General features: G+C 75.5%; 56 protein-coding genes and 2 pseudogenes (1 of these 58 cut by a window edge). 8 read left to right on the top strand and 50 right to left on the bottom strand.

Features of this window, described 5'->3' with window-relative positions; all coding sequences use genetic code 11:
* From tpiA to uvrC, 7 genes are all read right to left on the bottom strand, one after another.
* A protein-coding gene (tpiA, locus tag KDL28_RS27620; RefSeq protein ID WP_252443142.1) for a triose-phosphate isomerase crosses the window boundary here: on the bottom strand, window positions 1-247 show its start. Its footprint begins 539 nt before the window's first position; the window shows 247 of its 786 coding nt (coding positions 1-247); its start codon is at window positions 245-247; the stop codon falls past the left edge of the window.
* A complete protein-coding gene (locus KDL28_RS27615; protein ID WP_252443140.1) occupies window positions 247-1443 on the bottom strand; it encodes a phosphoglycerate kinase in 1197 nt (398 codons plus the stop codon). Before KDL28_RS27615 ends, tpiA begins: the two co-directional genes overlap by 1 nt.
* A 13-nt stretch (window positions 1444-1456) precedes the next feature.
* Window positions 1457-2470 (bottom strand): type I glyceraldehyde-3-phosphate dehydrogenase, encoded by a 1014-nt coding sequence (gene gap, locus KDL28_RS27610; RefSeq protein ID WP_252443138.1) that lies wholly within the window; start codon window positions 2468-2470, stop codon window positions 1457-1459.
* Between the two features lie 184 nt (window positions 2471-2654).
* Entirely contained in the window at window positions 2655-3638 is a 984-nt protein-coding gene (gene whiA / locus KDL28_RS27605) for a DNA-binding protein WhiA (RefSeq protein WP_252443136.1), read from the bottom strand.
* A gap of 52 nt (window positions 3639-3690) precedes the next feature.
* A complete protein-coding gene (locus tag KDL28_RS27600) occupies window positions 3691-4680 on the bottom strand; it encodes a gluconeogenesis factor YvcK family protein (RefSeq protein ID WP_252443252.1) in 990 nt (329 codons plus the stop codon).
* A gap of 11 nt (window positions 4681-4691) precedes the next feature.
* The gene (gene rapZ / locus KDL28_RS27595) at window positions 4692-5588 is read right to left on the bottom strand and encodes an RNase adapter RapZ (protein WP_252443250.1); all 897 of its coding nucleotides are present in this window, start codon (window positions 5586-5588) and stop codon (window positions 4692-4694) included.
* 92 nt (window positions 5589-5680) lie between these two features.
* A complete protein-coding gene (gene uvrC / locus KDL28_RS27590) occupies window positions 5681-7798 on the bottom strand; it encodes an excinuclease ABC subunit UvrC (protein WP_252443134.1) in 2118 nt (705 codons plus the stop codon).
* A 130-nt stretch (window positions 7799-7928) separates the two neighbouring features.
* Between uvrC and KDL28_RS27585 the strand changes: the two genes are divergently transcribed.
* Window positions 7929-8645 (top strand): DUF2786 domain-containing protein, encoded by a 717-nt coding sequence (locus KDL28_RS27585; protein WP_252443132.1) that lies wholly within the window; start codon window positions 7929-7931, stop codon window positions 8643-8645.
* Between the two features lie 3 nt (window positions 8646-8648).
* Here the strand turns inward: KDL28_RS27585 and KDL28_RS27580 are convergent, their stop codons facing one another.
* The 6 genes from KDL28_RS27580 to KDL28_RS27555 all read right to left on the bottom strand — a co-directional run bounded on the left by KDL28_RS27580 (window position 8649) and on the right by KDL28_RS27555 (window position 13263).
* Window positions 8649-9359, bottom strand: coding sequence for an HAD family hydrolase (locus KDL28_RS27580; protein ID WP_252443130.1), 711 nt, complete (start codon window positions 9357-9359; stop codon window positions 8649-8651).
* Between the two features lie 105 nt (window positions 9360-9464).
* Entirely contained in the window at window positions 9465-10499 is a 1035-nt protein-coding gene (locus tag KDL28_RS27575) for a beta/alpha barrel domain-containing protein (protein WP_252443128.1), read from the bottom strand.
* Between the two features lie 36 nt (window positions 10500-10535).
* The gene (locus tag KDL28_RS27570; protein WP_252443126.1) at window positions 10536-11009 is read right to left on the bottom strand and encodes a PH domain-containing protein; all 474 of its coding nucleotides are present in this window, start codon (window positions 11007-11009) and stop codon (window positions 10536-10538) included.
* Window positions 11006-11488 carry a 6,7-dimethyl-8-ribityllumazine synthase gene (ribH, locus tag KDL28_RS27565; protein WP_252443124.1) on the bottom strand — a complete coding sequence of 161 codons (483 nt, stop codon included), beginning with the start codon at window positions 11486-11488 and terminating at the stop codon, window positions 11006-11008. Before ribH ends, KDL28_RS27570 begins: the two co-directional genes overlap by 4 nt.
* Before the next feature lie 12 nt (window positions 11489-11500).
* A complete protein-coding gene (locus tag KDL28_RS27560) occupies window positions 11501-12817 on the bottom strand; it encodes a bifunctional 3,4-dihydroxy-2-butanone-4-phosphate synthase/GTP cyclohydrolase II (protein ID WP_256502865.1) in 1317 nt (438 codons plus the stop codon).
* Between the two features lie 167 nt (window positions 12818-12984).
* Entirely contained in the window at window positions 12985-13263 is a 279-nt protein-coding gene (locus KDL28_RS27555; protein WP_252443122.1) for a helix-turn-helix domain-containing protein, read from the bottom strand.
* 114 nt (window positions 13264-13377) lie between these two features.
* On the opposite strand from KDL28_RS27555, the gene KDL28_RS27550 reads away from it, so the two are divergent.
* The gene (locus KDL28_RS27550) at window positions 13378-13554 is read left to right on the top strand and encodes a hypothetical protein (RefSeq protein ID WP_252443120.1); all 177 of its coding nucleotides are present in this window, start codon (window positions 13378-13380) and stop codon (window positions 13552-13554) included.
* A 243-nt stretch (window positions 13555-13797) separates the two neighbouring features.
* Here the strand turns inward: KDL28_RS27550 and KDL28_RS27545 are convergent, their stop codons facing one another.
* From KDL28_RS27545 to pyrR, 17 genes and pseudogenes are all read right to left on the bottom strand, one after another.
* Window positions 13798-14409 carry a riboflavin synthase gene (locus tag KDL28_RS27545; RefSeq protein ID WP_252443118.1) on the bottom strand — a complete coding sequence of 204 codons (612 nt, stop codon included), beginning with the start codon at window positions 14407-14409 and terminating at the stop codon, window positions 13798-13800.
* 97 nt (window positions 14410-14506) lie between these two features.
* Complete coding sequence (rpe, locus tag KDL28_RS27540; RefSeq protein ID WP_252443116.1) at window positions 14507-15193, bottom strand: ribulose-phosphate 3-epimerase; 687 nt, start codon at window positions 15191-15193, stop codon at window positions 14507-14509.
* Window positions 15194-15276: 83 nt separating this feature from the next.
* Complete coding sequence (locus tag KDL28_RS27535; protein ID WP_252443114.1) at window positions 15277-16749, bottom strand: RsmB/NOP family class I SAM-dependent RNA methyltransferase; 1473 nt, start codon at window positions 16747-16749, stop codon at window positions 15277-15279.
* Window positions 16746-17681, bottom strand: coding sequence for a methionyl-tRNA formyltransferase (gene fmt / locus KDL28_RS27530; RefSeq protein ID WP_252443112.1), 936 nt, complete (start codon window positions 17679-17681; stop codon window positions 16746-16748). Before fmt ends, KDL28_RS27535 begins: the two co-directional genes overlap by 4 nt.
* A gap of 4 nt (window positions 17682-17685) precedes the next feature.
* Window positions 17686-18246 (bottom strand): peptide deformylase, encoded by a 561-nt coding sequence (gene def / locus KDL28_RS27525; RefSeq protein ID WP_252443110.1) that lies wholly within the window; start codon window positions 18244-18246, stop codon window positions 17686-17688.
* A gap of 211 nt (window positions 18247-18457) precedes the next feature.
* Complete coding sequence (locus tag KDL28_RS27520; RefSeq protein WP_252443108.1) at window positions 18458-20548, bottom strand: primosomal protein N'; 2091 nt, start codon at window positions 20546-20548, stop codon at window positions 18458-18460.
* A gap of 102 nt (window positions 20549-20650) precedes the next feature.
* Entirely contained in the window at window positions 20651-21850 is a 1200-nt protein-coding gene (gene metK / locus KDL28_RS27515; RefSeq protein ID WP_308216072.1) for a methionine adenosyltransferase, read from the bottom strand.
* 187 nt (window positions 21851-22037) lie between these two features.
* Window positions 22038-23273 carry a bifunctional phosphopantothenoylcysteine decarboxylase/phosphopantothenate--cysteine ligase CoaBC gene (coaBC, locus tag KDL28_RS27510; protein WP_252443106.1) on the bottom strand — a complete coding sequence of 412 codons (1236 nt, stop codon included), beginning with the start codon at window positions 23271-23273 and terminating at the stop codon, window positions 22038-22040.
* 40 nt (window positions 23274-23313) lie between these two features.
* Entirely contained in the window at window positions 23314-23589 is a 276-nt protein-coding gene (gene rpoZ / locus KDL28_RS27505; protein ID WP_252443244.1) for a DNA-directed RNA polymerase subunit omega, read from the bottom strand.
* Between the two features lie 2 nt (window positions 23590-23591).
* Window positions 23592-24215, bottom strand: a complete 624-nt coding sequence (gene gmk, locus KDL28_RS27500) for a guanylate kinase (RefSeq protein ID WP_252443104.1) — start codon at window positions 24213-24215, stop codon at window positions 23592-23594.
* 13 nt (window positions 24216-24228) lie between these two features.
* On the bottom strand, window positions 24229-24543 hold the full coding sequence (gene mihF, locus KDL28_RS27495) for an integration host factor, actinobacterial type (protein ID WP_142101581.1): 315 nt from the start codon (window positions 24541-24543) through the stop codon (window positions 24229-24231).
* Window positions 24544-24986: 443 nt separating this feature from the next.
* The gene (pyrF, locus tag KDL28_RS27490) at window positions 24987-25838 is read right to left on the bottom strand and encodes an orotidine-5'-phosphate decarboxylase (RefSeq protein WP_252443102.1); all 852 of its coding nucleotides are present in this window, start codon (window positions 25836-25838) and stop codon (window positions 24987-24989) included.
* Window positions 25835-29149, bottom strand: a complete 3315-nt coding sequence (gene carB, locus KDL28_RS27485; RefSeq protein ID WP_252443100.1) for a carbamoyl-phosphate synthase large subunit — start codon at window positions 29147-29149, stop codon at window positions 25835-25837. Before carB ends, pyrF begins: the two co-directional genes overlap by 4 nt.
* Window positions 29150-29733: 584 nt before the next feature.
* A pseudogene (gene carA / locus KDL28_RS27480) lies at window positions 29734-30840 on the bottom strand (glutamine-hydrolyzing carbamoyl-phosphate synthase small subunit); the annotation flags it as partial.
* Window positions 30837-32189, bottom strand: coding sequence for a dihydroorotase (locus KDL28_RS27475; RefSeq protein WP_372497086.1), 1353 nt, complete (start codon window positions 32187-32189; stop codon window positions 30837-30839). The pseudogene carA and the gene KDL28_RS27475, both read right to left, overlap by 4 nt.
* Window positions 32190-32221: 32 nt before the next feature.
* Window positions 32222-33166, bottom strand: a complete 945-nt coding sequence (locus KDL28_RS27470; RefSeq protein ID WP_252443097.1) for an aspartate carbamoyltransferase catalytic subunit — start codon at window positions 33164-33166, stop codon at window positions 32222-32224.
* The gene (pyrR, locus tag KDL28_RS27465; protein ID WP_308216071.1) at window positions 33163-33771 is read right to left on the bottom strand and encodes a bifunctional pyr operon transcriptional regulator/uracil phosphoribosyltransferase PyrR; all 609 of its coding nucleotides are present in this window, start codon (window positions 33769-33771) and stop codon (window positions 33163-33165) included. Before pyrR ends, KDL28_RS27470 begins: the two co-directional genes overlap by 4 nt.
* Window positions 33772-34542: 771 nt before the next feature.
* Here pyrR and bldD point away from each other — a divergent pair.
* Entirely contained in the window at window positions 34543-35025 is a 483-nt protein-coding gene (gene bldD / locus KDL28_RS27460; RefSeq protein ID WP_214405888.1) for a transcriptional regulator BldD, read from the top strand.
* Between the two features lie 121 nt (window positions 35026-35146).
* Here the strand turns inward: bldD and nusB are convergent, their stop codons facing one another.
* The 3 genes from nusB to KDL28_RS27445 all read right to left on the bottom strand — a co-directional run bounded on the left by nusB (window position 35147) and on the right by KDL28_RS27445 (window position 37409).
* A complete protein-coding gene (nusB, locus tag KDL28_RS27455) occupies window positions 35147-35566 on the bottom strand; it encodes a transcription antitermination factor NusB (RefSeq protein ID WP_252443238.1) in 420 nt (139 codons plus the stop codon).
* Window positions 35567-35568: 2 nt separating this feature from the next.
* Window positions 35569-36132, bottom strand: a complete 564-nt coding sequence (gene efp / locus KDL28_RS27450; RefSeq protein ID WP_252443095.1) for an elongation factor P — start codon at window positions 36130-36132, stop codon at window positions 35569-35571.
* Between the two features lie 191 nt (window positions 36133-36323).
* Window positions 36324-37409, bottom strand: coding sequence for a M24 family metallopeptidase (locus KDL28_RS27445; RefSeq protein WP_252443093.1), 1086 nt, complete (start codon window positions 37407-37409; stop codon window positions 36324-36326).
* Between the two features lie 94 nt (window positions 37410-37503).
* Here KDL28_RS27445 and KDL28_RS27440 point away from each other — a divergent pair, with 94 nt between their 5' ends.
* Entirely contained in the window at window positions 37504-37791 is a 288-nt protein-coding gene (locus KDL28_RS27440) for a DUF6458 family protein (protein ID WP_252443091.1), read from the top strand.
* Window positions 37792-37826: 35 nt separating this feature from the next.
* Here the strand turns inward: KDL28_RS27440 and aroQ are convergent, their stop codons facing one another.
* From aroQ to KDL28_RS27425, 3 genes and pseudogenes are all read right to left on the bottom strand, one after another.
* Entirely contained in the window at window positions 37827-38285 is a 459-nt protein-coding gene (gene aroQ / locus KDL28_RS27435; RefSeq protein WP_252443236.1) for a type II 3-dehydroquinate dehydratase, read from the bottom strand.
* A 23-nt stretch (window positions 38286-38308) separates the two neighbouring features.
* A complete protein-coding gene (gene aroB, locus KDL28_RS27430; RefSeq protein WP_252443234.1) occupies window positions 38309-39403 on the bottom strand; it encodes a 3-dehydroquinate synthase in 1095 nt (364 codons plus the stop codon).
* 182 nt (window positions 39404-39585) lie between these two features.
* A pseudogene (locus KDL28_RS27425) lies at window positions 39586-40107 on the bottom strand (shikimate kinase); the annotation flags it as partial.
* A 336-nt stretch (window positions 40108-40443) separates the two neighbouring features.
* Between KDL28_RS27425 and KDL28_RS27420 the strand changes: the two are divergent.
* Window positions 40444-40890, top strand: a complete 447-nt coding sequence (locus KDL28_RS27420; RefSeq protein ID WP_252443089.1) for a hypothetical protein — start codon at window positions 40444-40446, stop codon at window positions 40888-40890.
* A gap of 58 nt (window positions 40891-40948) precedes the next feature.
* On the opposite strand, the gene aroC is transcribed toward KDL28_RS27420, so the two are convergent.
* Together aroC and KDL28_RS27410 are read right to left on the bottom strand one after the other, a co-directional pair.
* Window positions 40949-42118, bottom strand: coding sequence for a chorismate synthase (aroC, locus tag KDL28_RS27415; protein ID WP_252443087.1), 1170 nt, complete (start codon window positions 42116-42118; stop codon window positions 40949-40951).
* 61 nt (window positions 42119-42179) lie between these two features.
* Window positions 42180-42848 carry a prepilin peptidase gene (locus tag KDL28_RS27410; RefSeq protein WP_252443085.1) on the bottom strand — a complete coding sequence of 223 codons (669 nt, stop codon included), beginning with the start codon at window positions 42846-42848 and terminating at the stop codon, window positions 42180-42182.
* A gap of 261 nt (window positions 42849-43109) precedes the next feature.
* On the opposite strand from KDL28_RS27410, the gene KDL28_RS27405 reads away from it, so the two are divergent.
* Window positions 43110-43475 (top strand): VOC family protein, encoded by a 366-nt coding sequence (locus tag KDL28_RS27405; protein WP_252443083.1) that lies wholly within the window; start codon window positions 43110-43112, stop codon window positions 43473-43475.
* Here the strand turns inward: KDL28_RS27405 and KDL28_RS27400 are convergent.
* Genes KDL28_RS27400 through KDL28_RS27375 form a run of 6 tightly spaced genes read right to left on the bottom strand, consistent with a single transcriptional unit; the run spans window position 43463 to window position 48084 of the window.
* Window positions 43463-44293 carry an urease accessory protein UreD gene (locus tag KDL28_RS27400; protein ID WP_252443080.1) on the bottom strand — a complete coding sequence of 277 codons (831 nt, stop codon included), beginning with the start codon at window positions 44291-44293 and terminating at the stop codon, window positions 43463-43465. The genes KDL28_RS27405 and KDL28_RS27400 overlap by 13 nt on opposite strands.
* Window positions 44290-44961: an urease accessory protein UreG gene (gene ureG / locus KDL28_RS27395; RefSeq protein WP_372497085.1), complete on the bottom strand. Its 672-nt coding sequence runs from the start codon at window positions 44959-44961 to the stop codon at window positions 44290-44292. The genes KDL28_RS27400 and ureG overlap by 4 nt, the downstream gene beginning before the upstream one ends.
* The gene (locus KDL28_RS27390) at window positions 44951-45694 is read right to left on the bottom strand and encodes an urease accessory protein UreF (RefSeq protein ID WP_252443078.1); all 744 of its coding nucleotides are present in this window, start codon (window positions 45692-45694) and stop codon (window positions 44951-44953) included. Before KDL28_RS27390 ends, ureG begins: the two co-directional genes overlap by 11 nt.
* Before the next feature lie 22 nt (window positions 45695-45716).
* Window positions 45717-47450 carry an urease subunit alpha gene (locus tag KDL28_RS27385; RefSeq protein WP_252443076.1) on the bottom strand — a complete coding sequence of 578 codons (1734 nt, stop codon included), beginning with the start codon at window positions 47448-47450 and terminating at the stop codon, window positions 45717-45719.
* Entirely contained in the window at window positions 47447-47746 is a 300-nt protein-coding gene (locus KDL28_RS27380; protein ID WP_252443074.1) for an urease subunit beta, read from the bottom strand. Before KDL28_RS27380 ends, KDL28_RS27385 begins: the two co-directional genes overlap by 4 nt.
* Window positions 47743-48084, bottom strand: coding sequence for an urease subunit gamma (locus tag KDL28_RS27375; RefSeq protein ID WP_372497083.1), 342 nt, complete (start codon window positions 48082-48084; stop codon window positions 47743-47745). Before KDL28_RS27375 ends, KDL28_RS27380 begins: the two co-directional genes overlap by 4 nt.
* 101 nt (window positions 48085-48185) lie before the next feature.
* On the opposite strand from KDL28_RS27375, the gene KDL28_RS27370 reads away from it, so the two are divergent.
* Window positions 48186-49049: a spermidine synthase gene (locus KDL28_RS27370; RefSeq protein WP_252443070.1), complete on the top strand. Its 864-nt coding sequence runs from the start codon at window positions 48186-48188 to the stop codon at window positions 49047-49049.
* Between the two features lie 103 nt (window positions 49050-49152).
* Here KDL28_RS27370 and KDL28_RS27365 read toward each other — a convergent pair whose 3' ends face one another.
* Entirely contained in the window at window positions 49153-50463 is a 1311-nt protein-coding gene (locus KDL28_RS27365) for an erythromycin esterase family protein (protein ID WP_252443068.1), read from the bottom strand.
* A gap of 89 nt (window positions 50464-50552) precedes the next feature.
* Between KDL28_RS27365 and KDL28_RS27360 the strand changes: the two genes are divergently transcribed.
* Complete coding sequence (locus KDL28_RS27360; protein ID WP_252443066.1) at window positions 50553-51308, top strand: TioE family transcriptional regulator; 756 nt, start codon at window positions 50553-50555, stop codon at window positions 51306-51308.
* A 19-nt stretch (window positions 51309-51327) separates the two neighbouring features.
* Here the strand turns inward: KDL28_RS27360 and KDL28_RS27355 are convergent, their stop codons facing one another.
* The 5 genes from KDL28_RS27355 to KDL28_RS27335 all read right to left on the bottom strand — a co-directional run bounded on the left by KDL28_RS27355 (window position 51328) and on the right by KDL28_RS27335 (window position 56843).
* Entirely contained in the window at window positions 51328-52815 is a 1488-nt protein-coding gene (locus KDL28_RS27355; RefSeq protein ID WP_252443064.1) for an endolytic transglycosylase MltG, read from the bottom strand.
* 77 nt (window positions 52816-52892) lie between these two features.
* Entirely contained in the window at window positions 52893-53345 is a 453-nt protein-coding gene (ruvX, locus tag KDL28_RS27350) for a Holliday junction resolvase RuvX (RefSeq protein WP_252443062.1), read from the bottom strand.
* A gap of 8 nt (window positions 53346-53353) precedes the next feature.
* Window positions 53354-56014, bottom strand: a complete 2661-nt coding sequence (gene alaS / locus KDL28_RS27345) for an alanine--tRNA ligase (protein ID WP_252443060.1) — start codon at window positions 56012-56014, stop codon at window positions 53354-53356.
* 89 nt (window positions 56015-56103) lie between these two features.
* Window positions 56104-56442 carry a hypothetical protein gene (locus tag KDL28_RS27340; RefSeq protein ID WP_252443058.1) on the bottom strand — a complete coding sequence of 113 codons (339 nt, stop codon included), beginning with the start codon at window positions 56440-56442 and terminating at the stop codon, window positions 56104-56106.
* Window positions 56439-56843: a DUF948 domain-containing protein gene (locus tag KDL28_RS27335; RefSeq protein WP_252443056.1), complete on the bottom strand. Its 405-nt coding sequence runs from the start codon at window positions 56841-56843 to the stop codon at window positions 56439-56441. Before KDL28_RS27335 ends, KDL28_RS27340 begins: the two co-directional genes overlap by 4 nt.
* Between the last annotated feature and the right edge of the window lie 233 nt (window positions 56844-57076).

The raw sequence follows: 57076 nt of genomic DNA, 5'->3' as shown, positions 1-57076 counted from the left end.
CGTCGCCGGTGTAGGCGCCCGAGTCGTGCGGGGACAGGTCCTGCGCCCCGTGCACCATCAGCAGCTGGTCGCCGTCGATGAGCGTCTGCACCGACCGGATGTCGGTGAACGGGGGCAGCACGACGACGTCGACCTTGTCGTAGTACTTCTCCGGCAGCGCGAAGGCGAGCTTCTGCACCAGGGCGATGGCCTCGAGGTGGTTGAGGTTCATCTTCCAGTTGCCGGCGATCAGCGGCTTGCGGGCCATCAGCTCTTCTCCAGGACGGCGATGCCGGGCAGGTCCTTGCCCTCGAGGAACTCCAGCGAGGCCCCGCCCCCGGTGGAGATGTGGGAGAAGCCGTACTCGGGCAGGCCCAGCGCCCGCACGGCGGCGGCGGAGTCGCCGCCGCCGACGACGCTGAACGCACCGGCGGCCGTGCCGTCGATGATCGCCTGGGCCACCCCGCGGGTGCCCTCGGCGAACGGCGCCAGCTCGAACACGCCCATCGGGCCGTTCCAGAACACCGTCCGCGCCCGGCCGAGCACCTCGGCGAAGGCCGCGACGGTGTCCGGGCCGATGTCGAGGCCCTTCCAGCCGTCCGGGATCGCGTCCGCGGCGACGGTGCGGGTGGCGGCCTCGGCCGAGAAGTCGTCGGCCACGACGACGTCCACCGGGAGCACGATCTTGCCCGACTCCAGCAGCCGCCGGCAGCTGTCGATCTGGTCGCGCTCGAGCAGCGAGTCGCCCACGCCGTAGCCCTGCGCGGCCAGGAACGTGAAGCACATCCCGCCGCCGACCAGCAGCGCGTCGACCCGGGGCAGCAGGGCGTCGATGACGGCCAGCTTGTCCGACACCTTCGACCCGCCCAGCACCACCGCATAGGGCCGCTCGGGCTCGGTGGTCAGCGTGCGCAGCACCTCGACCTCGGCGAGCACGAGGCCGCCCGCGTAGGCGGGCAGGTCGAGCGCCACGTCGTAGACCGAGGCCTGCTTGCGGTGCACCACGCCGAAGCCGTCGGAGACGAACGCCCCGCTCGGGCCGGTCAGCGCGGACAGCTCGCGGGCCAGCCCGGCCCGGTCGTCGTCGTTCTTCGCGGTCTCGCGCGGGTCGAACCGGATGTTCTCCAGCAGCACGACGCCGCCGTCGCCGAGCGCGGACACCGCCGCGCCCGCGGCGTCGCCGTGCTCGGCCAGGGTGACCTCGGCGCCGAGCAGCTCACCGAGCCGCGCGGCCACCGGGGCCAGGGAGTACTTCGGCTCCGGGCCGCCCTTGGGCCGGCCGAGGTGGGCGGTGACCACCACCCGCGCCCCCGCGTCGAGCAGGGTGCGCAGGGTGGGCACCGAAGCCCGGATCCGGCCGTCGTCGGTGATCCGGTCGCCGTCGAGGGGCACGTTCAGGTCGGAGCGGACGAGCACCGTGCGACCGGAGACGCCCTCCCCGACGAGGTCGTCGAGCGACTTCACTCGCGATCCCGCCTCAGAGCTTGCTGGCGACGAGGGCCGTGATGTCGACCAGCCGGTTGGAGTAGCCCCACTCGTTGTCGTACCAGCCGACGATCTTGACCTGGTTGCCGATGACCTTGGTCAGCCCGCTGTCGAAGATGCAGGAGGCCGGGTCGGTGACGATGTCGGAGGACACGATCGGGTCGTCGGTGTAGCGCAGGACGCCGGCCAGCGGCCCGTCGGCGGCGGCCTTGTAGGCGGCGTTGATCTCCTCGACCGAGGCCTCCTTGCGGACCTCCACGGTCAGGTCGGTGGCCGAGCCGGTGGGGATCGGCACCCGCAGGGCGTAGCCGTCCAGCTTGCCCTTCAGGTGCGGCATGACCAGGCCGATGGCCTTGGCCGCCCCGGTGGAGGTGGGCACCACGTTCAGCGCGGCCGCGCGGGCCCGGCGCAGGTCCTTGTGCGGGCCGTCCTGCAGGTTCTGGTCCTGGGTGTAGGCGTGGACCGTGGTCATCAGGCCCTTCTCGATGCCGAGCAGGTCGTCGATGACCTTGGCCAGCGGGGCCAGGCAGTTCGTGGTGCAGGACGCGTTGGAGACGATGTTCTGCGAGCCGTCGTAGGCGGAGTCGTTGACGCCCTTGACGACGGTCAGGTCCTCACCGGTGGCCGGCGCGGAGATGACGACCTTCTTCGCCCCCGCGTCGAGGTGCTTGGCCGCACCCTCGCGCTTGGTGAAGATGCCGGTGGACTCGACAACGACGTCGACGCCGAGGTCCTTCCAGGGCAGCTCGGCCGGGTCGCGCACGGCCAGTCCCTTGAAGCCCTTGCCGTCCACCACGATCTCCTCGTCGGTGGAGGAGACGTCGTAGGGCAGCCGACCCAGGATGGAGTCGTACTTCAGCAGGTGGGCCAGCGTCGCGTTGTCGGTGATGTCGTTCACCGCGACGATCTCGATGTCCGTCCCGCCCGCGGCGCGCTGCGCGTCGACCGCGCGCCAGAAGTTGCGGCCGATCCGTCCGAACCCGTTCACACCCACGCGCACAGTCACGCCGTGCCTCCTCGGTCTGGTTCGTCTCGTAGGGGCGGTTCCCCGACCGGGGACGCCCGCTCACCTCGCACCCTAGCGTCCCAGGTCGGCGGGTTCGCACCGACTTCGGAATCGATCCACCCGATGAGCCTCACACGGCCCGCGACCGACCCCGCGCGCCGCGCGGGGAGGCCGCGGCCCGCGCTCAGACGTCCTCGAGCATCTCCGCGGTGACCACGGACTCGGTGTCGGGGATGCCCAGGTCGGCGGCCCGCTTGTCGGCCATGTGCAACAGCCTGCGGATCCGCCCGGCCACCGCGTCCTTGGTCATCGGCGGCTCGGCCAGCTGGCCGAGCTCCTCCAGCGAGGCCTGCGTGTGCTCCACGCGCAGCCTGCCCGCGGCGAGCAGGTGGTCGGGGACGTCCTCGGCGAGGATCTCCAGCGCGCGCTGCACCCGGGCCGCCGCGGCCACGGCGGCGCGCGCGGAGCGGCGCAGGTTGGCATCGTCGAAGTTGGCCAGCCGGTTGGCCGTGGCCCGGACCTCGCGGCGCATCCGCCGCTCCTCCCAGGCCATCACGCTCTCGTGGGCGCCCATCCGGGTCAGCAGCGCGCTGATGGCGTCGCCGTCGCGGACGACGACCCGGTCGGCCCCGCGCACCTCGCGCCACTTCGCCGTCACCCCGAGCCGGCGCGCCGCGCCGACCAGCGCCATCGCCGCCTCCTGGCCGGGGCAGGTGACCTCCAGGGCGGAGCTGCGGCCCGGCTCGGTGAGCGAGCCGTGCGCCAGGAACGCGCCCCGCCAGGCCGCCTCGGCGTCGCACACGCCGCCGGACACGACGGGCGGGGGCAGCCCGCGCACCGGGCGGCCGCGCGCGTCCAGCAGGCCCGTCTGGCGGGCGAGGCCCTCGCCGTCGCGCACCACGCGCAGCACGTAGCGCGCCCCGCGGCGCAGCCCGCCCGCGGTGATCACGTGCGCCTCGCACGTGTGGCCGTAGAGCTCGTGCACGTCGCGGCGCAGCCGCCGGGCCACCGACCCGGTGTCGACCTCGGCCTCGACCACGACCCGGCCCCCGACGATGTGCAGGCCCCCGGCGAAGCGCAGCAGCGCGGCCACCTCGGCGCGCCGGCAGCACGGCTTGGTGACCACGAGCCTGCTCAGCTCGTCCTTGACCGCCGCCGTCATCGCCATGTGGACCTCCTGGCCGGTCGGGGAGCGCCGGGGCGCGCGTGGGGAGCCACCTTCACGTCCTCTCTGCGACCGCATCGGCCGCCACCGCCGCCCGCGGGCCGGAGCCGGCAAGCACGGCGCCGATCGCCCGGGCCAGCGCCACCGGGTCGTGCCGGGGCACGACCGGGTCGGCGGCGGCGACCGGGGCCGTGTGGACCCGACCGCCCGGGGAGAGCACCGCGCGCGCGGCACGGCCCAACCGGTCCGGGAGCGGGACCGCCGCCTCGTCGGCGATCACCGCGTCCACCCTGAGCTCGGGGGCGTGCTCCGAGAGTACGGCCAGGTGCTGCTCCGGGGAGAACCCGGCGGTCTCCCCCGGCTCCGGGACCAGGTTCAACACCACGACCTTGCGCGCGCGGGTGGTGACGAGCGCCTCGCGCAGGTCGGGCACCAGAAGGTGCGGGATCACGCTGCTGAACCACGAGCCCGGCCCCAGCAGCAGCACATCGGCGGCGTGCACCGCCTCGAGCACCTCCGGGCACGCCGAGGGCCGCTCGGGGCGCAGGTGCACCCGGCGGACCCGCCCGGGCGTCGAGGCGACGGCCACCTGTCCCCTGATCCGGTACTCCTCGTCGGGCGTGTCGCCCAGCCCCGAGACGTCGGCCTCGATGTCGAGCGGGTCGCAGCTCATCGGCAGCACCCGCCCGCGCAGGCCGAGCAGCGCGCCCACCTCGTCGAGCGCGGCCACCGGGTCGTGCAGCACCTCGATCAGGCCGGCGATCAGCAGGTTGCCCACGGCGTGCCCGGCGAGCGCGCCGGTGCCGCCGAAGCGGTGCTGCACCACCGAGGCCCAGCGCCGCCCGCCGTCGTCGGGCGCGGCCAGCGCGGCCAGCGCCATCCGCAGGTCGCCGGGCGGGAGCACGCCCAGCTCACGGCGCAGCCTGCCCGACGAGCCGCCGTCGTCGCCGACCGTGACGACGGCGGTGACGTGGTCGGTCAGCAGCCGCAGGGCCGAGAGCGTGGCGTGCAGGCCGTGCCCGCCGCCGAGCGCGACGGCGCGCACCTCCGCGGTGCTCACTCGCGCCCCAGGTCGCGGTGGGTGACGTTGACGACCACGCCCTCCGAGCCGGCCAGCCGCTTGGCCATCTCCTCGCTGATCGCCACGCTGCGGTGCTTGCCGCCGGTGCAGCCGATCGAGACGGTGAGGTAGCGCTTGCCCTCGCGCCGGTAACCGGCCCCGACCAGGCCGAGCAGCTCGAGGTAGCGGGCGATGAACTCCTCGGCGCCGTCCTGGCTGAGCACGTAGTCGCGGACCTGCTCGTCCCGGCCGGTGTGCTCGCGCAGCTCGGGGATCCAGAACGGGTTGGGCAGGAAGCGCACGTCGACCACGAGGTCGGAGTCCATCGGCAGGCCGTACTTGTAGCCGAACGAGACCAGCGTGACCCGGGTGGCCTGCAACGACTCGGCGCCGAACGCGTGCTCCAGGGTGGCCCGCAGCGCCGGGACCGCCGTCGTGGAGGTGTCGATGACGAGGTCGGCGCTCTCGCGCAGCGTGCGCAGCAGGTCGCGCTCGGCGGCGATGCCGTCGACGAGCCTGCCGTCGCCCTGCAGCGGGTGGCTGCGGCGCACCTGCTCGAAGCGGCGCACCAGCACCGCGTCGGAGGCCTCCAGGAACAGCAGCCGGGGCTTGTAGCCGCGGGTGTCGAGGTCCTTCATGACCGCGCCGAGGTCGGTGGAGAACGCCCGGCTGCGCACGTCCATGACGACCGCGATGCGGGTGATCTCGCCGCGCGCGCGGGAGCCGAGGTCGACCATCGTGGCGATCAGCTCGGGCGGCAGGTTGTCCACCACGAACCAGCCCAGGTCCTCCATGACCTTGGCCGCGGTGCTGCGCCCCGCCCCGGACAGCCCGCTGATCAGCGCGACCTCGATGCCGCCGCGCTCGGTGGCGCCGCGCTCACCGGCCTGCACGCCGCCGCGGGTGGTGCGGTCCTCCCAGTCCGGGCCCTGGACCTCGCGGTCGTGCGGGTCGGCGGCGGCCGGGTCGATCCCGTCGGCCGCGCTCACGACGCCCCCGCCCCGGCGCCGGTCGGCTGGGACCGGTCGGACCCGCCGTCGGCGGGCGGGTCGAGCCGCTCGGGCGCCTGCAGGGCCGCGAGCACCGCGGCGGCCGTGCGCTTGCCGAAGCCGGGCAGCGCGGCGATCTCGTCGACGTCCGCGGCGCGCAGCCTGCGCACCGAGCCGAAGTGCTTGATCAACGTGGCTCGGCGGGTCGGCCCGAGCCCGGGGACGGCGTCCAGATCCGAACTGGTCATACCCTTGGAACGGCGCTGGCGGTGATAGGTGATGGCGAAGCGGTGGGCCTCGTCGCGGACCCGCTGCAGCAGGAACAGCCCGTCACTGGTGCGCGACATGATCACCGGGTCGGGGTCGCCCGGCAGCCAGATCTCCTCCAGCCGCTTGGCCAGCCCGCACACGGCGACGTCGGTGATGCCGAGCTCGGCCATGACGTCCGCGGCCGCCTCGACCTGCGGCGGGCCGCCGTCGACCACCAGCAGGTTCGGCGGGTAGGCGAACTTCCGCGGCCGGCCCGTGTCGGGATCGATACCGGGTCGGTGGGTGGCGGTGGCGGCGGGCGGGCTGATATCGGGAGGTTCGCCCTCGCCGGCCCCGGCGTTACCCCCGCCGCGCGGATCGTCACCCTCCGCTTCCACACCCGCCGACTCCACACCCTCCGCTTCCGCGCGGTCGGTCGCGGTCTCGGCGAGGTAGCGGCGGAACCGCCTGCGCACGACCTCGGCGATCGCCGCCACGTCGCCGCCCTCGGCGCCGCCGCGGATCTCGAAGCGGCGGTACTCCGACCGGCGCGAGAGCCCGTCCTCGAAGACCACCAGCGAGGCGACGACGTCGCTGCCCTGCACGTGGCTCACGTCGACGCACTCGATCCGCAGCGGGGCGCCGTCGAGCCCGAGCGCGTCCTGGATCTCCTGCAGCGCGGCCGAGCGGGCGGTCAGGTCGCTGGCCCGGCGCAGCTTGTGCTGGGTGAACGCCTCGGCGGCGTTGCGCCTGACCGTCTCGGCCAGCGCCCGCTTGTCGCCGCGCTGGGGCACCCGGATCTGCACCCGCGAGCCGCGCAGCCCGGACAGCCAGTCGGTCAGCGGGTCGAGCTCGGCGGGCAGCTCGGGCACCAGGATCTCGCGCGGGACCGGCTGGTGGGCGTCGTCGGCCGCCTCGGCCAGCGCGGCCTGCTCGCCGTAGAACTGGATGAGGAACCGCTCCACCAGCGCCCGGGTGTCGGTCGGCTCGACCTTGTCGATGACCCAGCCGCGCTGGCCGCGCACCCGGCCCCCGCGCACGTGGAAGACCTGCACGGCCGCCTCCAGCTCGTCGTCGGCGAACGCGACCACGTCCGCGTCGGTGCCGTCGCCCAGCACGACGGCCTGCTTCTCCATCGCCCGGCGCAGCGCGCCGATGTCGTCGCGCAGCCGGGCGGCCCGCTCGAACTCCAGCTCCTCGGAGGCCGCGGCCATCCGCCGCTCCAGCTCGCGCACCAGCCGGTCGGTCCGCCCGGACAGGAAGTCGCAGAAGTCGTCGACGATGTCGCGGTGCTGCTCGGCGCTGACGGTGCCCACGCAGGGCGCCGAGCACTTGTCGATGTAGCCCAGCAGGCACGGCCGCCCGATCTGGCCGTGCCGCTTGAACACCCCGGCGCTGCAGGTGCGCGCCGGGAAGACGCGCAGCAGCTGGTCGAGGGTCTCGCGGATGGCCCAGGCGTGGGCGTAGGGACCGAAGTAGCGCACGCCCCGGCGCCGGGGACCGCGGTAGACGTGCAGCCGGGGGAACTCCTCGTCCATGGTCACCGCGAGGACGGGGTAGGTCTTGTCGTCGCGGTAGCGGACGTTGAACCGGGGGTCGAACTCCTTGATCCAGTTGTACTCCAGCTGGAGCGCCTCGACCTCGGTGGTGACGACCGTCCACTCCACGCGCGCCGCCGTGGTGACCATCTGGCGGGTGCGGGGGTGCAGACCGGACAGGTCGGCGAAGTAGGAGTTCAGCCGCTGGCGCAGGCTCTTGGCCTTGCCCACGTAGATGACGCGGCCGCGGGGGTCGGAGAAGCGGTACACCCCGGGCGCCTCCGGGATGGACCCGGGCGCTGGGCGGTACGTGGCGGGATCTGACATGGCCACGCCAGCCTAGGCCGGTGCACCGACGGGGCGCGCCGAGACCACTGCCCCGCGGTTGTCGGACGGCGGTGGTAGGACTCTCCCCGACGACGAACGGTTGTTCGAGCGCGGGGTTCGGGGGTTGACGATGGGGTTCGACAAGCTCGAGGTGGTGCGCAAGCTGCTGGCCAAGGCCGAGCGCGCGGCCACCCCCGAGGAGGCGGCCAGCTACACCGACAAGGCCGTGCAGCTCTCGGCGCGCCACGGCATCGACGCGGCCCTGCTCGCCGCCGCCGACCCCGGCCGCGACCACCCCCGCGCCCAGCGCATCCCCGTGCACGACCCGTACAGCGCGGGCAAGGCGCGGCTGCTCGCCTGGACCGCGACGGCGTTGGGCTGCCGCGCCGTGCTGCACCAGGCGCGCGGCGGGCGGGTGGGCGCGGTCAGCGTGGTCGGGTTCGCCGCCGACCGCGAGCGCGTGGAGCTGCTCTACACCTCGTTGCTGCTGCAGGCCGGCGCGCAGCTCGCCCGCCAGCGCCCGCCGGCGGGCGAGTCGGTGGCGGCGTACCGCCGGTCGTGGCTGCACGGGTTCGCGGTGCAGGTCCACCGGCGGTTGAGCGAGGCCGAGCGCGGCGCAGCCGAGGCCGGGCCCGGGCCGGGTGCCCCGACCTCGACCGCGGTCGCGCTGGCCGAGCGGGCCGCCCGCGTCGAGTCCGCGTTCGCCGCCGCCTTCCCCGCCCCCGAGCCCGCCCGCGGGCGGTCGCTGTCCGGGTCGGGGTACGGGCCCGGGACCGCGGCCGGTGAGCGGGCCGACCTCGGCGGCACCGGGCTGGCCGCCCGACCGCGCGGGCGGATCGGCGCGTGAGCCTCAGGCGGGCAGGTCGAGCAGGTGCTTGACCACGTCGTCGAGGCGCTCGGCCACCACGTGCGGCCGGGCGACCGTGTCGGGCACCCGCCCCTCCAGCCGCGTCGCCATCGCCCCCACCAGGCCGGCGCGCACGGCCCCGTGCACGTCCCAGGAGTGCACGGAGATCAGGGCCGTGCGGTCGACCGGGGTGTCGGCGCGCTGGCAGGCCCACGTGTAGACCCGCCCCGGCGGCTTGAACGAGTGGATCTCCTCGGTCGACAGCAGCCCGCGCATGTAGGTGCGCAGCCCGGCGCCGTCGAGGGCCTCGCGGGCCACCGCCGCGGTGCCGTGGGTGAACGCGTAGACCGGGATGCGGGCCCTGGCCAGCGCCATCAGCGCGGGCTCGGCGTCCTCGTGCGGCGGCAGCTCGCGGAACCCCTCGATCACGTGGTCGAGTGCCGGTTCGGACAGCGTGTGCCCGGTGGTGGTGCGCAGCGCCGCCCTGGCCACCTCGCCGAACGGCCGCACCCCGCCGGCCAGGGTCAGCGCCATGCCGTCGCGCAGGGTGCGGGCGAAGAACAGGTCGCACTCGTGCTCGGGGCGGCCCACGTCGACGAAGCGCTCGCGCAGCGCGTCGACCCGCAGCACCGTCTCGAAGACGTCCAGCAGGACGGCCCGCGGCCTGCGGTCCACCGCCCGGACGCGGTCGGTCGACACCCCCGACTCGGCCATGCTCGCCTCACCTCCACGACACCGCGCGCCCCGCGGACGCCGCCGGTGCGGTTCCCGACCTCCCCGGCGGTCCCGGCCGCCGCGGTGGGAGATCGTCCCGCCGCGTTACGCGGCGGGGCCGGCGCGCTCCGGTCGGTAGCGCCGAACCGCCCTCAGCACGCGCCGAACATACAGCCCGCGCAGCGGCGCGAGGGCGTAGCCGGGGTAGCTGGCCAGCCAGGCCGCGCTGCCCAGGCTCACCGCGTCGGCCCCGGCCCAGAAGTACTCCCGGCAGTCGGCCGCGTTGCGGATGCCGCCGGTGGCGATCACCGGCAGGGTGATGCCGGCCTCGCGCAGCTCGGAGACCACCCGCAGTCCGATCGGCTTGATCGCCCGGCCGGACAGCCCGCCGTAGCGGTTGGCCAGCCACGGCCGCCCGGTGCGCGGGTCGAGCCGCAGCGCCTTCACGGTGTTGATCGCGGTCAGCCCGGACACCCCGGCCGCCACGGCCTGCTTGGCGTTGCGCAGGTAGTCGTAGTCGGGCGAGAGCTTGAGCAGCACGGGGTGCGCGCTGCGGGGCACGGCCTCGTCGAGCACGGACTGCAGGATCGCCGAGAAGTCGAAGTTGACGTTGTGGCAGGAGACGTTGAACTCCACGGCGGCGATGTCGCCCGCCGGCACCGCGGCGTTGACCTTGTCGACCAGGGTGACGAACTCCTCGGCGGAGAACCCGCCGACCGAGATGATCGTGCGCTGGTCGCGGGTGCGCGGGTAGTAGTCGCGCAGGTAGGCGTCGATGCCCACGTTGCACCACCCGAACGCGTTGAGCCAGCCGCCGTCGACGCCGCGCAGCACCGTGCCGTAGCGGCGCAGCAGGCCGGGCAGCTCGGCGAGCCGGTAGTCCTCGCGGGTGCTGAAGTGCCCCTCGCGCGGCTCGACGGTCAGCGTCCGGGTGGTCACCGCCCCGAACTCCGACAGCGGCACGAACAGCGACACCGGGCTCATGCCGTAGGGCAGCAGCGGCGCGTTCGACACCCCGTAGCCCAGCAGGCTCGACGAGGTGACCAGCCGGTTGCGCAGCACGATGTCGCCCAGGCGCACCTCGTCGGGTCCCCGGTCGGAGCGGGCGCGGGCGGTCGGGGAGGTGGGGGTGCGCAGCACGGGGCCGATGCTACGTGCGCGGCGGGTGGGCCGCGCTCAGCGCGCCCGCGAGGCGGCGTGCAGGGCGCGCAGCCGGGTGATCCCCTCCACGGCGCGGCCGCGGTCGGCGGCCTGCAGGGCCAGCACCGGCACGTACTCGTAGTCGGGCAGGTCGAGGCGGGCCCAGGAGGCGCCGTCGGGGAAGGACACGCGCTGCACGTCGGCCCAGTCGAAGCGGCGGGTGCCCAGGGTGTTGCGCACCTCGACGCCGCGGGCGTCGGCGCGCACGCGGGGCCGGGCCAGCAGCAGCACGCCCCCGGCCAGCAGCACGCCCAGCAGCACCATGGCCACCTGGTCGGCGAGGCGGAAGTAGACCCCGGTCGGGCTGTTGCGCAGCACGACCGCGATCGCCACGAACAGCCCGAGCAGCACGACCGCGCCGATCACCGACAGGACCACGGCCCGCCACGGGCGCAGCACCAGCACCTCGCCGGTGGCCGGCGGCGCCGCCGGCTCCTCCGCGGCGCTCACGACCCGTCCCGCAGGGCGCGCAGCACCAGCGCGGTGCGCAGCGCCGCCTCGCACGCCTCGGCGCCCTTGTCCTCGGCCGCCCCCGGGCCACCGGCCCGGTCGACGGCCTGCTCCAGGGTGTTGCAGGTCAGCACGCCGTTGCCGACGGGCACCCGGGCGTCGAGCGAGACCCGGGTCAGCCCCGCGGTCACCGCGTCGCAGACGTACTCGAAGTGCGGGGTGCCGCCGCGGATCACCACGCCGAGCCCGACCACCGCGTCGTGGGTGGCGGCCAGCTGCTGGCAGACGACCGGCAGCTCGATCGTGCCCGGGACGCGGACCACCGTGGGCTCGGCGATACCGGCCTTCTGCGCGGTCGCCACCGCCCGCTCCAGCAGCAGGTCGACCAGCTCGGCGTGCCAGCTCGCCGCGGCGATGCCCAGCCGCAGTCCCGAGCCGTCCAGCCCGTCGTCGGGTCCTGGTCGCCCCTCGCCGCTCATCCGTGCGTGCTCCTAGTCCGTGTTGGGGTGCGTCTCTTCGAGGACCTCGACGGCCGAGCCCTCACCGAGCCCGGGCAGGTCGTGGCCCATCCGGTCGCGCTTGGTGCGCAGGTAGCGCATGTTGTCGGGCCCGGCGCGGCCCGGCAGCGCCACCCGGCCGGTGATGGTCAGGCCGTAGCCCTCCAGCCCGGCGCGCTTGTCCGGGTTGTTGGTCAGCAGGCGCATCGACCGCACACCGAGGTCCACCAGGATCTGCGCTCCGATGCCGTAGTCGCGGGCGTCGGCGGGCAGGCCGAGCGCCAGGTTGGCGTCCACCGTATCGGCCCCGGCCTCCTGGAGCTGGTAGGCCTGCAGCTTGTGCAGCAGGCCGATGCCCCGACCCTCGTGCCCGCGCATGTAGAGCACCACGCCGCGGCCCTCCTCGGCCACCGCGGCCAGCGCGGCGTCGAGCTGGGGGCCGCAGTCGCAGCGCAGCGAGCCGAAGACGTCGCCGGTGAGGCACTCGGAGTGCACCCGCACGAGCACCTCCTCGCCGTCGCCCTCGGCGGTGGCGATGTCGCCGCGGACCATGGCGATGTGCTCGACGCCGTCGAGCAGCGAGTCGTAGCCGTAGGCGATGAACTCGCCGTGCGCGGTCGGGATGCGGGCCTGGGCCACCCGGACCACGTGCTTCTCGAAGCGGCGGCGGTAGGCGATCAGGTCGGCGATGGTGATCATCGTCAGGTCGTGGTCGGCGGCGAACACGGCGAGCTCGTCGCCGCGGGCCATCTCGCCCTCGTCCTTCTGGGAGACCAGCTCGCACAGCGCGCCCGCCGGCGTGAGCCCGGCCAGCCGGGCCAGGTCGACCGCGGCCTCGGTGTGCCCGGGACGGCGCAGCACGCCGCCCTCGCGGGCGCGCAGCGGCAGCACGTGGCCGGGGCGGACGAGGTCCTGCGGGCCGGTCGCCGGGTCGGCGAGCAGCCGGATGGTGTGCGCGCGGTCGGCTGCGGAGATGCCGGTGGTGATGCCGGCCTTGGCGTCCACGGTCACGGTGAAGGCGGTGCGGAAGCTGTCGGAGTTGGTGTGGTGCATCGGCGGCAGGTCGAGCCGGTCGCACTCGGTCTCGGTGAGCGCCACGCACACGTAGCCCGACGTGTAGCGGACCATGAACGACAGCAGCTCCGGGGTGGCCATCTCCGCGGCGAAGATGAGGTCGCCCTCGTTCTCGCGGTCCTCGTCGTCCACGACCAGCACGCACTTGCCCGCCTTGAGGTCGGCGACGGCGCGCTCGATCATCTCGAAACCGACGCTGCGGTCCCCCGCGACGGGCCCGTCCGACTGCACACTCATCTGGAACCGTCCTCCTCGCCGACCCCGCGACGGCCACCGCCGCGCCGCGGCCGCTCCACGTACTTCGTGGGCACCGCCGACCCAAGGGGCATGCCCACCAGGGTAGATCCTGGTCGCACGTGAGCGGCGTGACACGCAATACGCTCAACCGGACCTAGACGGTGGGGCTACTCGTCGTCCGTCTCACGCGCGGCCCGCAGTTGCTCCTGGACCTCCGACCAACGGAACCGGTACCGGCCACCCATGGTCGTCACGGCCGGGGTGAGTCGACCCTGTCGGACCCATGCGCTGATCGTCGCGACCGCGACACCGAGCCGCTTCGCCACGTCACCGGACGTCAACAGCGGGTCATCGCGTTCCCGCTGGTCACCACCCATGACGATCACGCTATCCGCGCGATACGCACGATGAGCGATCATCATGCGATCGATGACAAACGCGGTCAACATAGCCAAAATAGCCAATGTCCGGTTTACTGACCCGGCTGGAATACAGCGAGCCCCGGTCGGCGCTGCAACCGCCGACCGGGGCTCTTGATCCACTCGGTCAGGAGTGAACCCGTGCCCGAACCTACCGCCGACACCGATCGGCGCACCGACATCACGATCACCGGCGGACCCGGTGGGTGGACCATCCGCTCCCGCGACGGGCGGCGCTGCTCCGAGGTGCTCGACGACGCCACCGCCCGCCACTACTGCCGGCTCATGGGCATCGGCTTCCCCGGGGACCGGCCGTGACCGACCCGGACGCCGGAGCTCTCTTCCGGGGGTTCGCCGAACAGCTCTCCCCGTTCCTCGCCACGTGGCAGGACCTCATCCGGTCGCACACGCGGTCGGGTTCCGGGCACTGCGCCGCACCGGAGTGCGCGCGGCCCGGCTACGGCAGCCACGACTTCATCCCCTACCCGTGCGGGGTGCGGGCGGTCGCCGAAGCCGCACGTGCGCACCACTCGGCGGGGTGCGGCGAGCGGCGCGTAGCGGTCAGCGGAGGGTGAGCCGCTCCACGTACTTCGCGACGACGTCGACCTCCAGGTTGACGGTGTCGCCGGGCTCGCGGGCGCCGAGCGTGGTCTCGGCCAGGGTCGTGGGGATCAGCGCCACGGAGAACGTGTCGTCGGTCACCCCTGCCACGGTGAGCGACACGCCGTCGACCGCGATCGAGCCCTTGAGGGCCACGTACCGGGCCAGGTCGACGGGCAGGCTGAAGGTCAGCTCGTCGCTGCGCTCCCCCGGCGTGCGGGTGAGCAACGTCGCCACGCCGTCGACGTGGCCCTGCACGATGTGCCCGCCCAGGCGCCCGCCGACCGGGACCGCGCGCTCCAGGTTGACCTTCGCGCCGGGCGCCGCGGCGGCCAGGCTGGTGCGCTTGAGGGTCTCCGGGACCAGCTCGACGGTGAACGTGCCGTCGGCGGTGCCGCCGCCCGGGGCGGTCACCGCGTCGATCACCGTCAGGCAGACGCCGTTGACCGCGATCGAGTCGCCGTGGCGGGCGTCGGTGGTGACCGTGGGGCCGCGCACCGTGAGCACCGCGACCTCGGCGCTCTCCCGCACCGCCAGCACCTCGCCGATCTCCTCGACGATCCCGGTGAACACTATGGTCTCCCCTCCGGCCGGCACCCCGTGCCGACTACAACCGCGCAGCGTGCGCGGACGATTCCCGATCCGGCGGGCCGACCGCCCGGCCGAGGTCTCACGCCGACCACCCGCGGTGGGGCGCGGCCGCGGCGATCTGCTCGCGCATCGCTCGCACCGCCGCGTCGGGCCGGTCGGCGCCGTAGACGGCCGAGCCCGCCACGAAGCAGTCCACCCCGGCCTCGGCGGCGGCCTCGACGGTCTCGGTGTTGATGCCGCCGTCGATCTCGACCAGCAGCGTGAGGTGGCCGGTGTCGACCAGGCGCCGGGCGGTGCGCACCTTGTCGAGCACCTCGGGCATGAACTCCTGGCCGCCGAAGCCGGGCTCGACGCTCATCACCAGCAGCGTGTCGTAGTGGCGCAGGACGTCGAGGTGGGGCTCCAGCGGCGTGCCCGGCTTCATCGACAGCCCGGCCTTGGCCCCGGCCGCGCGCAGGTCCTTGGCCAGGGCGATCGGGTCCTTCGCCGCCTCGACGTGCACGGTGACGTTGTGCGCGCCCGCCTCGGCGTAGCCGACCGCCCAGCGGTCCGGGTCGTCGATCATGAGGTGGCAGTCGAGCGGGAGGTCGGTCGCCGCGCGCAGCGAGGTCACGACGGGCAGCCCGATGGTCAGGTTCGGCACGAAGTGCGCGTCCATCACGTCGACGTGCAACCAGTCGGCTCCGGAGCCGGGCTCGCCGCGGACGGCGGCCGCGGCCTCGGCGAGGCGGGCGAAGTCGGCCGCCAGGATGCTCGGGGCGATCATCGGGTGCACGTCGGCGAGATTACGCCGGACCGGTCCGCTCGACCGTGCGCCCTCTGCCGGTGGCGCGGGTCGATCTCGTGCGGTCAGGCGGTGCGCCGCAGCAGCGCCAGGAACATCGCGTCGGTGCCGTGGCGGTGCGGCCACAGCTGCACGGTGGGGCCCTCGCCCAACCCCGGCACGCCGGGCAGCAGCTCCCGCGCGTCCAGCCGCTGCACCCCGGGGTGCTTGCGCAGCACCCCGGAGAGCACGCCGACGGTCTCGGTCAGGTGCGGCGAGCAGGTCACGTAGGCCACCACCCCGCCGGGGCGGACGTGGCGCAGGGCGGCGGTCAGCAGCTCGCGCTGCAGCCTGGCCAGGTCGGACACGTCGTCGGGGCGCCGCCGCCAGCGCGCCTCCGGGCGGCGGCGCAGCGCCCCCAGCCCGGTGCACGGGGCGTCGACCAGTACCCGGTCGTAGGCCGCGTCGGGCAGCGGGGCCTCGCGGCCGTCGGCGGTGTGCACGGTGACCGGCAGGCCGTCGACCGCGCGGCGGACCATCTCGGCGCGGTGCTCGGCCGACTCCACCGCGTCCAGCTCGACGCCGTCCATCGCGGCCAGCCCGCCCAGCAGCACGGCCTTGCCGCCCGGCCCGGCGCACAGGTCGAGCCAGCGGCCGGTGGGCTCCCCCTCGGTCGGCGCGTCGGCCAGCGCCAGCGCGACCAGCTGGCTGCCTTCGTCCTGGACGACGGCGAGCCCCTCTGACACCGCGTCCAGCTCGCCGACCTCGCCGGAGCCGGGTTCCAGGTGCACGCCGAAGCGCGAGTAGGGCGCCTCGGTGCCGCCGGTGACCAGGGCCAGCTCGGCGGCGGTGATGTCGCCGGGACGGGCCAGCAGGTGCACGACCGGGCGGGCGTCGTCGGCGGCCAGCGCCTCGTCGAGCTCGGCGGTGCCGCCCAGCGCGTCGGCGAAGGACTGGGCGATCCAGCGGGGGTGGGAGTGCGCCATGGCGGCGTGCCCGACCGGGTCCTCGGCGGCGTCCGGGGCGAGCTTGGCCACCCAGGCCCGCTCGTCGAGCTCGCCGACGCGGCGCAGCACCGCGTTGACGAACCCCGCCGAGCGGCTGCCCGCCTCCACCCGGACCAGCTCCACGGTGGTGTCGACGGCGGCGTGCTTGGGCACGCGGGTGCGCAGCAGCTGGTAGGCGCCCAGGCGCAGGGCGTCGAGCAGGGCGAGCTCGACCTTGGCCAGCGGGCGATCGATGCAGGCGCCGAGCACGGCGTCGAGCAGGCCGGTGGCGCGCAGGGTGCCGTAGCCCAGCTCGGTGGCCAGCCCGGCGTCGCGCCCGCTCAGCCGGTGGCGGCGCAGGATGGCGGGCAGGGCCAGGTTGGCGTAGGCGTCGCGGACCCGCACGGCGGTGAGCAGCTCCAGCGCCGCCTGCCGGGCCGGGTCGACCTCGGGCGGGCGCGGCGGGCCGCTGCGGCCGCGGGGCGGGCCGGCGCCGCGGGGCCCGGCCGGGCGTGCGCGCCGGGCCCCGTCGCGCCCGTCGCGGCGGGGGTTGCCCCGTCGTGGTGCCGTCACGCCAGCAGCTCCCCGGTCTCGATCCGCACGCCGCGCGCCCAGTCGGACGCGGGCATCGCCCGCTTGCCCTGCGGGCGCACCTCACCCAGCCGCACCGCGCCGGTGGCGGTGCCGACCAGCAGCCGCCGCTTCCCGACGTCGAGCTGACCGGGCTTGAGCTCCGGCGCCTCGGCGCCGGTGTCGGCGCCGACCGGGCCCAGGCCCAGCCGCTCGCCGCGGAACGTCGTCCAGGCCCCGGGCTCGGGGGTGACCGAGCGGACGAGGCGGTCGACGGCGGTCGCGGGCAGCGTCCAGTCGACGCGGGCGTCGTCGACGGTGACCTTGGGGGCGTGCGACACGCCGTCCGCGGGCTGCGGGCGCGCCCGGAGGGTGCCGTCGGCGATCCCGTCCAGGGTGGCGAGCAGCAGCCGGGCCCCGGATTCCGCGAGCCGGTCGAGCAGCGCACCCGCGGTGTCGGCGGGCCGGACGGCCTCGGTGACCACGCCGTAGGTGGGCCCGGTGTCCAGGCCCTCCTCCAGCCGGAACGTCGTGGCCCCGGTGACCTCGTCGCCCGCGCGCACGGCCGCCTGCACCGGCGCGGCGCCGCGCCAGGCGGGCAGCAGCGAGAAGTGCAGGTTGACCCAGCCGTGGCGGGGCACGTCCAGCGCGGCCCTGGGGACCAGCGCGCCGTAGGCCACCACCGGGCAGCAGTCCGGGGCCAGCTCGCCCAGCCGGGCCAGGAACTCCGGCTCGGACGGGCGGCGCGGGGTGAGCACCGGCACGCCCGCGGCGTCGGCCAGCTCCCCCACCGGGGAGCGCGCGGTCCGCCTGCCGCGGCCCTTCGGCGCGTCCGGGCGGGTCACCACGGCGACGACCTCGTGGCGGGGCGAGTCGAGCAGCGCCCGCAGCGAGGGCACCGCGGGCGCGGGGGTGCCGGCGAAGACCAACCGCACGCCGCTACCTCGCCTTCCCGAACAGCGGGTGCGGGCTGACCTTGATCACCGGGGCGACCACCGGCACCGGCTCGCCGAACCACTCCGCCGCGCGGATCTCGGCCATCGCCTGCTTGCGCGTCGCCGCGTCGAGCCGGTCGACGAAGAGCACGCCGTCGAGGTGGTCGGTCTCGTGCTGGATGCAGCGGGCCAGCATCTCGGTGCCCTCCACGGTGACCGGCTCGCCGTGCTGGTCCCAGCCCCTGGCCACCACGTGCAGGTGGCGGCGGCACTCCCAGCGCAGGCCGGGGATGGACAGGCAGCCCTCCGGGCCGACCTGCTCCTCCTCGCCGACCACGTCGAAGCTCGGGTTGACCAGGTGCCCGGAGATGCCGTCGACGTCGTAGGTGAACACCCGCAGCCCCACCCCGAGCTGCGGTGCGGCGAGGCCGGCGCCGCCTTCGTCGTGCATGGTGTCGGTCAGGTCGGCGACCAGCTTGCGCAGCTCCGCGTCGAAGGTGGTGACCTCGACGGCGGGGGTGCGCAGCACCGGGTCGCCGAAGAGCCGGACGGGCTGGACGGACACGGGGCTCCTCGATGCGGGGAACGGGATCGGGTGAGCCGGCGGGACGGGGCCGCGGGCGACCCGTCGATTCTGCCACGCGGCCGGCGGCGGGATCGGGGCGCTCGGGCCGTCGGGCCGGGCGTCCTCGCAGGGGCGGCACGGTCTTCGCAGGTGCGGTGGCCCTTGCGAGGACCACGACCACTCTGCGAGGACGAGCCGGGGGCGGGCGGGATCAGCCGATCTCGACCGGGTCGAGCCGGACGCGCACGGGGTCGGTGGCCTTGCGGGTGCTGCGCGCGGCCTGCGCCTCGTGCAGGACCGCGGCGAGCGCCTTGCCGCGCGCGCGCGGGACGCGCAGCAGGGCCCGCTCGCGGGGGCCCGCGTCGTCCGGGGGCGGAGTGCCCGATGGTGCGGCGCCGTCGGCGGTGGTCGGCTCGTCGAGCTCGACCGGCCCCAGCACCTCGACGTCGGACGGCACCGCCGCCAGCACCTCGGCGACCGCGCGGGCGCCGCCCTCGACCGCGGCCATCCGCACGGCGGGCGGGAACCCCACCTCGTCGCGCCCGGCCAGCTCGACGCCGGCGTGCCAGACCGGGTCCCAGCGCAGCAGCGCCTGCACGACCGGCTGGCCCGCCTCGGCGCCGACGACGACCCGCCCGCCCGCCCCGTGCGGCACGACCAGGGCCGCGGCGGCCAGCCAGCGGCGCAGGGTCTCCTCGGCGACGCGCAGGTCGGGTCGGGACAGCATCGCCCAGCCGTCGAGCAGGAGGGCGGCGCCGTAGCCCGCCGGGCCGCCCGCGACGCGGGGCTCGGCGCCCGGCGTGGCCACCACGAGCGCCGCCGAGGCGGGCACCTCGGCCAGCACCGGGGCACCGCCGCCGGAGGCCCGCACGGTGGTCCCGGGGAAGGCGCGCCCCAGCTCCTCCGCGGTGCGCCGCGACCCGATCACCCCGGCGCGCAGCCGGCGCGAGCCGCACCCCGCGCAGCGGTAGGTGGCCTCGGTGCGCCCGCACCAGCGGCACCGGGGCAGCCCCGCCGTGGGCGCGCCGTCGGCGTCCTGGCCCGCGACCAGCGCCAGCGGCCCCGCGCAGTGCCGGCAGCGGGCGGTCTCCCGGCAGGAGCCGCAGGCCAGCCAGGGCAGGTACCCCGCACGCGGCACCTGCACCAGCACCGGGCGCCCGGCGCCGAGGGCGGCGCGGGCCGCGTCGAACGCCGCCTGCTGCAGCCGGGCGCCGGGCTCGTCGGGGTGCCGGGCGCGCACCTCGTCCTCGGCCATCGGCAGCACCCGCGGCATGGCGGCGCGCACCGCGGCCCGGTCGGCCACGACCTCGCTGGCCCAGCCCGACTCCACCAGCAGGTGCGCCTCCGCGGTGCGGGCGAAGCCCCCGACCAGCAGCGCGGCCCCGGCGTCGTGCGCGCGCAGCACCAGCACGTCGCGGACCTGGGGGTAGGGCGCGCGGGGCTCGGCGTGCAGGTCGTCGCCGTCGTCCCAGACGGCGAGCAGGCCGAGCCGGTGCACCGGCGCGAACGTCGCCGAGCGGGTGCCCACCACCAGCGGCACCTGCCCGCGGCGCACCGCCAGCCAGCGCCGGTAGCGCTCGGCCGGGCCGACCTCCGCGGTGAGCGCGACGACCGCGTCGGCGCCGACCAGCGCGGCGCAGGCCGCGTGCAGGGCCTCGACGTCGCGCTGGTCGGGCACCACGAGCAGGGCGCCGCGCCCGGCCGACAGCGTGGACGCGGCGGCCTCGGCCAGCCGGGCCGCCCAGTCCTCCCCCGGCAGCGGCTGCCACACCGCGTGCGCCGCCCGGCCGCCGGCCAGCGCGTCGAGCAGGGCCGGGCCGCGGGGGTAGCGGGCCCAGCTCGCGGCGGGGGGCCGGGTGGGGACGGCGCCCTCGCGGGCCCGCGGCTGCTCGGCCTCGACCCTGGCGTGCCGCGGCGGCACCGCCAGGCGCAGCACGTCGGCCATGACGCCGGAGTAGCGGTCGGCCACGGCCCGGCACAGCGCGGCCACCTCGGCGGTGAGCACGGGCTCGGCCGAGACGACCTTGTCGATCCAGGCCAGCGCGCCCCGGTGGGCCGACTCGGCGACCCGCTCGAGGAGGTAGCCGTCGAGCATGCGCCCGGCGAAGCGCACCCGGACCCGCACCCCGGGCACGGCGGCCTCGGCGAGGTGGGTGGGCACGCGGTAGTCGAAGGGCCGGTCGAGGTGGGCGAGCGGCACGTCGACCGCGACCCGCGCGACCGGCAGCTCGGCGGCGGGCTGCCACTCCCCCCGGTTCACCGCACGCCGACGGGCGGCGGCGGGGACCGGACCGGGGCTCATGGCGCCATCTTCGCGCCCGGCCCCGACAGCCCCGCGCCCCGGGGCGCCGTCGCCCCGGACGCGACCGGGCCCGCGGTCGCGGCCGCGGACCCGGTCGGGCGCTCAAGCGCCGGCGGCCGACTTCAGCGCGTCGGCGCGGTCGGTGCTCTCCCAGGGCAGCTCGACGTCGACCCGACCGAAGTGCCCGTAGGCCGCGGTCTGGGCGTAGATCGGGCGCAGCAGGTCGAGGTCGCGGATGATCGCGGCCGGGCGCAGGTCGAACACCTCGGTGATGGCGCTCTCGATGCGCGCCGGGTCGACGTGCTCGGTGCCGAAGGTCTCGATGAACAGCCCGACCGGGGCCGCCTTGCCGATCGCGTAGGCGACCTGCACCTCGATCCGCTCGGCCAGGCCGGCGGCGACCGCGTTCTTGGCCACCCAGCGCATCGCGTAGGCCGCGGACCGGTCGACCTTGGACGGGTCCTTGCCGGAGAACGCGCCGCCGCCGTGGCGGGCGAACCCGCCGTAGGTGTCGACGATGATCTTGCGACCGGTCAGCCCGGCGTCGCCCATCGGGCCGCCGACGACGAACCGGCCGGTCGGGTTGACCAGCAGCCGCACGTCGGAGCTGTCCAGGCCGAGGGCACCGGTCTCCGGCTCCACCACGTGCTGGCGGATGTCGGGGGCCAGCAGGCCGTCCAGGTCGATGTCGGCGGCGTGCTGGCTGGAGACCACGACGGTGTCCAGCCGGACCGCCTTGTCGCCGTCGTACTCGATGGTGACCTGGGTCTTGCCGTCCGGGCGCAGGTAGGGCAGCACACCCGACTTGCGCACCTCGGTCAGCCGCCGGGCCAACCGGTGGGCCAGCGCGATCGGCAGCGGCAGCAGCTCGGGGGTGTCGGTGTTCGCGTAGCCGAACATCAGGCCCTGGTCGCCGGCGCCCTGGCGGGCGATCTCGTCCTCGCTGGACTCGACGCGGCTCTCGTAGGCCGTGTCGACGCCCTGGGCGATGTCGGCCGACTGCGCCCCGATGGCCACGTTGACCCCGCAGGAGGCGCCGTCGAAGCCCTTGGCCGAGGAGTCGTATCCGATCTCCAGGACCTTGTCGCGCACCAGGGTGGGGATGTCGGCGTAGGCGCTCGTCGTGACCTCGCCGGCGACGTGCACCTGGCCCGTGGTGACCATCGTCTCCACCGCCACCCGGCTGCGCGGGTCCTGGGCCAGCAGCGCGTCGAGGATGGTGTCGCTGATGGCGTCGCACATCTTGTCCGGGTGACCTTCGGTCACCGACTCGCTGGTGAACAACCGCCGGCCTGTGCTCACGCCGTCTCCGTCCGCTCTCGTTCCGACCACTGACGTGGATCGATTCGCCTGCGAGGGTAGTCGACCTCGCGCTGATCACCCGTCCCACGGGATGCCCCGAGGCGCTCAGCCCATCCGGTGGTCCGGACGGGCCTGCCGAGCCCTGCCCCGATCGGCCTCGTCGCCGCGGTCGCTGCCGGCGCGCCGATCAGGCACGGGGGCGCAGGCGGGCGGCGACGGCGTCCCAGACGCGCGAGGCCAGCAGCGCCTTGGAGCCGCTGGGCAGCTCGGTCTCGCCGCCGTCGGCGGCGAGCAGCCAGCCCGCGTTGTCCGCGACCTCGAAGGCCCGCCCGTCGCCCACGGCGTTGACCACGAGCAGGTCGCAGCCCTTGCGGTCGAGCTTGGCCCGCCCGTGGTGCAGCGGGTCGCCGGACTCGTCGCCGGTCTCGGCGGCGAACCCCACCACCACCTGCCCGGGCTCGCGGGCGCCGACCAGCTCGACGAGGATGTCGGGGTTGGTCGTCAGGGCCAGCGGCGGCGGGTCGGCCGCGCCCTTCTTGATCTTGTTGGCGGCGTGCGCCACGGGCCGGAAGTCGGCCACCGCGGCCGCCATCACCACGGCGTCGGCGCCCCGCACGGCGTCGCGCATGGCGTCCCGCAGCTGCAGCGCCGACCCGACCCGGACCACCTCGACCGACGCCGGGTCACCCAGGTCGGCCGTGTGCGCGGCCACGAGCGTGACCCGCGCGCCGCGCTGGGCGGCGACCCGGGCCAGCGCGTAGCCCTGCCGACCGGACGAGCGGTTGCCCAGGTAGCGGACCGGGTCGAGGGCCTCGCGGGTGCCGCCGGCGGACACCACGACGCGGCGCCCGGCCAGGTCGTGGGGCAGCGCGTCGGGGCGCTCCAGCAGCAGCCGCGCCAGCTCGGCGATCTCGGCCGGGTCGGGCAGCCGCCCCGGGCCGGTGTCCTTGCCGGTCAGCCGGCCCGACGCCGGCTCCAGCACCACGACCCCGCGCGAGCGCAGCAGGGCCACGTTGTCGCGGGTGGCCGGGTGCTCCCACATCTCGGTGTGCATGGCCGGGGCGAACAGCACCGGGCAGCGGGCGGTCAGCAGCGAGGCGGTGAGCAGGTCGTCGGCGCGCCCGTGCGCGGCGCGCGCCATGAGGTCGGCGGTGGCCGGGGCCACGACGACCAGGTCGGCCTGCTGCCCCAGGCGCACGTGCTGCACCGACGGGACGTCGGCGAAGACACCGGTGGCGACCGGTCGGCCCGACAGCGCCTCGAAGGTCGCGGCGCCGACGAACTCCAGCGCCGCGGCCGTGGGCAGCACCCGGACCGAGTGGCCCGTCTCGGTGAACCGGCGCAGCAGTTCGGCGCTCTTGTACGCGGCGATGCCGCCGGCCACGCCCAGCAGGACGTTCGGCCGGCGGTCGGGGTCGTTCACCTGGGGCTCCGCGATCGGAGGATCTGCGGCGATCGGGGGGTTACTGCTCGCCCTCGGTGTGCTCGAGCAGGCCGGCCTGGATCTCGCGCATGGCGATCGACAGCGGCTTCTCGCGCGGGCCCGGCTCGACGAGCGGGCCGACGTACTCCAGCAGGCCCTCGCCGAGCTGGGAGTAGTAGTCGTTGATCTGGCGGGCCCGCTTGGCGGCGTAGATCACCAGCGCGTACTTCGAGCTGACCTGGCCGAGCAGGTCGTCGATCGGCGGGTTGGTGATGCCCTCGGGGACGGCACCTGCGACGGGACCGGTCAGCGGCATGCTCACGAAGAAGACTCCTGGGAGGACGTGCGGACGGCCGGCGCCTGAATGGCATCGCCTGGTCCGACCAACAACTCTACCAACGCCGCGGCGACCGCCCGCACGTCGTCGTTCACCAGCGCCACGTCGAACTCGTCACGGGCGGCCAGCTCCTCGGTGGCCGTGCGCAGCCGACGCCGGTACTGCTCCTCGGACTCGGTGCCGCGCCCGCGCAGGCGACGCTCGAGCTCGGCGACGGACGGCGGTTCGACGAAGACCGTGACCGCCTCGGGCACGGTCTCCCGGATGGCCCGGGCCCCGTTGAGGTCGACCTCCACGAGCACCGGACGGCCCTCGGCCAGCGCCCGCTCCACCGGCTCGCGCGGGGTGCCGGAGCGCTGCAGGCCGCCGTGGATCTCGGCCCACTCCAGCAGGGCGCCCTGCTCGATGAGGCGGTCGAACCCGTCGGGGCCGACGAAGTGGTAATCGCGGCCATCGACTTCGCCGCGACGGGGGTCGCGCGTGGTCGCCGAGACGCTGAAGAACAGTTCCGGGAGGCGGGAGCGCAGCTCGGCGACGATGCTGGACTTACCGACGCCGGAGGGGCCGGCCAGCACGACCAGCCGACCCCTACCGACGCCGTTCACCACGGTTGCGCTCTCAGGACTCGAAGTCGGCCAGCAGCGCCTTGCGCTGCCGGTCGCCCAGCCCGCGCAGGCGACGGGACGGGGCGATCTCGAGCCGCTCCATGATCTGCGCGGCGCGGACCTTGCCGACCCCGGGCATCGCCTCCAGCAGCGCCGACACCTTCATCTTGCCCAGCACCTCGTCGGTGTCGGACTGCTTGAGGACCTCACCGATCGTGGTGCCGCCGCGCTTGAGCCTGTCCTTCAGCTCGGCCCGGGCACGGCGCGCCGCAGCCGCCTTCTCCAATGCGGCAGCACGCTGTTCCTCAGTCAGCTGGGGAAGGGCCACGGTCTCCTCCGTCTTTCGGTTCGTGCGGCCTGAGATCCAGGGCGCGTCATATCACCTCGCGGACCAGCCGCTCGGCTTCATCGAACGTACTCACGCCCCGTTCGGGGACGTGAACGGGGGTGCAACCAGTGGGAACGTCCGCGGGGTGCACTCGCGAGTGTGAAATACCACGCCATCCACTTCGGCAGGTCGTTCGAACCGCCCGCTCAGCGCACGGCGGGGACCGCTCCGGGCACGACGCGCCCGGCGGAAACCGGCAGAACGGACGAAAAGTCGATCTCCCCGCGGCCGCGGCGCGGCTCCGCCGGTGCCCGCCGGGACCGCCGATGGCGCCACCGCGACACCGACGCGCCGACTCGGCGGTCGTCGAGCGGACGGCCGCGTCGGCGATCCGACGCTCACCTGCGGTGAGTTGCGCCTCACCCGCGGCGCCGGGCGCCCGGTCAGACCGTGGTGGCCAGGTCGTCGCGCAGGGCGTGCGCGGCCGCCCGCACGGCGGCCGGGTCGGGGCCCGCGGCCAGCACGGAGCGCGCCGCCGCCGGGATGACCAGCCCGTCCAGGCCGCAGAACCGCGCGGCGATCTCGGCCGGGCCCGCGCCCTGCGCGCCGACGCCCGGCGCCAGCACGGGCCCGTGCAGCCGGGAGAGGTCGAGCCCGTGGTCGTGGGTCGCGCCGATCACGACGCCGACCGCGCCGAGCGGGTCGGCCCCGGCGTTGCGCTCGGCCGCGGCGTCCACCACGCCCTGGGCGACGCTGCGCCCCGCGACCGCGGCCCGCTGGACCTCACCGCCCTCCGGGTTGGACGTGCGCGCCAGCACGAACACCCCGCGCCCCGCGTCGGCCGCCGCGGCCAGCGCCGGCTCCAGGGAGCCGAAGCCGAGGTAGGGCGACAGCGTGACCGCGTCGGCGCCCAACGGGGCACCCACGGCCAGGTAGGCGTCGGCGTAGCCGTCCATGGTCGAGCCGATGTCGCCGCGCTTCACGTCCAGCAGGGTCAGCGTGCCCGACCCGGCGAAGCCGGCCAGCAGCCGCTCCAGCACCGCGATCCCCCGCGAGCCGTGCCGCTCGAAGAACGCCGACTGCGGCTTGACCACCGCCACGTGCCCGGCCAGCGCCTCGACGCAGGCCGCGACGAAGCGGTCGAGCCCGTCGGGGTCGTCGGTCAGCCCCCACTCGGCCAGCAGCGAGGGGTGCGGGTCGATGCCCGCGCACAGCGGGCCGTGCGCGGCCACCGCGGCGACCAACCGCGTCCCGAAGTCCGCCGCGGCCGCCGTGGTGGGCTTCCCTGCGCTCACGAGCGCGCCTTGCGCAGCGCGGCGTGGGCGTCCTGCAGGGAGCGCACCCCGATGCGGCCCGCGGCCAGCGCCTCGATGCCCTGCACCGCCGCGGAGGCGCCCTGCACGGTGGTGATGCACGGGACGCCCCGCGACACCGCGGCGGCGCGGATCTCGTAGCCGTCGATCCGCGGCCCGGAGTTGCCGTACGGGGTGTTGATGATCATGTCCACGCCGCCGGCCAGGATCCGGTCGACGATCGTCTCGCCGCCGTCGCGGACGCCCTCGCTGTACTTGCGCACCACGGTGACCGCCAGCCCGTGGCGGCGCAGCACGTCCGCGGTGCCCTCGGTGGCCAGCAGCTCGAAGCCCAGGTCGGCCAGGCGCAGCACCGGGAACATGATCGCCCGCTTGTCGCGGTCGGCCATCGACACGAACACCCGCCCGGTGGTGGGCAGCGAGCCGTAGGCGCCGGCCTGCGACTTGGCGAAGGCCGCGCCGAAGGAGGCGTCGAAGCCCATCACCTCGCCGGTGGACTTCATCTCCGGGCCGAGCAGCGGGTCGACGCCCTTGCCCTCGCGGGTGCGGAACCGGTTGAACGGCAGCACCGCCTCCTTCACCGCGATCGGCGCGTCCGGCGGGAGGTCGCCGCCGTCGCCGTCGGCGGGCAGCAGGCCCTCGGCGCGCAGGTCGCCGATCGAGGCCCCGAGCATCACCCGGGCCGCGGCCTTGGCCAGCGGCACGGCCGTCGCCTTGGACACGAACGGCACCGTGCGCGACGCGCGCGGGTTGGCCTCCAGCACGTACAGGGTCTCGCCGTGCAGCGCGTACTGGACGTTGAGCAGCCCGACCACCCCGATCCCGTGGGCGATGGCCTCGGTGGAGCGCCGGATGACCTCCAGCACGCCGCGGCCAAGGGTGATCGGCGGCAGCGTGCACGAGGAGTCGCCGGAGTGCACCCCGGCCTCCTCGATGTGCTCCATCACGCCGCCGAGGAAGACCTCGTCGCCGTCGCAGAGGGCGTCGACGTCGATCTCCACGGCGTCGTCGAGGAACCGGTCGACCAGGACCGGGCGGTCCGCGCTGATCGTCGTCGAGCGGGCGATGTACGCGGCCAGCGTCGCCTCGTCGTACACGATCTCCATGCCGCGCCCGCCGAGCACGTACGACGGCCGCACGAGCACCGGGTAGCCGATCCGCTCGGCGATCCCGCGGGCCTGTTCGAAGGACACCGCGGTGCCGAACGCCGGCGCCGGCAGCCCCGCCGCGCGCAGCACCTCGCCGAACTCGCCGCGGTGCTCGGCCAGGTCGATCGCCGCGGCGCTGGTGCCCACCAGCGGCACCCCGGCCGCGGTGAGCCGCTGGGCCAGCCCGAGCGGGGTCTGCCCGCCCAGCTGCACGATCACCCCGGCGACGGTGCCCGACTGCTGCTCGGAGTGCACGACCTCCAGGACGTCCTCGAAGGTCAGCGGCTCGAAGTAGAGCCGGTCGGCGGTGTCGTAGTCGGTGGACACGGTCTCCGGGTTGCAGTTGACCATGACGGTCTCGAACCCGGCCTCGCGCAGCGCCATCACCGCGTGCACGCACGAGTAGTCGAACTCGATGCCCTGCCCGATCCGGTTCGGGCCCGAGCCCAGGATGAGCACCTTCGGGCGCGTGGTCTGCGGCTCGACCTCCGACTCGGCGTCGGGGTCGGACTCGTAGGCGCTGTAGTGGTACGGCGTGCGCGCCGCGAACTCGGCCGCGCACGTGTCCACCGTCTTGTAGACCGGGCGCACGCCCAGCCGGTGGCGCAGCGAGCGCACCCCGTCCTCGCCGGCGAGCTCGGGGCGCAGCGCGGCGAGCTGGCGGTCGGACAGCCCGGCCCGCTTGGCCCGGCGCAGCAGCGCCGCGTCCAGCACCGGGGCGTCGAGGACCTCCGCGCGCAGCTCGGTCAGCTGGGAGATCTGGTCGAGGAACCACGGGTCGATCCCCGAGGCGACGGCCACCTCGTCGACCGTGGCCCCGCCCCGCAGGGCCCCCTCGACGGCGTAGATGCGCCCCTCGGTGGGGGTGCGCAGCGCAGGCTCGGCGGTCCAGGACGGGTCGTCGGGGTCGGGCAGCGTCCAGAACCCCGCCGCGGTGGTCTCCATCGAGCGCAGGGCCTTGTTCAGCGCCTCCTGGAACGACCGGCCCAGCGCCATCGCCTCGCCGACGCTCTTCATGGTCGTGGTCAGCTCGGGGTCGGCGCCGGGGAACTTCTCGAACGCGAACCGCGGCACCTTCACCACGACGTAGTCCAGGGTCGGCTCGAAGGCCGCCGGGGTCTCGCCGGTGATGTCGTTGCGGATCTCGTCGAGGGTGTAGCCCACGGCCAGCCGCGCGGCGATCTTGGCGATCGGGAAGCCGGTGGCCTTGGAGGCCAGCGCGCTCGAGCGCGAGACGCGCGGGTTCATCTCGATGACGACCAGCCGTCCGGTGTCGGGGTGCACCGCGAACTGGATGTTGCAACCGCCGGTGTCCACCCCCACCGCGCGCAGCACGGCGATGCCGACGTCGCGCATGTGCTGGTACTCGCGGTCGGTCAGGGTCATGGCCGGCGCCACGGTGATCGAGTCGCCGGTGTGCACGCCCATCGGGTCGAGGTTCTCGATCGAGCAGACGACGACCACGTTGTCCTTGCGGTCGCGCATCAGCTCGAGCTCGTACTCCTTCCAGCCGAGCACGGACTCCTCGATGAGCACCTCGTGCACCGGGGAGGCGGCCAGGCCCGCGCCGGCCAGCCGGTCGAGGTCGGTCTGGTCGAAGGCCATCCCCGACCCCAGGCCACCCATCGTGAACGAGGGCCGGATGACCACGGGCAGGCCCAGCTGCTCGGCCGCCGCGCGGACCTCGTCCATCGAGTGGCAGACGGCGCTGCGCGGCACGTCCCCGCCCACCGACTGGACGATCTCCTTGAACTTGAGCCGGTCCTCGCCGCGCTGGATGGCCTCGATGTCGGCGCCGATCAGCTCGACGCCGTAGCGCTCCAGCACCCCGTTCTCGTGCAGCGCGACGGCGACGTTCAGCGCCGTCTGGCCGCCCAGGGTGGCCAGGATGGCGTCCGGGCGCTCGGCGGCGATGATCTGCTCGACGAACTCCGGGGTGATCGGCTCGATGTAGGTCGCGTCGGCGAACTCCGGGTCGGTCATGATCGTGGCGGGGTTGGAGTTGACCAGGGAGACCCGGATCCCCTCGGCCCGCAGCACCCGGCAGGCCTGGGTGCCCGAGTAGTCGAACTCGCTGGCCTGGCCGATGACGATCGGCCCGGAGCCGATCACCATGACGTGCTGGATGTCCTGGCGGCGCGGCATCAGCGCGGCCCCCCGTCCGTCGGGCCGGGGCGTTCGCCCTCCGGCGGGTCGTCCTCGGACCTGGTGGCGAACCAGTCGCCGTCCGAGGGGGCGTCGTCGCCGACGGCCGGGTCGGGGGTGGCGTTCTGCGCGGCGAGCCGCACCGTGTCCAGCGGGATGGGCCGGGTGGGTTCGTCGGACAGGGGCGCCGGAAGGGGCGCGGGAATGGGCGCTTGCATGGGCGCTTGCATGGGCGCTGGGAGCGGCGCGGCGAGAGAGGCGGGGTCCGCGGGCATCGGCGGCTGGTCCACGGCGTCGGGCACCGGCGCGCCGGGCTCGGGCACCGGCGGCGCGACGACCTCGGGCACCGGGGCCGCGGCGGGCCCGGGGACCCGCGGCGCCAGGGGCTCGACCCACGGGGCGTCGGCGACGTCGGGCTCGACGGCCGGCGCGGTGCCCGGCGCGACGGGCACGACGGGCGACTCGACGTCCGGCGCGACGGCGGGCTCGACGACCGACTGCTCGGGCTCCGGGGCGGGCTCCGCGGGCGGGGCGACGCCGGGCGGCGGGTCGTACAGCCGGTGGCGGCCGCGCCCGGTCGCCTCGCCCATCAGGTCCACGAAGCGGTCGAACAGGTCGGCGGCGTCGTGCGGCCCGGCCGCCGCCTCCGGGTGGTACTGCACGCTGAACGCGGGCACCTCCAGCGCCCGCATGCCTTCCACGGTGCCGTCGTTGGAGCAGGTGTGGGTGATGACGGCGGGACCGAACGGGGTGTCGAACCGCTCCCCGGCCTCCCCGACGACCGCGAAGCCGTGGTTCTGCGAGGTGATGGCCACCCGCCCGGTCTCGTGCTCGATGACCGGGATGTTGATGCCCCGGTGCCCGTAGCGCATCTTGTACGTCCCCCGGCCCAGTGCGCGCCCGAGGATCTGGTTGCCGAAGCAGATCCCGAACAGCGGGATGCGCCGCTCCAGCACCTGCCGGGTCAGCGCCACCGGGCCGTCGGCGGTGGCCGGGTCGCCCGGCCCGTTGGACAGGAACACGCCGTCCACGCCGAGCTCCTCGATCTGCTCGATCGTCGTGTCCGCGGGCAGCACGTGGGTCTCGATCCCGCGCGCGGCCAGCATCCGCGGGGTGTTCGACTTGATGCCGACGTCGATCGCGGCCACGGTGAACCGCTTGGCCACGGTGGCCTGTACGACGTACGGCTCCCGGGTGGTCACCGCGCCGTACAGGTCGGAGCCGGCCATCTGCGGGGAGTCGCGCACACGCTCGACGAGCTCGTCGTCCGCGGCCAGCGCGTCGCCGGAGAAGACACCGGCCCGCATGGCCCCGCGCTCGCGCAGGTGGCGCACCAGCGCGCGGGTGTCGATCCCGGCCACCCCGACGACGCCCTGCTCGCGCAGCGCGTCGCCGAGGGAGCGGCGCGAGCGCCAGTTCGACGCGATCCGCGACGGGTCGCGCACCACGTAGCCGGCCACCTGGATCCGCGCGGACTCGTCGTCCTCGTCGTTCCAGCCGGTGTTGCCGATCTGCGGCGCGGTCTGCACCACGATCTGGCGGTGGTACGAGGGGTCGGTGAGGGTCTCCTGGTAGCCGGACATCCCGGTGGCGAAGACCGCCTCCCCCAGGCCCGTCCCCGCGGCCCCGAACACCTCGCCGCGGAAGATCCGCCCGTCCTCGAGCACCAGAAGGGCGGTCGTGCCGCTCATGGGGTCCCCCGTCCGTCGTCGTGGTGGGCCACCCTGCCGTCCCGCGCGGTGATGCGGCCGCGCAGCACGGTCGCGGCCACCGTCGCCGGCAGCCGCATGCCCTCGTATGGAGTGTTCGCCGACCGGCTCGCCAGCGTTGCCCCGCGCACCGTCCAGACCCCGTCCGGGTCGACCAGCGCGAAGGTGGCCGGTTCCCCGACCGCGATGGGCCTGCCGTGGTCGGGCAGCCCGCCGATGGCCGCCGGGCGCTCGGAGAGCACCCGGGCCACGCCCCGCCAGTCCAGCAGGCCCGGCTCGACCAGCGCGTGCACCACGATCGACAGCGCCGTCTGCAGGCCCAGCATCCCCGGCCGGGCCGCGGCCCACTCGGTGTCCTTGTACTGGGCGGCGTGCGGCGCGTGGTCGGTCGCGACGACGTCGATCGTGCCGTCGACCAGCGCCGCGCGCAGCGCCGCGGTGTCCTCCGCGGTGCGCAGCGGCGGGTTGACCTTGTGCACCGGGTCGTAGGCGGTCAGCGCGGCGTCGGTGAGCAGCAGGTGGTGCGGGGTGACCTCGGCGCTCACCCGCACCCCGTCGGCCTTGGCCGCGCGCAGCACGGCCAGGGTGCGCGCCGACGAGACGTGGCACACGTGCAGCGCGGCGCCGGCCTCGCGGGCCAGCGCGCAGTCGCGGGCCACCACCGTCTCCTCGGCGGTGGCCGGCCAGCCGGCCAGCCCCAGCCGGGAGGCGACGACGCCGTCGTGCGCCTGCGCGCCCGCGGTGAGCCGGTGGTCCTCGGCGTGCTGGGCGATCACCACGCCCAGCGCCGAGGCGTACTCCAGCGCCCGGCGCATGACCAGCGGGTCGTTCACGCAGCGGCCGTCGTCGCTGAACAGCCGCACCCGGGCCGCGGAGCGGGCCATGGTGCCCAGCTCGGCCAGCTTCGCGCCCTCCAGGCCGACGGTGACCGCGCCGACCGGGTGCACGTCGACCAGGCCGACCTCCTCGCCGCGACGGCGCACGTACTCGACGACGACGGCCGAGTCGGCGACCGGGTCGGTGTTCGGCATCGCGAAGACGGCGGTGTAGCCGCCCAGCGCGGCGGCGGCCGAGCCGGTCTCGATGGTCTCGGACTCCTCGCCCCCCGGCTCGCGCAGGTGGGTGTGCAGGTCGACGAAGCCGGGCAGCAGCACCAGCCCGTCGGCCTCCAGCCGGCGCGGGCCGCCCCCCGGCCCGCCGTCGCGGTCGTGGCGCTCGGCGAGACCGGCGCCCATCTCGGCCACGACGCCGCCGCGGACCAGCAGGTCCACCGGGTCCTCGCCGTACGGGCGCGCGCCGACGATCAGCAGGTCGTCCACCGGTGCGTTCACGTGCTCCTTCTGGGGGTCGATCGCGGGGCGGCTCACTGGGGGGCTCCGGCCAGCAGGTGGTAGAGCACGGCCATCCGGATGTGCACCCCGTTGGACACCTGCGCCAGCACCGCCGAGCGGGGCCCGTCGGCGACCGCGGGCGCGATCTCCATGCCGCGCACCATCGGGCCCGGGTGCAGCACCACGGCGTGCTCGGGCAGCAGCGCGGCCCGCGCGGTCGACAGGCCGTAGCCGATGGCGTACTCCCGTGCGGACGGGAAGAACGTGCCGTGCATCCGCTCGGCCTGCACCCGCAGCATCATCACCGCGTCCAGCCCGGGCAGCTCGGCGTCCAGGTCGGGGCCGACCCGGCACGGCCACTGCTGCACCCCCACCGGCAGCAGCGTCGGCGGGGCCACCAGCACGACCTCGGCGCCCAGCGTGGCCAGCAGGAACACGTTCGACCGGGCCACGCGGCTGTGCAGCACGTCGCCGACGATGCCGATCCGCCGACCGGCGATCGAGCCCAGCCGCTCGCGCAGGGTGGCCGCGTCCAGCAGGGCCTGGGTGGGGTGCTCGTGGGTGCCGTCGCCGGCGTTGACGATCGCGGTGTGGGTGCCGGTGGCCGCGGCGTCGCGGTCGATCCACGCGGCCAGCCGGTGCGCCGCCCCGGAGGCCGGGTGGCGCACCACGACGCAGTCGGCGCCCATCGCCGAGAGGGTCAGCGCGGTGTCGCGCAGCGACTCGCCCTTCGACACCGACGAGCCCGAGGCGCTCACGTTCACGGTGTCCGCGCTCATCCACTTGCCGGCGATCTCGAACGACACCCGGGTGCGGGTGGAGTTCTCGTAGAACATCGTGATCACCGTGCGGCCGCGCAGCGTGGGCAGCTTGCGGACCTCGCGGCCCAGCAGCGCCTGCTTGAGCCGGTCGGAGGTGTCCAGCAGGCCGGTCGCCGCGGCGGCGTCCAGGTCGGTGACCGACAGGAGGTGCTTCACCCGGCACCGCCCTGCTCGGGCCGGGGCGCGCCCGCACCGCGGCGCAGCAGCACGCCGTCGCGGCCGTCGGCCTCGGCCAGCAGCACCAGCACCTGCTCGTCGCGCGCGCTGGGCACGTTCTTGCCCACGTAGTCGGCGCGGATGGGCAGCTCGCGGTGCCCGCGGTCGACCAGCACGGCGAGCTGCACCGCCCGCGGGCGGCCGTGGTCGCCGAGCGCGTCGAGGGCGGCGCGCACCGTCCGGCCCGACATCAGCACGTCGTCGACCAGCACGACCAGCGCGTCGTCCAGCCCGACGTCGGGCAGCGTGGTGCCGGCCAGCGGGCGGGCCGGACGGCGGCGCAGGTCGTCGCGGTAGAGGGTGGGGTCGACCGAGCCCACCGCGGGCGCCGACCCCCCGAAGTCCCCGATGGCCGCGGCCAGGCGGGCGGCCAGCACGGACCCGCGGGTGGGCACCCCGATCAGCACGACGTCGCGCGCCCCCGCGGTCTTCTCGATGATCTGGTGCGCCATGCGCGCGATGGTGCGGGACACGTCGGCCGCGCTGAGCAGCTCCCGGGAGGGAGGGCTCGCGCCGGTCACGTCCCCGCGGCGGTCGTCCGCCACGAGTCACTCCTTCCCCGCCTCACCGGACGGGCCCTTAAAGGAATCATCACCGACCGAGATCGGCCCGGCGCGGGTGCCCGCCTCCGCAGCGGGCGCGACACGCCGACGGCGCGACGCTATCAGCGAGCCCCCCGCACCCGACCGCCATCCATCGCGGATGTCACACCGCGTCGAACTTCGGCGCCCCCCACTCGTACCCCAGGTGCCTCACCGCGCATACCATCATCGATCGCAAGGCCCTCACCTGCACGACGTAACGCCTGACCGGACAGTGTCGATCAGCCGTTCGAGTGATCTAGGTACGGGGGTGACTTGACCGATGGGCAGAGCAAGCGCAAGATTACTCTCCGTATCGAAATCGACCCCAGTTCCGGGCCGGCGACGATGCGGGGAGAACGGCGTCGGGAGCGGTCCACAGGGCCGGCCCGGGCACCGCCGAACTCCTCCGCACGACCGGCCCGTTCGGCCACCGGTCCGACCGGAGCGGTGGATCCACGGAAGTGGCATTGCAGTACCGATGCGGCGGCCAGATCGCACCGATGTAGTACAGATGCTGTACGAAGTTGTACGAACCAGTACGAATCGACCTGGACGCCCGACTGGACGCCCGACCAAGACCCCCCGACCATCCCCCCTGAGCACGACCCCACCACGAGAACCGACCGGTGCGGTCGGCGAAGACGGCACCGCCCCGGGGCACACCGCAGTACCGAAGTAGCGACGCATGAGGTCGGTCCTCGACCGACAGGACGTAAGTGAGGAGATCGCCACATGGGCGACTACGCCAAGGCGCTCGGCGGAAAGCTCCGCGCCATCCGGCAGCAGCAGGGCTTGTCGCTGCACGGCGTCGAGCAGAAGTCGGGCGGCCGCTGGAAGGCGGTCGTCGTGGGCTCCTACGAGCGCGGCGATCGCGCGGTCACCGTGCAGAAGCTCGCCGAGCTGGCCGACTTCTACGGCGTCCCGGTGGCCGAGCTGCTGCCCGAGGGCCGCGTCCCGTCCGGATCCGAGCCGGCCACCAAGATCGTGATCAACCTGGAGCGCCTGCAGCAGCTACCTGCGGACAAGGTGGGCCCGCTCGCCCGGTACGCCGCGGCCATCCAGAGCCAGCGCGGCGACTACAACGGCAAGGTGCTCAGCATCCGCGCCGAGGACCTGCGGTCGCTGTCGATCATCTACGACATGACGCCCGGCGAGCTGACCGACCAGCTGATCAACTGGGGCGTGCTGCCCCCCGAGGCCCGGCCGGCGGGCTGAGCCGGCAGGGCCGGTCCGCGGGAGACGCGGACCGGCCTGACCCGAAGGATGGGTCCCGATCGTGGACGATCGGTGGAATCGGACACCCGGGCGCACGACGGCCCGGACCGGCCCGGGACCGTCAGCGGGTGGCCCGCAGGTGCTCGGCGATGTCGGAGATCCGGCCGAGCACGCCGTTGAGGAAGCGCGGGCTGTCGTCCGTGGACAGCGACCGGGCCAGCTCCACCGCCTCGGTGATGGCCACCGGGTCGTCGATCTCGTCGACCCACAGCAGCTCGAACACGCCGATCCTCAGCAGGGTCCGGTCGACCGCGGGCATGCGGGCCACGGTCCAGCCCTCGGCGTGCTCGGCGAGCAGCTGGTCGATCCGCTCCCGGTACTCGACCACCCCGCGCACCAGCATCGCCGCGTAGTCCGACACCGGTGGGGCGTCGTCGGTGGAGCGCCGCTGGTCGAGCACGACCAGCGGGTCGTCGCCGCGGGCCTCGGACTCGAAGAGGATGTCGAGCGCCCGTTTCCGGGCCTTCGTCCGAGCTCTGATCATCAGTTGGAGACGCGGCCCAGGTAGCGGCCGTCGCGCGTGTCGACCTTGATCTTCTCGCCGGTGCTCAGGAACAGCGGCACCTGGACCTCGGCGCCCGTCTCCAGGGTGGCGGGCTTGGTGCCACCGGTGGACCGGTCGCCCTGCAGGCCGGGGTCGGTGTGCGAGACCAGCAGCTCCACCGAGGCCGGCAGCTCCACGTACAGCGGCACGCCCTCGTGCAGCGCCACCATCGCGACCTGGTTCTCCAGGAGGTAGTCGGCCGCGGAGCCGACCGTGGCCTCCGGGATCGGGATCTGGTCGTAGGTGTCGCCGTCCATGAAGACGAAGTCGGAGCCGTCGCGGTAGAGGTAGGTCATGTCGCGGCGGTCGACGACCGCGGTGTCGACCTTGGTGCCGGCGTTGAAGGTCTTGTCGACGACCTTCCCGGTCATCACGTTCTTCAGGGTGGTGCGCACGAATGCGCCGCCCTTGCCCGGCTTGACGTGCTGGAACGCGGTGACCGACCACAGCTGGCCGTCCAGGTTCAGCACCAAGCCGTTCTTCAGGTCGTTCGTGGTGGCCACGTGCGGGTGTCTCCTGGGTCTGTGCGGGGCGCGGGTGGGCCGGCGTCCGGCGGTCGGGATGCCGGTGGCTCGGTGGGCGCCGGGTGTGCTCGTGAGCGGCGCCGCTGCGGCGCGCTCGTCCGTGCCCCAGGGTACCGCCTCGGCGTCCGCGACCCGCGCCGCCCGGGGCCGACGGCCCACCCGGGGGCGCCTCAGACCTCGACGAGCTCCTTGGTGGTCAGGGTGAGCAGGTCGGCGGCGGCGCCGTCGGCGACGACCAGGGTGTCCTCGATCCGCACCCCGCCGCGCCCGGCCAGGTAGACCCCCGGCTCGACCGTGACGGTCATGCCGGCGGCCAGGGTGCCCGCGCCGGACGCGGCGAGCGCGGGCGCCTCGTGGATCTGCAGTCCGACGCCGTGGCCCAGGCCGTGCAGGAACTGCTCGCCCCGGCCCGCGTCGCGCACGACCGACCGGGCCGCCTCGTCCACGGCGGACACGGCAGCGCCCGGAGCGAGCGCGGCCGTGCCCGCGGCCTGGGCCCGCGCCACCAGCGCGTACAGCTCGCGCTGCCAGTCGGCGGCCCGACCGAGCACGAAGGTGCGCGTCATGTCGGAGTGGTAGCCCTCGACCAGCGCGCCGAAGTCGAGCTTGAGCAGGTCGCCCGCGGCCAGCACGGCCGCGGTCGGGCGGTGGTGGGGCACGGCCGAGTTCGCCCCGGTGGCCACGATCGTGTCGAACGAGGGGCCCTGCGCGCCGTGCCCGCGCATGCGGTTCTCCAGGTCGAGCGCGACCTCGACCTCGGTGCGCCCCGGCGCGAGGCCGCCCGCGGCGACGAGATCGGCCAGCGCGGCGTCGGCGGCGGCGCAGGCGGCGCGCAGCGCGGCGATCTCGGAGTCGTCCTTGACCGCGCGCAGCCGCTGCACCAGACCGGGCGCGCGGTGCAGGCGCGCCGGGCCCGCGGCGTCGACGAGGGCCGAGTGGGCGTCGACCGTCACCGCGTCGGACTCGAAGCCCAGCCGGTCGACACCGCCGCCGCCCGCGTCGGCGGCCAGCCGCAGCGCGCAGGCCCGGTCCTCCAGGCGCGCCAGGTCGGGCACCTCGACGGCGGACTGCTCGCGGTAGCGCCCGTCGGTGCAGAACCGGCTGCCTGCCTCGCCTTCCGCGTGCACCAGCAACGCGGCGTTGGAGCCGGTGAAGCCGGTCAGGTAGCGGACGTTCACCAGGTCGGTGACCAGCAGGGCGTCCACGCCCTCCGGTTCCATGGCCCGGCGCAGCGCCGCGCGGCGGCTCGCGAACATCTCCCCACCGTACGTCCCCGCACCGTCCCGGGCGCCTTCCCGCCGTCGCGGTCGCCGCATGTGTTCGACCGGCCGGGTCCGGGTAATCGTGCCCATGAGAATCGGATCGAGCATCGGCCTGATCGCGGTGGGTTTGGTCCTCGCGCTGGCCGTCGACGACATCATCAGCGGCGTCGACCTGGCCCTGGTGGGCTGGATCCTCGCCGCCGTCGGTGTGGTCGGGCTGGTGGTGAGCCTGTCGCTCATGCGGCGCAGCCGGCCCGCGGTGGAGCAGCCGGTGGTCCGCGAGCAGCGGGTGGTGCGCGAGCCCACCCTGCACGAGCAGCCGGTCGTGCGCGAGGAGTACCCGCAGCAGCGCGTCGAGCGCCGCGAGCAGTACTGACCTGGCTGACCTGACCGCGCCGCCGTGGGGCCGGCTCAGGCCGGGTCGGCCCGCGGCTGCTCGGCCAGCCAGCGCAGGGCCAGCGCGTAGCCGGGCACGCCCAGCCCGACGATCACCCCGCTGGCCACCGCGGAGATGTAGGAGTGGTGGCGGAACTCCTCGCGGGTGTGCACGTTGCTGATGTGCACCTCGACCAGGTCGGCGGTGCGCTGGGCGCAGGCGTCGCGCAGGGCCACCGAGGTGTGCGTCCAGCCGCCCGCGTTCAGCACGACCGGCAGCGACGCGTCGGCGGCCTCGTGCAGCCAGCCGATCATCTCGCCCTCGTGGTCGGTCTGGCGCACCTCCACGAGCAGCCCCAGCTCGGCCCCGGCCCGCTCGCACAGCGCGACCAGGTCGGCGTGGGTGGTCGCGCCGTAGACGGCGGGCTCGCGGCGGCCCAGCCGACCCAGGTTGGGCCCGTTGAGCACCAGCACCCGACGCGGCTGGGCCGCCAGCGCCTCCTGGGCGTCCTGGGCGCTCACCCGGCCACCCCGGTGGCGACGGCGGCGTAGGCGCGCTCGAGCAGCTCCGGTTCCGGGCCCTCCAGCCTGCCCGGCTCGGCCAGCCCGTCCAGCACGACGAAGCGCAAGGTGCCCGCGCGCGCCTTCTTGTCGCCCCGCATCGACTCGAGCAGCTCGGGGAACGCCTCGGCCGGGTAGCCGACCGGGAGCCCCAGTGAGGTCAGCACGCCGCGGTGGCGCCGCGCCGTGGCCGCGTCCAGCCGGCCGGCGGCGTGCGCGAGCTCCGCGGCGAAGACCAGCCCCACGCTGACCGCCGCGCCGTGGCGCCACCGGTACTCCTCGCGGCGCTCGATGGCGTGCGCGAGGGTGTGGCCGTAGTTGAGGATCTCCCGCAGGTGCGACTCGCGCAGGTCGGCCGCGACCACGTCGGCCTTGACCCGGATCGAGCGGCGCACCAGCTCGGCCAGCACCGGCGCCGCCGGGTCCAGGGCCGCGCCCGGGTCGGCCTCGATCAGCTCGAGGATCACCGGGTCGGCGATGAACCCGGTCTTGACGATCTCCGCGCTGCCCGCGACCAGCTCGGCGGGGGGCAGCGTGTCCAGCACGGCCAGGTCGACCAGCACGGCGGACGGCTCGTGGAACGCGCCTACCAGGTTCTTGCCCGCCGCGGTGTTGATGCCGGTCTTGCCGCCGACCGCGGCGTCGACCATGGCCAGCAGCGTGGTCGGCACGTGCACCACCCGGACGCCGCGCATCCAGGTCGCGGCCACGAAGCCGGCCAGGTCGGTGGCCGCGCCCCCGCCCAGCGAGACGACGACGTCCTGGCGGGTGAGCCCGACGCGGCCGCAGACCTCCCAGCAGAACCCGGCCACCGCGAGCGCCTTGCCGTCCTCGGCCTCGGGGATCTCGACGCGGTGCGCGTCGACCCCGGCCGCGACCAGCTCGGCGCGGGCCGCCTCGGCCACCCCGGCCAGCTGCGGCTGGTGCACGAGCAGGGCCTTGGCCGCGCCGAGGCCGGTCACCGTGGCGGTGAGCTCGGCGCGCACCCCCCGGCCGATCAGCACCGGGTAGGGCTGGGCCGAGGCCACCTCGATGGTCACGACCTCGTCCAGCGCTCCCCGCGCCGGGCCGCTCACCGGGCCCGCCGGGCCGGGTCGGCTGCCGGGACCACGGCCGGCATCCCCAGGTCCTGCGCGTGCGCGTGGTCGGTCGCCGCAGAACTCGCCGACTCGGGCCCGTGGAAGGTGTCGTGGAGGGCGTCGCCGGACTCGTCGACGCCGTCGTCGGCGGGATCGTCGGCGCCTGCCGGGCTCTCCCCGATCGCCTCCAGCACGGCCCGGGCGACCTGGTTCGTGCTGCGCCGCGTGGTGTCGACCTCGATCGTGGCGACCTCGCGGTAGAGCGGGGCCCTGGCCTCCAGCAGCGCGCGGAACGTCGCCCGCGGGTTGACCCCGGCCAGCAGCGGGCGCGCGGTGGACATCCCGGTGCGGCGCAGGCCGTCGGTCAGGCCGACGGTGAGGTGCACGACGCGGTGCCCGCGCAGCAGCAGCCGCGTGCGCTCGTCGAGGACCGACCCGCCGCCCAGCGCCAGCACGCCGTCGACCTCGGACAGCGCCTCGGCCACCACCGCCCGCTCCAGCTCCCGGAAGGCCGGTTCGCCCTCCTCCAGGAACATGTCGGCGATCGGCTTGCCGATCCGCTCCACGATCACCGCGTCCACGTCGGTGAAGCCCACCCCGAGACGGCGGGCCAGCACCCGCCCCACGGTCGTCTTGCCGGCACCGGGGGCACCGACCAGCACCACTACGGGCCGAATCGGGGTCGTCATACCGCCCACCCTACTGATCGCTACCGCTCCTCCCGGTGGCCGACCGACCGCCGACGGACCCCGCTCACTCAGCGCATCCGGCGCCCGGGACCTGTGCCCCCCGTCCGGGCCATCGGCTACTGTCCGCATACGGGGGAACGGGCCGTCGGGCACCGTTCGTTCGGTTCCGGCGGGCACTGGGTCGGGGCTCCCGGCAACGGGACCGCAGCGGATCGCCGCCGCGGGGGACGAACGCCGGAAGACGCGCCGAGCGCAGGTCGAGCACGACCTGGCGCCGACCGGTACGGTCCCCAGCCATACCCGGACGGCAGTGAGGAGTGCCTCGTGATCCGCGGGCCCGAGCCCCTCGACCCTCGACCCCGATCCACCGAGGATCCGCTGCCCCCCGCCCGCGAGCAGTTGCCCCTGCCCCGCCGCCGGCAGCAGGCCCACCTCGAGCCCCAGCTGCGCGAGCGCGGCGGAGCGGGAGACGGCACCCCGTTCTCGGCGTTCGCCGCGCCGACGGCCACCGAGGACCAGGCGGCCGAGCCCACCGGCCCGACGGCGTTCTCCAGCCGGCTCGGCCAGGCCCTGCAGCGCGGTCCCGGCGGGCTCGCCGACCGGCCCGTCGAGCGGTCCGGGGTGCCCGGCGAGCCCGAGGCCGCCGTGCCCGCCGACCCGGCCGAGCGCGTCGTGCGCCCGGAGCGTGCCGCGGACCGCGCCGCGGCCTTCCGCGCCGCCACCCGCCGCGGGCGCCGCCCCGGCCAGCACCCCCGCCGCCCCCGCACCTGAGCGCCGCCCGGCACCTGGCCCGACACCAACGGGCCCGGCGGCGCCGGGCCCGCCCCGGTCAGCCGGTGGTGTCGAGGTAGGAACGCAGGTTCCGCCGGGTCTCGGCCAGCGAGTCGCCGCCGAACTTCTCCAGCGCCGCGTCGGCCAGCACCAGCGCCACCATCGCCTCGGCCACGACACCCGCCGCCGGCACCGCGCACACGTCCGAGCGCTGGTGGATGGCCGTGGCCGCCTCCCCGGTGGCCACGTCGACCGTCTGCAGCGCCCGCGGCACCGTGGAGATCGGCTTCATCGCCGCCCGGACCCGCACGGGCTCGCCGTTGGTCATGCCGCCCTCGATGCCGCCCGCCCGGTTGGACAGCCGCTTCACCGGGTCGCCGGGCACCATCTCGTCGTGCGCGGCGCTGCCCCGCCGCCGCGCGGTGCGGAAACCGTCGCCGATCTCCACCCCCTTCATCGCCTGGATCCCCATCAGCGCCGCGGCCAGCCGGGCGTCGAGGCGGCGGTCGGAGTGCACGTAGGAGCCCAGGCCGACCGGTAGCCCGTACGCGATCACCTCCACCACGCCGCCGAGGGTGTCGCCGTCCTTCTGGGCCGCGTCGACCTCGGCGACCATCGCCGCCGTCGTCGCCTCCTCGAAGGCGCGGACCGGGCTGGCGTCCACGCGCTCGAGGTCGCCGGGGCCCGGCGCCGCGTCGTCGGGCGCCTCGGCCGCACCCAGCGCCACCACGTGCGACACGATCGCGACGTCGAACGCCTGGGCCAGGAACGCCTTGGCCACCGTGCCCAGCACCACCCGCGACGCGGTCTCGCGGGCGCTGGCCCGCTCCAGCACCGGGCGGGCGTCGTCGAAGCCGTACTTGGTCATGCCGGCCAGGTCGGCGTGCCCGGGGCGGGGGCGGGTGAGCGGGGCGTTGCGCGCCCGGTTGGCGATCAGGTCGGGGTCGACCGGGTCGGCGGCCATGACCGTCTCCCACTTGGGCCACTCGGAGTTGCCGATGCGCACGGCGACCGGCCCGCCCTGGGTGACGCCGTGGCGGATGCCGCCGATCACCTCGAGCTCGTCGGCCTCGAACTTCATCCGGGCGCCGCGGCCGTAGCCGAGGCGGCGCCTGGCCAGCTCGGCGGCCAGCTCCTTGGTGGTGATCCCGACCCCGGCCACCATGCCCTCGAGCACGGCGACCAGTGCGGGACCGTGGGACTCCCCGGCGGTGATCCAGCGCAGCACGGCGCCCAGTCTCTCACCCGCCCCGACCGGGTCCGCCGCTCGCCCGACCGGGCACCGGTCGTCACCCCGGCGGGGGCAGCCCGGTCGGGGTGGTCACGAGCCAGGCGGTGACCAGACCGGCGGCCAGCACCATCGACGGGCCGTGCGCGATCGCCGCGCCCCGCCGCACGGACCCGCTGACCAGGCCGACCACCCCGGCACCCGCGGTGAGCAGCGCGGCCAGTAGCGCGGCCAGCGGGACCGCCGGCCAGGCCGCCGCGGCCAGGACCGCGCCCAGCGGAGCGGCGAGCTTGACGTCGCCTGCCCCCAGCGCCCGCCGCGAGAGCAGGTGGACCGCGGCGTGCGCGGCCGCGGCGACCGCCGCCCCGGCCGCCGCGCGGGCCGTGACACCGACGCCGAGCGGCAGCGTGCACAGCAGCGCCAGGGGCAGCGCGGGCAGGGTGAGCGCGTCGGGGATGCGGCGGTGGCGCAGGTCGACCGCGGCCACCGCGACACCGAGCCAGCCCAGCCCGAGCAGCGCGGGCAGCCACGGGCCCGGCACCCGCCCGCTCGCCCACCCGGTCCCGACGGCCCCCCACCCGACCGCCAGCGCGACCTCGCACCACGGTCCGCGCAGCACGACTCCCCGCGCCAGCCGGGCCAGGAGGCGGCGCGCCACCCACCCCGCGGCCGCTCCCACGACCGCCCCGATGCCCCCGACCAGCGCTACGACCAGCACGTTCCCCGCCATCACTCCCCCGATCCCCGGCTACCACGGCCCACACCGCGGCGTGCCGTCGATGGTGGGCGGGGGCGGCGCGCGGGGCCAGCTGGTCCCGCCGGGCTGTGGACAACCCGGCGGTTGGGGACGGGCACGCCGCGGGAACGCCGGCATCGGCCGGAACGTCGGCCCGCTGTGGTACAGCGGCGGCGCTCGGCGTGGAGCCAACGCCGCCGATCCGGCACCGGCACGAGGCTGACCAGGCGCCCCGCTGCGGCTACGCTCCGCAGCGTGATCACCGCTGTGCACGCCCTCGTCCACGCCGAGGACGCCGACGCCGCCCGCGCCTTCTTCCGCGACGTGCTCGGCTTCCCCGCGGTCGACGCCGGCGACGGCTGGTTGATCTTCGCGACGGGTCCGTCGGAGCTGGCCGCGCACCCGGCCGGTCCACCGGCGCCGGGCGCCCCCGCCCACCACCAGGTGACGCTCATGTGCGACGACATCGAGCGCACCGTCGCGGACCTGACCGCGAAGGGCGCCCGCTTCACCCGCCCGGTCCGCGACGACGGGTGGGGGCTGACCATCGCGCTGGACGTGCCCGGGGCCGGGGAGATGACGCTCTACGAGCCCCGCCACCCGGTGGCCTACGACCGCTGAGCCCGCGCCGGCGCCGAGGCCTGCCGGTCGAGCTGCGCGCCCACCGCGCCCGGCTCCCCCACCGCGACCAGCAGCCGGCCCGGCCCGGCCAGCTCGGTCCACGCCCAGCGCACGCCCGGGGCCTCCCCGCCGCGCTCGGCCGCCGGAGCCGCGGCGTCGGCCACCGCGTGGGTCGCCATGTGGGTCCCCGTGTGCGGTGCCGTGTGGGCCGTCCCGGCCACCAGCAGCGTCCCGACCGCCCGGGCGCCCGCCGTGCCGCCGGGGCCGCGCAGGACCTCGTCGGCCCCGTCCAGCTCGGTGGTGTGCGCGATCAGCGGCTCGCCCGCCACGTCGACCAGCAGCTCGCCGCGGTGCCGCCCCCCGCGCTCGCCGTGGCGGCCGAGCACCACCAGCTCGCGCAGCACGGCCCCGGCCGTCGCGTCCAGGCGCACCCGCAGGCGCGAGCGCATGGTCGCGCCGTCGCACACCACCGTGGCCTCCGGCGCCCAGTCGAGGAACCCGCCCGCGCCGACGTCGGCGGCGACGCCCCAGCGCGCCGGTCCGCCCGCCGCCCCGGGCTGGACCAGGGTCGCCGCGGCGCTGCGCACCCGCAGCGACGCCCCGGCCAGCACCTCGACGTCGAGGGAGAAGTCGTCGCCGCCGAGCGGGCCGCCCGCCCCGTGCACCAGGTGGACGCGGTCGGCGCCGGTGGCCCGGATGACCACCGGCCAGGCCTGCGACCAGCGCAGCCGCGGGCGGCCCGCGGCCGGCTCGGCGCGCAGCGTCGCGGCGGCGGTGAGCGCGGTCCGCCCGGTGGGGGCTGCGGGGGGTGCGCTCATCCGCGGCGCGCGGCCACCAGGCCGGTCACCCAGTCGGCGATGGGCCCGGCGTCGGGCTGGCGGCGCAGCGAGACGAGCACCGTCGGCCGCTCGCCCCGGACCTCGGCGGCGTCGCGGCGCATGACGTCCAGGTCGGCGCCGACCAGCTCGGCCAGGTCGATCTTGTTGATCACCAGCAGGTCCGAGCGGGTGACCCCGGGCCCGCCCTTGCGCGGCACTTTGTCGCCGCCCGCCACGTCGAGCACGAAGATCTGGGCGTGCACCAGGCCGTAGCTGAAGGTCGCGGTCAGGTTGTCCCCGCCGCTCTCCACCAGCACCAGGTCCGGGTCGTGCCGGGCGACCAGCTCGTCGACGGCGTCGAGGTTGGCGGTGATGTCGTCGCGGATGGCGGTGTGCGGGCAGCAGCCGGTCTGCACCGCGCGGATGCGCTCGTCGGGCAGCACGCCGTGGCGGCGCAGGAAGTCGGCGTCCTCGGTGGTGTAGATGTCGTTGGTCACCACGACGATCGACATCCGGTCGCGCAGCGCCCGGCACAGCGCCGCGACCAGCGCGGTCTTGCCGCCGCCGACCGGGCCGCCGATGCCGACGCGCAGCGGTCCGGCCGGACCGGCCGGCAGCGGGGTGGGGACGTGGGCGGTGAGCAGGTCGTCACGGTGCTTACGACGCAAAGAGGGTCGCCTCCGATCGGTGGTGCAGTTCGGCCAGCACGTCGGCCAGCGGGTTGCCGTCGGTCGGGAGCAGGGCGGGGTCGTCGGCCGCGACCGCCGCCAGCGCGGCGTCCGCGGCCCCGGCGGCCACCGGCTCGGCCTGCCGCCCCGCCCGCGCGGCCAGCGCGCCGACCGCCAGCGGGTCGAGGCCGAGCAGGCGCACCGCCGCGGTGCAGGCGCCCCCGATCAAGTGGTGGACCGCGAGCGCGGCGGCCTGTGCCGGCGTGGCCCCCGCCGCCGCGGCGGCCGCCCCGAGGACCAGCGCGTGGTGCGGTCGGCGCAGCGCTCGCAGCGCGTCCAGCGCAGGGCTCGGCCAGGCCGCCCCGGCCGTGCGCAGCAGCGCCGCGCCCTGCGCCCGCGACGCGTCGCGCAGCGCGGCCGCCGGCGCCATCCGCACCGACCCCGCCGCGTCCCACCGCCGCCACCCCTGCCCCGTGTCAGGAAAGCCACCATCAGGACGCCGGGTGTCCTGATGGTGGCTTTCCTGACGTCGGGAGGGCGGGGTGGCCAGCGCGCACGCGGCGGCGGCGGCGCCGGCGGGTACCGCGGCGGTGGTGCGCACCCGAGCCGGCAGCACGGCGTGCAGGTCGTCGGTCGAGCGCAGCAGGCCGCGGTCGACCAGCGCTTCGATCCCGCCGGAGTGCCCGTGCCCGCCGGCGGGCAGGCGCGAGTCGGCCAGCAGCAGCAACCCCATCGGAACGCTCGTCATCGCCGCCTCAGAACAGGTGGTAGCGCTGGGCCATGGGCAGCTCGGTCGCCGGCGCGGCCTCGACGACCTCGCCGTCGATCCGGACGGTGAACGTGTCGGGCTCCACCTCGATCCGGGGCAGCGCGTCGTTCCCGGGCATGTCGGCCTTGCCCACCCCGCGCGTGCCCCTGATCGGCACGAGGCGCCGCGCGACGTCGAGGCGGTCGGCCAGGCCGTCGTCGAGCGCGGCCTGGGACACGAAGTGCATGGAGGTGGCCGCGGCCGCGCTCGGGGCGGCGCCGAACATCGGGCGCGGCAGCACGGGCTGCGGGGTGGGGATGGAGGCGTTGGCGTCGCCCATCGCGGCGTAGGCGATCATGCCGCCCTTGAGCACCAGCGACGGCCGGACGCCGAAGAACGCGGGCTGGTAGAGGACCAGGTCGGCGAGCTTGCCGACCTCGACCGAGCCCACCTCGGCGTCGAGCCCGTGCGCGACGGCCGGGCAGATCGTGTACTTGGCGACGTAGCGGCGGGCGCGCAGGTTGTCGGCCGGCCCGTCGCCGGGCAGCGCGCCCCAGCGCTTCTTGCCCACGTGCGCGGTCTGCCAGGTGCGCAGCGGCACCTCGCCGACCCGGCCCATGGCCTGCGAGTCCGAACCGATCATCGAGATGGCACCCATGTCGTGCAGCAGGTCCTCGGCCGCGATCGTCGACGGCCGGATCCGGCTCTCGGCGAAGGCCAGGTCCTCCGGCACGCTGGGCTTGAGGTGGTGGCAGACCATCAGCATGTCGAGGTGCTCGTCGACGGTGTTGACGGTGTGCGGGCGGGTCGGGTTGGTGGAGCTGGGCAGCACGTGCGGCTGCCCGGCCACGGTGATGATGTCGGGCGCGTGCCCGCCGCCCGCACCCTCGGTGTGGTAGGCGTGGATGCCCCGCCCGGCGATGGCGGCCAGCGTGTCCTGCACGTAGCCGGCCTCGTTGAGGGTGTCGGTGTGGATGGCGGCCTGGATGCCGGACTCGTCGCACACCCGCAGGCAGGCGTCGATGGCCGCGGGCGTGGAGCCCCAGTCCTCGTGCAGCTTGAACCCGGCGATGCCGGCCAGCACCTGCTCGCGCAGCGCCTCGACGCCGACCGTGTTGCCCTTGCCCAGCAGCGCGACGTTGAGCGGCCAGCCGTCCAGGGCCTGCATCATCCGGGCCGTGTACCAGGCGCCCGGGGTGACGGTGGTGGCCTTGGTGCCGTCGGCCGGGCCGGTGCCGCCGGCGATCCACGTCGTGATCCCGGAGCCGAGCGCCTCGGGGATCTGCGTGGGCGAGATCAGGTGGACGTGGCAGTCCACCCCGCCCGCGGTGAGGATCATCCCGTTGCCCGCGATGATCTCCGTGGACGGGCCGATCACCAGGTCGGGGTGGACGCCGTCCATGATGTCGGGGTTGCCTGCCTTGCCCAGCGCGACGATCCGCCCGTCGCGCACGCCGACGTCGGCCTTCACCACGCCCCAGTGGTCGAGCACCAGCGCACCGGTGATGACCAGGTCCGGGGTGCCCTCGGCGCGGGTGGCGCGGGCCTGGCCCATCGACTCGCGGATCACCTTGCCGCCGCCGAAGACGACCTCGTCGCCCCCGTGCGGGCCGCGGCAGCGGTCCTCGGTGACCTCGACGAGCAGGTCGGTGTCGGCCAGCCGCACGCGATCGCCGGTGGTGGGCCCGTAGAGCTCGGCGTAGCGGGCCCGGTCGACGACCCAGGGTCCCGGACCGGTCACGGCCGCCACCCCTCGGGCAGGCGCAGGCCCGGGACGGTGGCGGTGCCGCCCAGCTCGACGAGCTCGACCGTGCGCTCGATGCCCGGCTCGAACCGGACGGCCGTGCCCGCGGGGACGGCCAGCCGCTTCCCGGTGGCCGCGTCCCGGTCGAACAGCAGGGCCGGGTTGGCCGCGGCGAAGTGGTAGTGCGAGCCGACCTGCACGGGCCGGTCGCCGGAGTTGACCACGGTGATCGCGGTGCGCGCGCGGTCGATCGGCACCGGCTCGTCGGCCAGCTCGTACCCGCCGGGGATCACGGGATCGGCCGGTGGACGGTGACGAGCTTGGTGCCGTCGGGGAAGGTCGCCTCCACCTGCACCGAGCTGATCATCTCCGGGATGCCGTCCATGACGTCGTCGCGGGTGAGCACCTGCTGCCCGCCGGTCATCAGCTCGGCGACGCTGCGCCCGTCACGGGCGCCCTCCAGGACCCAGCTGCTCAGCAGCGCGACGGCCTCCGGGTAGTTCAGCCGCAGGCCGCGGTCGCGGCGCTGCTGCGCCAGACCTGCGGCGACGTGCAGCAGCAACCGCTCCTGCTCGTGGGGGGACAGCAGCACCTCGGCTCCTTCCGGTCGGGGATCGGCCGGCGCGATCATCCGCCCGGCAACGCTAAGAACGCAGAGTGTCGGGTGCGTGTCGCGGGTGTTACGTCCGTGCCGCCGTGCGGCGGGCCGGCCGGACGGGGAAGGATCGAGGGATGCGGTCGCGGGGAGGACGGGTCGCGCGGGCGGTCGTCCGCGCGGAGGTCGACCACGGGCACGCCGAGCTCGTCGGCGACCCCGACCGCCCCGCGGGCTGGACGTTGCTGGTGAACGGCACCGCGCAGTCCCACGTCGACCTCGACGACCCCACCCACCTGGAGTTCGAGTACGTCCGCAGACTCGGGCACCTGGTCGACCTGCTGGCCCCGGTCGGGCGCCCGCTGCGCGCGCTGCACCTCGGCGGCGGGGCGTGGACCCTGCCGCGGTACCTGGCCACCACCCGGCCGGGCTCCCCGCAGCGGGTGGTGGAGATCGACGGCGCGCTCGTCGACCTGGTCGGCTCCCGGCTCCCCGCCGACGGCATGGGCATCGACGTCCTCGTCGGCGACGCCCGCGCGGCGCTCACCCGGATCGCCCCGGCGTCGGTCGACCTGCTGGTGCTCGACGTGTTCGCCGGGGCGCGGACGCCGGCGCACCTCACGTCGGCGGAGTTCGTGCGCGCGGCCGCGGCGATGCTGGACGTCGACGGCGTGTACGCCGCGAACGTCGCCGACGGCGGCGCGTTGGCGTTCGCGCGCACGCAGGTCGCCGCGGCGGCGGGGGTGTTCGCCGAGGTGGCCGTGGTCGCCTCCCCCGACGTGCTGCACGGGCGGCGGTTCGGCAACCTCGTGCTGGTCGGGGGCAACGGCGAGGTGCCGGCCCTCGACCTGGCCCGCCGGGTGGCCGCCGACCCGTTCCCCGCCCGGGTGCTCACCGGCGAGCCGCTGGCCCGGTTCGCGGCGGGGGCGACGGCCCCCGGGGACCGGGCGGCGACGCCCTCGCCGCTGCCCCCGCCCGGCTTCTTCGGCCGAGCCCGCTGAGCCCGCTGAGCCCGCTGAGCCCGCTGAGCCCGCTGAGCCCGCTGAGCCCGCTGAGCCCGCTGAGCCCGCTGAGCCCGCTGAGCCCGCTGAGCCCGCTGAGCCCTCAGTACGGCGAGGGGATCATCGGTCCGATCCGCTCGACGTGCACGATGCCCTGCACGCTGCCCAGGTGCTCCGGGTCGAATCCGAAGTAGCCGCGGTCGGTGGTCGTGTCCTCGCGCGCCACGGGCCGGCGGGAGCTCGCGCGCAGGGCGGCGGCGAACCGCCGGGCGTCGACCAGGACGGGCCCCTCCCCCAGCGCGGCCAGCTCGCCCTCGACGGTCCGCGGTTCGGGAGCGCCGAGCCCGCGCTCCGGGCCGCACCCCACGGTCATCGCGACGAAGGCGTAGTCCTCGCCCAGCCTGGTCGCGGTGATCGCCCCGGCGCCCCACCACAGCATCTTCTCGGTGAACGGGCCCCAGTCCAGCTGCATGGTGCTGATCTCGCGCTTGAGGTGCGTGTTGTGCGCGTACACCAGCGTCGGCCCGCGGTCGGACTCGGCCTCGACCAGCGCGGCGAGATTGTCCGCCATCATCGCGTCGCGCAGGCCGCTGAGCCGGCTCATCCGCCGGGGGGAGTCCACCGCCATGGTGGCGTGGTAGCGCAGCAGCCCGGCGGCCGTGCGGGCGTGCAGGAGCGCGCGGTCCACCGCACGCGCCGACGTGGCCGCGACCAGCTCGGGGAGCTGCGAGACGAACAGCCCGAGGAGGTCGTCGGCGATCAGGCGCAGCTCGGCCACCTCGGGGTCGCCACCCATCGAGCGCGCCGCGTCCATCATCGCCTCGGACCGGGCCCACCGGTCGTCGGCGCCGGCCAGCCGCTCGATCGTGGCCGCGTGGGCCGGCAGCAGGGCGGGGTCGACGTGCGCGGCGAGGAATCCGTGCGCACCCAGCAGCGCGGCCCGGGGCGAGGGGGCGGAGGCGATCTCCAGTGGCCCGTCGAAGCCGGCGAACCTCAACCGGTCGTCCGGGTCGTGCGCGGCGTTCCAGCTCCGCATCCAGGCCACCAGCTCCCGGTTGGACGGGGCAGCGCCCCAGCCGTGGCTGAACCCCGCCGCCACGACCTCGTCGAGCTCGCCCGGGCCGCCTGCCACGTAGTCGTCGACGGTCAGGGCGGCGAGGCAGTCGCTCTCGAGCGCGATCGACCGGTAGCCGGCGTGTTCCACGAGCTGCTCGAACACCCGGTTGCGCAGCAGGGGCAGCTCTTCGGCGAGGTGAGTGGGCTCCCCCAGGCCCAGCAGGCGCGGTGGGCGCGCCAGCCCGTCGAGGAAGGAGGTGAGCGCCTCGGCGAGGTCGTCGGCGCCCTCGCCCAGTCGCCACCCGACGTCGGCGAGCCGTGGTCCGGTCGCGGTGGCCAGCTGGTCAGCATCGGTCATGGCTTCGACCGTATCGTTGAACCCTCTGTTGAGACTTGGTCGCCAGAACGGCAGGATGCGCGGCCGGAGCCCGCAACCGGGAGGAGAACGTGGACCGCGACGGACCCCGCCTGCGCCCGGTCGACCTCGCCCGCGAGCACGGGCTGTCCACCCAGGCCGTGCGCAACTACGAGGCCGACGGGGTCCTGGCGCCGTCCGAGCGCACCCCGAGCGGCTACCGGGTCTACCGACCCCACCACGCCGACGCCCTGCGCGCCTTCCTCGCCCTCGTCCCGGCCCACGGCCACGCGACCGCCACGGCGATCATGCGCGCGGTCAACGGCGGCGACGTCGACACCGCGCTCGCCCTCGTCGACGACGGCCACGCCCGGCTGCGGGAGGACCGCGAGACCCTCGCGGCGGTCGACCGCGCCGTGCGCGCCCTCGCCGACCGCGCGGCCGCGCCGGAGGCGGTACCGGCGGGCCTGCTCGTCGGTTCGCTTGCCCACCGGCTGGGCGTGCACCCCGCGACCCTGCGCAAGTGGGAGCGCGCCGGGCTCGTGGTGCCCGCCCGCGACCCCCGCACGGGCTACCGCACCTACACGACCGCGGACGTGCGCGACGCCCGCCTGGTGCACCAGCTGCGCCGGGGCGGGTACCCGCTCGCCCAGATCGCTCCGGTCGTCGAGCAGATCCGCGCGGCCGGGGGCGTCGAGGCGCTGACCGCGGCGCTCGCGGGCTGGCGCCGCCGGCTCACCGCGCGCGGTCGGGCGATGCTCGTGGCGGCCGCCGCGCTGGCGGTCTGCGTCCCCGACGACCCCGACACCGCGCCCGGCACCTGGCCACCGCGCCCGCCGGGCCGGTGACCGGCCGCTGGCGCTCCGGTTAGAACGCCCCGTTCTGCCTGGCCAGCACCACGTTCTGCTGGTGCTCGTCGAAGGTGGTCGCGAAGCAGGACACGCCGTCGTTCTGGCAGCGGACGAAGAAGAACCACGGGCCCTGCTCCGGCGCGAGCGCCGCCGCGATCGCCTCCGGGCCCGGCGCCGAGATCGGGGTCGGCGGCAGCCCGGTGACCAGGTAGCTGTTGTAGGGCCCCGGGCGGGCCCGGTCCTCCGGGGTCGTCCGCAGGGCCTGCAGGTCGAGCGGGTAGTTGACCATCGAGTCGAGCTCGAGGCGCTGGCCGGCGCCCAGCCGGTTGTAGACCACCCTGGCCACCTTGGGCATGTCCGGGGTGATCGCCTCCTTCTCCACCAGCGAGGCGATCGTCAGGACCTGGTAGGGCGTGGAGCTGATGGCCTGCGCGCCGGAGACCAGGCCTGTGGCCTCCAGCTTCGACGCGGAGGCGGCCAGCAGGTCCTGCAGCACCTCCTGCGGGGAGGTGCTGGGCAGGACGTTGTAGCGGCCCGGCACGAGCAGGCCCTCCAGCCTGCGGTTCGGGTCGGCCCTGGCCACGTCCTCCAGCGCCCACTCGGGCACGCCGAGGGTGGCCGGGTCGGTGGTGGCCATGGCGGCGCGCAGGTCGTCGACCGAGACGCAGCGCTCGGCGCCGTCGACGGTGGTGCAGCTCGCCTTCGAGATCAGGCTGAGCACGCCGGGGGCGACGGTGCCGTCGGGGGCGCTGGTGTCGTCGAGCTGGACGCCGCCGCGGATCTCCAGTTGGCCCACCCTGGCCACCGGGTCGAGCAGCCGGGCCACCGCGGCGCGCCCGGACATCTCGGCGCGCAGCTGGTAGAAGCCGGGCTGCACGGAGCGGATGCGGCTCTCGTCGCTGGCGGCGTCGGTGAACGCCTCCACGCTGGCCACCACGCCCCGCTCCTGCAGCTCGCGCCCGATCTGGGTGGTCGAGTCGCCGGACTGGACCTCGATGATGACGTCGCCCGCGCCGTCGCCGGTGAAGTCGGGGGTGGAGAAGTACGACGAGTACACGTAGTACCCGCCGCCGGCCAGGCCGCCGAGCAGTAGCAGGACCGCGGCCAGCAGCACGGCGGACCGGCGGCCGCGACCGCGGCGCCCGCCGCCGGACCCGCGCCGGCGCGGGGGTTCGTCGTCGACCCCGCCGTAGTCGTCGTACTCGCCGTACTCGTCGTGGGTCTCGTAGCCGCCGTCGGCGGGGTCGTCGACGCCGAGCGCGTCGGCGGGCTCACCGGGTGCGTCGCCGCGCGCGGCGCGAGCGCCGCCGTCGGGCATCCGGATCGGGCCGGTGGGCGCCTCGTCGGGGGCGTCCCAAGCGGGGTTCCAGGCGGGGCCGCCGCCCCCGGCGCGGCGGCCGCGGATCGGGGTCGGCTCGACGAGCCCGCGTCCGGACGGGCCGGCACCCCCGGGGCCACCACCGCCGTGGTGCGGCGCGGGCGGGTCCCATCTGTCCGGTTGCACCCGCCGAACATAAGAGGTGCCGCAGCGCCGCGCCGATCCGGGCACGCTCATGTCGTCAAGACGTCAACTGCGCGCGCTCAGCGTGACCGTCCCGAGTCCAACCACCCCTGCAGGATGGCGACCGCCGCCGCCTGGTCGACGACGGCGCGCTGGCGACGGCCCTTGCGGCCGCTCGCGCGCATCTGCTGGGTCGCCACGACGGTGGTGAGCCGCTCGTCGGACAGCACGATCGGCACGCCGACGACACCGGCGAGCCCGTCGACGAACGCCCGGGCGGCCTCGGCGGCCGGACCCTCCCGGCCGGCGAGGGTGCGCGGCAGCCCGACGACGATCTGCACGACCTCGTGCTCGGCGACGAGGTCGGCGATCGCGCGCACGTCGGTGCCGCCCTCGACGTCGCGCGGCACCGTGACCAGCGGGGTGGCCAGCAGGCCGTCCGGGTCGCAGAGCGCGACCCCGACCCGGACGGACCCGACGTCGATCCCGAGCCTCCGACCGCGGCCCGGGACCGCGGCGGCTCCCTCGGCCACGGCCGGCCTCAGCCGCGCACGGCGGCCCGGAGGGCCTCCACGGCGGCCGGGACGCCCGCGGGCTCGGTGCCCCCGCCCTGGGCGAGGTCGGGCTTGCCGCCGCCGCGCCCGCCCACGGCCGGGGCGAACGACGGGACCAGCTTGCCCGCGGCCAGCCCGCGGTCGCGGGCGGCGGCGGTGGTGGCCACCACGAAGGAGACCTTGGCGCCGTCGGCCGAGAACAGCGCGACCACACCGGGGCGGGCGCCCAGCCGGGCGCGCACGTCCGAGGCCAGCGCCCGCAGGTCGTTGCCCGCGACGCCGTCGGGGGCGGACACCGCGACCAGGGCCACACCGCCGACGTCCTCGGCCCCCGCGGCCAGCTCGCCCGCAGAGGACAGCACCGCGTCGGCGCGCACCTTCTCCAGGTCGCGCTCGGCGTTGCGCAGCCGCTCGACGAGCGCCCCGACCCGGTCGGGCAGGTCCTCGGGACGGGCCTTGAGCTGGTCGGCCAGGGTGGAGACCAGCAGGTGCTCCTTGGACAGGTGGCGGAAGGCGTCCAGCCCGACCAGGGCCTCCACCCGCCGCACGCCCGAGCCGATCGAGGCCTCGGACAGCACCTTGACCATGCCGATCTCGCCGGTGCGGGTCACGTGCGTGCCCCCGCACAGCTCGCGGGAGTAGTCGCCCATGTCGACCACGCGCACCCGGTCGCCGTACTTCTCGCCGAACAGCATCATCGCGCCCATCCTGCGGGCCTCGTCCATGGACGTCTCGTAGGCCTGGACCTCGCGGTTCTCCTGCAGGACCGTGTTGACCTCGTCCTCGATCTCGGCCAGCGCGGCCGGGGGGACGGCGCCGGAGGGCGAGGTGAAGTCGAAGCGCAGCCGGTTGGGCGCGTCGAGCGAGCCGGCCTGGGCGGCGGTGGGGCCCAGCGCGCCGCGCACCCCGGCGTGCACCAGGTGGGTCGCGGTGTGCGAGCGGCAGATCGAGGCCCGGCGGGCGCGGTCGACCTCGGCGACGACCGCGGCGTCGAGCGCGACCTCCCCCGCCACGACCGTGCCGCGGTGCACCCGCAGCCCCGGGACCGGCGACTGGACGTCGTCCACCCGGACGGTGAACGAGGCGCCGCGCAGCCGGCCGGTGTCGGCCTGCTGGCCGCCGGACTCGGCGTAGAACGGGGTCCGGTCGAGGACGACCTCGACGCTGTCGCCCTCGTGGGCCGCGGCCGAGGCCGCGCCGTCGACCAGCAGCCCCACGACGGTGGCCTCGGCGGCCAGGTCGGTGTAGCCGAGGAACTCGGTGTCGCCTGCCCGGTCGAGCACGGTGCGGTAGATCGACCCGTCGCCGTGGCCGACCTTGCGGGAGCGGGCGTCGGCCTTGGCCCGGGTGCGCTGCTCGTCCATCAGGGCGGCGAACCGGTCGCGGTCGACCTGCAGCCCGGCCTCGGCGGCCATCTCCAGGGTGAGGTCGATCGGGAAGCCGTAGGTGTCGTGCAGCTGGAAGGCCCGGTCGCCGGGCAGCACGAGCGCTCCCTGGCGCTTGGTCTCGGCCACGGCCGTGTCGAAGATCCGCGACCCCGCGGTCAGGGTCTGCAGGAAGGCCTCCTCCTCGGCCTGCACCGCGGCCCGGATGCGCTCGAAGTCGGTGGCCAGCTCCGGGTAGGACGGGGCCATCGCGTCGCGCACGACCTCGGCGAAGGCCGGCAGCACCGGCTCGCGCACGCCCAGCAGCCGGGCCGAGCGCACGATGCGGCGCAGGAGCCGGCGCAGCACGTAGCCGCGGCCCTCGTTGGACGGCGTCACGCCGTCCCCGATGATCATCACTCCGGACCGGGCGTGGTCGGCGATGACCCGGAACCGCACGTCGTCCTCGTGGTCGGCGCCGTAGCGGCGCCCGGAGAACTCCTCGGCGCGGGCGATGACCGGGCGGACCAGGTCGGTCTCGTAGACGTTGTCCACGCCCTGCAGCAGGCACGCGACCCGCTCGATGCCCATCCCGGTGTCGATGTTCTTCTTGGGCAGCGAGCCGATCGGCGGGTGCTCGTCCTTGGGGCTGAGCTCGCCCCGGACGTCCTGCATGAACACGAGGTTCCAGATCTCGATGTAGCGGTCCTCGTCGGCGACCGGGCCGCCCTCGCGGCCGTGCTCGGGCCCGCGGTCGTAGAAGATCTCCGAGCAGGGCCCGCCGGGACCGGGCACGCCCATGTCCCAGTAGTTGTCCTTGCCGCCGCGGCGCTGGATGCGCTCCGCGGGCAGGCCGCTGATCCGCCGCCACAGCTCGAACGCCTCGTCGTCGTCGCGGTAGACGGTCGGCCAGATGCGGTCGGGGTCGAAGCCGTAGCCGCCGGCGTCGCGGCTGCCGGTGACCAGGTTCCAGGCGTGCTCGATCGCCCCGGCCTTGAAGTAGTCGCCGAAGGAGAAGTTGCCGGCCATCTGGAAGAACGTGTTGTGCCGCGTGGTGCGCCCGACCTCGTCGATGTCGCCGGTGCGCACGCACTTCTGGATCGAGGTGGCCCGCGGGTACGGCGGCGGGGCCTCACCCAGGAAGTAGGGCTTGAACTGGACCATGCCGGCGTTGACGAACAGCAGGGTCGGGTCGTCGAGGATCAGCGAGGCGCTGGGGACGCGGGTGTGCCCGGCGGTCACGAAGTGCTCGGTGAACCGGCGGGCGATCTCGTGGGTCTGCACGGTGGTGCCTTCGTCTGGTGATGGACGGTGGGCGACCTACCGGGCCCACCGGGGAGGGCAGCGGAACGGCAGGGCACGGACGCCTGGCGTCACGCCCCTGCCCGGCGCGCTCGTGCGCGCGGCGCGGGCCGCCGGCCGCGGACGGCGGGAGGTGCACTGCGAGCGGGCTCCTGCAGCGCGTCGACGTAGGTGGGCAGCCGGGCCCCGGTCTGCCGCTCGACCATCGCCGAGAGCTCCTGCTCGCGCTCGTTCATCCCGGCCCGGACCTCCGCACCGAAGGCGCCGAGACCGGCCCCGAGCTCGCGCAGGCCGTCGGCCAGGTTGGCCCCGACGCCGGCCGGGGTGAGGGCCTGCGCCGCCGCGTTGGCCCGCCGGGCCACGTACGACCCGGCGGCCAGGCCGACGCCCAGCCAGAACAGCCGCTTCACCGCCGCCGCCGGTTCCGCCGCCCGCCCGGACGGGCGTCGCCCGCGTCGCGGGCGGCGCGGCGCGCCTTGACCGCCTTGTTGACCCCGTAGGAGAACGCCGCGGCCCGCACCAGGGGGCCGCCCAGCGTGGCGGTGAACAGCGACGTCAGGACGGAGACGTTGCTGGTCACCGCGCGGGCGCTGGAGGTGATCCCGTCGACCCGCTCGAGCTGGGTGTTGACCACGCTGAGCGTGGTCTGGGCGTCCTCCAGCAGCGGGGCGCTGCCCTCGTGCGCCTTGCGGATGGCGACCGTGGCCTCGTCGAGCGTGCGGCCCAGCTTGAGCAACGGGACGGCCAGCAACAGCACGAGGACCACGAAGGCCCCCGCCGCGATCAGCGCCGCGATCTGGCCCACCGACACGTAGCCTCCCCGTACTCCAGCTGGATGCGCCGGCGCGGAGAACCCGGCCGGCGGAACGTGCACAGGCTACTCCCGGGCCCGGCGGCCCCGCCCCCGGGTTCGGGCCGTGTCGCCCGGTCAGCAGGGCGGCCGGACCCGGACGAAGATCACGGGCGGGCCCGGGACGGCGCGAGGGGGGGGGGGGGGGGGGGGGCCGCGGGGGGGCGCGCCCGCGGCCCCCCCCCCCGCGGGGG

The organism is Pseudonocardia humida, assembly GCF_023898865.1.
In the GTDB taxonomy this organism is placed as follows: Bacteria; Actinomycetota; Actinomycetes; order Mycobacteriales; family Pseudonocardiaceae; genus Pseudonocardia; species Pseudonocardia humida.
This window is presented reverse-complemented; position numbering and strand designations above follow the sequence as displayed.

Excerpts from the sequence above, each read along its gene's own strand:
- whiA (WP_252443136.1), bottom strand. The coding sequence starts at position 3,638 with ATGGCGATGACGGCGGCGGTCAAGGACGAGCTGAGCAGGCTCGTGGTC.
- uvrC (WP_252443134.1), bottom strand. The coding sequence starts at position 7,798 with ATGTCAGATCCCGCCACGTACCGCCCAGCGCCCGGGTCCATCCCGGAG.
- KDL28_RS27585 (WP_252443132.1), top strand. The coding sequence starts at position 7,929 with ATGGGGTTCGACAAGCTCGAGGTGGTGCGCAAGCTGCTGGCCAAGGCC.
- KDL28_RS27580 (WP_252443130.1), bottom strand. The coding sequence starts at position 9,359 with ATGGCCGAGTCGGGGGTGTCGACCGACCGCGTCCGGGCGGTGGACCGC.
- ribH (WP_252443124.1), bottom strand. The coding sequence starts at position 11,488 with ATGAGCGGCGAGGGGCGACCAGGACCCGACGACGGGCTGGACGGCTCG.
- KDL28_RS27560 (WP_256502865.1), bottom strand. The coding sequence starts at position 12,817 with ATGAGTGTGCAGTCGGACGGGCCCGTCGCGGGGGACCGCAGCGTCGGT.
- rpe (WP_252443116.1), bottom strand. The coding sequence starts at position 15,193 with ATGATCGCCCCGAGCATCCTGGCGGCCGACTTCGCCCGCCTCGCCGAG.
- KDL28_RS27520 (WP_252443108.1), bottom strand. The coding sequence starts at position 20,548 with ATGAGCCCCGGTCCGGTCCCCGCCGCCGCCCGTCGGCGTGCGGTGAAC.
- rpoZ (WP_252443244.1), bottom strand. The coding sequence starts at position 23,589 with ATGCCGCTGACCGGTCCCGTCGCAGGTGCCGTCCCCGAGGGCATCACC.
- carB (WP_252443100.1), bottom strand. The coding sequence starts at position 29,149 with ATGCCGCGCCGCCAGGACATCCAGCACGTCATGGTGATCGGCTCCGGG.
- bldD (WP_214405888.1), top strand. The coding sequence starts at position 34,543 with ATGGGCGACTACGCCAAGGCGCTCGGCGGAAAGCTCCGCGCCATCCGG.
- KDL28_RS27445 (WP_252443093.1), bottom strand. The coding sequence starts at position 37,409 with ATGTTCGCGAGCCGCCGCGCGGCGCTGCGCCGGGCCATGGAACCGGAG.
- KDL28_RS27440 (WP_252443091.1), top strand. The coding sequence starts at position 37,504 with ATGAGAATCGGATCGAGCATCGGCCTGATCGCGGTGGGTTTGGTCCTC.
- KDL28_RS27410 (WP_252443085.1), bottom strand. The coding sequence starts at position 42,848 with ATGGCGGGGAACGTGCTGGTCGTAGCGCTGGTCGGGGGCATCGGGGCG.
- KDL28_RS27400 (WP_252443080.1), bottom strand. The coding sequence starts at position 44,293 with ATGAGCGCACCCCCCGCAGCCCCCACCGGGCGGACCGCGCTCACCGCC.
- KDL28_RS27390 (WP_252443078.1), bottom strand. The coding sequence starts at position 45,694 with ATGGGGTTGCTGCTGCTGGCCGACTCGCGCCTGCCCGCCGGCGGGCAC.
- KDL28_RS27375 (WP_372497083.1), bottom strand. The coding sequence starts at position 48,084 with ATGATCGCGCCGGCCGATCCCCGACCGGAAGGAGCCGAGGTGCTGCTG.
- KDL28_RS27370 (WP_252443070.1), top strand. The coding sequence starts at position 48,186 with ATGCGGTCGCGGGGAGGACGGGTCGCGCGGGCGGTCGTCCGCGCGGAG.
- KDL28_RS27365 (WP_252443068.1), bottom strand. The coding sequence starts at position 50,463 with ATGACCGATGCTGACCAGCTGGCCACCGCGACCGGACCACGGCTCGCC.